The sequence below is a fragment of the Verrucosispora sp. TAA-831 genome (assembly GCF_050780145.1).
In the GTDB taxonomy this organism is placed as follows: Bacteria; Actinomycetota; Actinomycetes; order Mycobacteriales; family Micromonosporaceae; genus Micromonospora.
Genome location: NZ_CP192240.1, coordinates 4059376 through 4117046, shown reverse-complemented (window position 1 = coordinate 4117046; position 57671 = coordinate 4059376). Strand labels below are relative to the sequence as shown.

Annotated in this window: 52 protein-coding genes and 1 riboswitch (2 of these 53 only partly in view); of the genes, 30 read left to right on the top strand and 22 right to left on the bottom strand. The window is 71.5% G+C overall.

Annotation, left to right across the window (positions count from 1 at the left end):
• The 4 genes in view from ACQVFL_RS18505 to ACQVFL_RS18490 are tightly spaced (each overlapping or abutting the next) and all read left to right on the top strand, a layout consistent with a single transcriptional unit that may run on beyond the window.
• Positions 1-1443, top strand: the 3' portion of a protein-coding gene (locus ACQVFL_RS18505) for a class I adenylate-forming enzyme family protein (RefSeq protein ID WP_431727135.1). It extends 108 nt beyond the left edge of the window; the window shows 1443 of its 1551 coding nt (coding positions 109-1551); the start codon falls outside the window, past its left edge; it ends in the stop codon at positions 1441-1443.
• A complete protein-coding gene (gene purB / locus ACQVFL_RS18500) occupies positions 1443-2801 on the top strand; it encodes an adenylosuccinate lyase (protein WP_431727134.1) in 1359 nt (452 codons plus the stop codon). The genes ACQVFL_RS18505 and purB overlap by 1 nt, the downstream gene beginning before the upstream one ends.
• Entirely contained in the window at positions 2798-3547 is a 750-nt protein-coding gene (locus tag ACQVFL_RS18495; protein WP_396694461.1) for an enoyl-CoA hydratase/isomerase family protein, read from the top strand. Before purB ends, ACQVFL_RS18495 begins: the two co-directional genes overlap by 4 nt.
• Positions 3544-5163 (top strand): thiamine pyrophosphate-binding protein, encoded by a 1620-nt coding sequence (locus ACQVFL_RS18490; protein ID WP_431727133.1) that lies wholly within the window; start codon positions 3544-3546, stop codon positions 5161-5163. Before ACQVFL_RS18495 ends, ACQVFL_RS18490 begins: the two co-directional genes overlap by 4 nt.
• A 5-nt stretch (positions 5164-5168) precedes the next feature.
• Here the strand turns inward: ACQVFL_RS18490 and ACQVFL_RS18485 are convergent, their stop codons facing one another.
• A complete protein-coding gene (locus ACQVFL_RS18485; protein ID WP_396694466.1) occupies positions 5169-5993 on the bottom strand; it encodes an IclR family transcriptional regulator in 825 nt (274 codons plus the stop codon).
• A gap of 165 nt (positions 5994-6158) precedes the next feature.
• On the opposite strand from ACQVFL_RS18485, the gene ACQVFL_RS18480 reads away from it, so the two are divergent.
• From ACQVFL_RS18480 to ACQVFL_RS18425, 12 genes are read left to right on the top strand one after another with little or no spacing between them, the layout of a single operon-like run.
• The gene (locus tag ACQVFL_RS18480; RefSeq protein ID WP_431727132.1) at positions 6159-8177 is read left to right on the top strand and encodes a hydantoinase B/oxoprolinase family protein; all 2019 of its coding nucleotides are present in this window, start codon (positions 6159-6161) and stop codon (positions 8175-8177) included.
• The gene (locus ACQVFL_RS18475) at positions 8174-9154 is read left to right on the top strand and encodes a tRNA U-34 5-methylaminomethyl-2-thiouridine biosynthesis protein (RefSeq protein ID WP_431727131.1); all 981 of its coding nucleotides are present in this window, start codon (positions 8174-8176) and stop codon (positions 9152-9154) included. Before ACQVFL_RS18480 ends, ACQVFL_RS18475 begins: the two co-directional genes overlap by 4 nt.
• Entirely contained in the window at positions 9147-9986 is an 840-nt protein-coding gene (locus tag ACQVFL_RS18470; protein ID WP_431727130.1) for a 2-amino-5-chlorophenol 1,6-dioxygenase subunit alpha, read from the top strand. The genes ACQVFL_RS18475 and ACQVFL_RS18470 overlap by 8 nt, the downstream gene beginning before the upstream one ends.
• Before the next feature lie 10 nt (positions 9987-9996).
• Complete coding sequence (locus tag ACQVFL_RS18465) at positions 9997-10287, top strand: BMC domain-containing protein (RefSeq protein ID WP_117230022.1); 291 nt, start codon at positions 9997-9999, stop codon at positions 10285-10287.
• 22 nt (positions 10288-10309) lie between these two features.
• Positions 10310-10636: a BMC domain-containing protein gene (locus ACQVFL_RS18460; protein ID WP_396694474.1), complete on the top strand. Its 327-nt coding sequence runs from the start codon at positions 10310-10312 to the stop codon at positions 10634-10636.
• Positions 10636-10911, top strand: a complete 276-nt coding sequence (locus ACQVFL_RS18455) for a EutN/CcmL family microcompartment protein (protein ID WP_431727129.1) — start codon at positions 10636-10638, stop codon at positions 10909-10911. Before ACQVFL_RS18460 ends, ACQVFL_RS18455 begins: the two co-directional genes overlap by 1 nt.
• A gap of 18 nt (positions 10912-10929) precedes the next feature.
• Positions 10930-12441 (top strand): 2-hydroxymuconic semialdehyde dehydrogenase, encoded by a 1512-nt coding sequence (locus ACQVFL_RS18450; RefSeq protein WP_431727128.1) that lies wholly within the window; start codon positions 10930-10932, stop codon positions 12439-12441.
• Positions 12438-13232, top strand: a complete 795-nt coding sequence (locus ACQVFL_RS18445) for a 2-keto-4-pentenoate hydratase (protein WP_431727127.1) — start codon at positions 12438-12440, stop codon at positions 13230-13232. The genes ACQVFL_RS18450 and ACQVFL_RS18445 overlap by 4 nt, the downstream gene beginning before the upstream one ends.
• The gene (locus tag ACQVFL_RS18440; protein WP_396694482.1) at positions 13229-14164 is read left to right on the top strand and encodes an acetaldehyde dehydrogenase (acetylating); all 936 of its coding nucleotides are present in this window, start codon (positions 13229-13231) and stop codon (positions 14162-14164) included. The genes ACQVFL_RS18445 and ACQVFL_RS18440 overlap by 4 nt, the downstream gene beginning before the upstream one ends.
• Positions 14161-15198 carry a 4-hydroxy-2-oxovalerate aldolase gene (gene dmpG, locus ACQVFL_RS18435; RefSeq protein ID WP_431727126.1) on the top strand — a complete coding sequence of 346 codons (1038 nt, stop codon included), beginning with the start codon at positions 14161-14163 and terminating at the stop codon, positions 15196-15198. Before ACQVFL_RS18440 ends, dmpG begins: the two co-directional genes overlap by 4 nt.
• The gene (locus ACQVFL_RS18430; RefSeq protein WP_396694486.1) at positions 15195-15926 is read left to right on the top strand and encodes a 2-keto-4-pentenoate hydratase; all 732 of its coding nucleotides are present in this window, start codon (positions 15195-15197) and stop codon (positions 15924-15926) included. Before dmpG ends, ACQVFL_RS18430 begins: the two co-directional genes overlap by 4 nt.
• Before the next feature lie 59 nt (positions 15927-15985).
• Complete coding sequence (locus tag ACQVFL_RS18425) at positions 15986-16372, top strand: RidA family protein (RefSeq protein WP_396694797.1); 387 nt, start codon at positions 15986-15988, stop codon at positions 16370-16372.
• A 72-nt stretch (positions 16373-16444) separates the two neighbouring features.
• Here ACQVFL_RS18425 and ACQVFL_RS18420 read toward each other — a convergent pair whose 3' ends face one another.
• Positions 16445-17335, bottom strand: coding sequence for an NmrA/HSCARG family protein (locus tag ACQVFL_RS18420; RefSeq protein WP_396694488.1), 891 nt, complete (start codon positions 17333-17335; stop codon positions 16445-16447).
• A gap of 87 nt (positions 17336-17422) precedes the next feature.
• Here ACQVFL_RS18420 and ACQVFL_RS18415 point away from each other — a divergent pair, with 87 nt between their 5' ends.
• Together ACQVFL_RS18415 and ACQVFL_RS18410 are read left to right on the top strand one after the other, a co-directional pair.
• Positions 17423-17959, top strand: coding sequence for a TetR/AcrR family transcriptional regulator (locus ACQVFL_RS18415; RefSeq protein ID WP_431727125.1), 537 nt, complete (start codon positions 17423-17425; stop codon positions 17957-17959).
• A 350-nt stretch (positions 17960-18309) separates the two neighbouring features.
• Positions 18310-18429: riboswitch (SAM riboswitch) on the top strand.
• 52 nt (positions 18430-18481) lie between these two features.
• Positions 18482-19711 (top strand): aminotransferase class V-fold PLP-dependent enzyme, encoded by a 1230-nt coding sequence (locus ACQVFL_RS18410; protein WP_431729846.1) that lies wholly within the window; start codon positions 18482-18484, stop codon positions 19709-19711.
• Positions 19712-19731: 20 nt separating this feature from the next.
• Here ACQVFL_RS18410 and ACQVFL_RS18405 read toward each other — a convergent pair whose 3' ends face one another.
• From ACQVFL_RS18405 to ACQVFL_RS18385, 5 genes are read right to left on the bottom strand one after another with little or no spacing between them, the layout of a single operon-like run.
• Positions 19732-21582 carry a GMC oxidoreductase gene (locus ACQVFL_RS18405; protein ID WP_431727124.1) on the bottom strand — a complete coding sequence of 617 codons (1851 nt, stop codon included), beginning with the start codon at positions 21580-21582 and terminating at the stop codon, positions 19732-19734.
• Positions 21579-22655: a hypothetical protein gene (locus ACQVFL_RS18400; RefSeq protein ID WP_431727123.1), complete on the bottom strand. Its 1077-nt coding sequence runs from the start codon at positions 22653-22655 to the stop codon at positions 21579-21581. Before ACQVFL_RS18400 ends, ACQVFL_RS18405 begins: the two co-directional genes overlap by 4 nt.
• A 16-nt stretch (positions 22656-22671) precedes the next feature.
• The gene (locus ACQVFL_RS18395; protein ID WP_431727122.1) at positions 22672-23493 is read right to left on the bottom strand and encodes an ABC transporter permease; all 822 of its coding nucleotides are present in this window, start codon (positions 23491-23493) and stop codon (positions 22672-22674) included.
• Positions 23490-24314, bottom strand: a complete 825-nt coding sequence (locus tag ACQVFL_RS18390; RefSeq protein WP_431727121.1) for an ABC transporter permease — start codon at positions 24312-24314, stop codon at positions 23490-23492. Before ACQVFL_RS18390 ends, ACQVFL_RS18395 begins: the two co-directional genes overlap by 4 nt.
• Positions 24315-25325 carry an ABC transporter ATP-binding protein gene (locus tag ACQVFL_RS18385; RefSeq protein WP_431727120.1) on the bottom strand — a complete coding sequence of 337 codons (1011 nt, stop codon included), beginning with the start codon at positions 25323-25325 and terminating at the stop codon, positions 24315-24317.
• A gap of 173 nt (positions 25326-25498) precedes the next feature.
• Between ACQVFL_RS18385 and ACQVFL_RS18380 the strand changes: the two genes are divergently transcribed.
• Complete coding sequence (locus ACQVFL_RS18380) at positions 25499-26392, top strand: aminoglycoside phosphotransferase family protein (protein ID WP_396694502.1); 894 nt, start codon at positions 25499-25501, stop codon at positions 26390-26392.
• Here the strand turns inward: ACQVFL_RS18380 and ACQVFL_RS18375 are convergent.
• A complete protein-coding gene (locus ACQVFL_RS18375; RefSeq protein ID WP_431727119.1) occupies positions 26381-27688 on the bottom strand; it encodes a protoporphyrinogen/coproporphyrinogen oxidase in 1308 nt (435 codons plus the stop codon). The genes ACQVFL_RS18380 and ACQVFL_RS18375 overlap by 12 nt on opposite strands.
• A 43-nt stretch (positions 27689-27731) precedes the next feature.
• Positions 27732-29399, bottom strand: a complete 1668-nt coding sequence (locus ACQVFL_RS18370) for a thiamine pyrophosphate-binding protein (protein ID WP_431727118.1) — start codon at positions 29397-29399, stop codon at positions 27732-27734.
• Positions 29400-29507: 108 nt separating this feature from the next.
• Here ACQVFL_RS18370 and ACQVFL_RS18365 point away from each other — a divergent pair, with 108 nt between their 5' ends.
• Complete coding sequence (locus ACQVFL_RS18365) at positions 29508-31010, top strand: class I adenylate-forming enzyme family protein (protein WP_431727117.1); 1503 nt, start codon at positions 29508-29510, stop codon at positions 31008-31010.
• On the opposite strand, the gene ACQVFL_RS18360 is transcribed toward ACQVFL_RS18365, so the two are convergent.
• Positions 30963-31862 carry a PHP domain-containing protein gene (locus ACQVFL_RS18360; RefSeq protein ID WP_431727116.1) on the bottom strand — a complete coding sequence of 300 codons (900 nt, stop codon included), beginning with the start codon at positions 31860-31862 and terminating at the stop codon, positions 30963-30965. The two genes, ACQVFL_RS18365 and ACQVFL_RS18360, sit on opposite strands and share 48 nt — an antisense overlap.
• The gene (locus ACQVFL_RS18355; protein WP_431727115.1) at positions 31852-32796 is read right to left on the bottom strand and encodes an NAD-dependent epimerase/dehydratase family protein; all 945 of its coding nucleotides are present in this window, start codon (positions 32794-32796) and stop codon (positions 31852-31854) included. The genes ACQVFL_RS18360 and ACQVFL_RS18355 overlap by 11 nt, the downstream gene beginning before the upstream one ends.
• Positions 32797-32856: 60 nt before the next feature.
• Here ACQVFL_RS18355 and ACQVFL_RS18350 point away from each other — a divergent pair, with 60 nt between their 5' ends.
• Positions 32857-34338, top strand: a complete 1482-nt coding sequence (locus tag ACQVFL_RS18350; protein WP_396694514.1) for a sulfatase-like hydrolase/transferase — start codon at positions 32857-32859, stop codon at positions 34336-34338.
• Positions 34339-34354: 16 nt separating this feature from the next.
• Here the strand turns inward: ACQVFL_RS18350 and ACQVFL_RS18345 are convergent, their stop codons facing one another.
• Complete coding sequence (locus ACQVFL_RS18345) at positions 34355-35986, bottom strand: B12-binding domain-containing radical SAM protein (RefSeq protein ID WP_431727114.1); 1632 nt, start codon at positions 35984-35986, stop codon at positions 34355-34357.
• Between the two features lie 62 nt (positions 35987-36048).
• On the bottom strand, positions 36049-36804 hold the full coding sequence (locus tag ACQVFL_RS18340; protein ID WP_396694519.1) for a phytanoyl-CoA dioxygenase family protein: 756 nt from the start codon (positions 36802-36804) through the stop codon (positions 36049-36051).
• A gap of 212 nt (positions 36805-37016) precedes the next feature.
• Between ACQVFL_RS18340 and ACQVFL_RS18335 the strand changes: the two genes are divergently transcribed.
• Positions 37017-38210, top strand: coding sequence for a DUF455 family protein (locus ACQVFL_RS18335; RefSeq protein ID WP_431727113.1), 1194 nt, complete (start codon positions 37017-37019; stop codon positions 38208-38210).
• Here the strand turns inward: ACQVFL_RS18335 and ACQVFL_RS18330 are convergent.
• The 4 genes from ACQVFL_RS18330 to ACQVFL_RS18315 are packed head-to-tail and all read right to left on the bottom strand — an operon-like array spanning position 38155 to position 42303.
• Positions 38155-39018, bottom strand: coding sequence for an HAD family hydrolase (locus ACQVFL_RS18330; RefSeq protein ID WP_431727112.1), 864 nt, complete (start codon positions 39016-39018; stop codon positions 38155-38157). The two genes, ACQVFL_RS18335 and ACQVFL_RS18330, sit on opposite strands and share 56 nt — an antisense overlap.
• Positions 39019-39047: 29 nt before the next feature.
• Entirely contained in the window at positions 39048-39839 is a 792-nt protein-coding gene (locus tag ACQVFL_RS18325) for an energy-coupling factor transporter transmembrane component T family protein (RefSeq protein WP_431727111.1), read from the bottom strand.
• Positions 39840-39842: 3 nt separating this feature from the next.
• Positions 39843-41513 carry an ABC transporter ATP-binding protein gene (locus ACQVFL_RS18320; RefSeq protein ID WP_396694528.1) on the bottom strand — a complete coding sequence of 557 codons (1671 nt, stop codon included), beginning with the start codon at positions 41511-41513 and terminating at the stop codon, positions 39843-39845.
• A 19-nt stretch (positions 41514-41532) separates the two neighbouring features.
• Positions 41533-42303, bottom strand: coding sequence for a QueT transporter family protein (locus tag ACQVFL_RS18315; RefSeq protein ID WP_431727110.1), 771 nt, complete (start codon positions 42301-42303; stop codon positions 41533-41535).
• Positions 42304-42448: 145 nt separating this feature from the next.
• On the opposite strand from ACQVFL_RS18315, the gene ACQVFL_RS18310 reads away from it, so the two are divergent.
• The gene (locus ACQVFL_RS18310) at positions 42449-43624 is read left to right on the top strand and encodes a sulfatase (RefSeq protein WP_431727109.1); all 1176 of its coding nucleotides are present in this window, start codon (positions 42449-42451) and stop codon (positions 43622-43624) included.
• A 59-nt stretch (positions 43625-43683) separates the two neighbouring features.
• On the opposite strand, the gene ACQVFL_RS18305 is transcribed toward ACQVFL_RS18310, so the two are convergent.
• Positions 43684-44436, bottom strand: a complete 753-nt coding sequence (locus ACQVFL_RS18305; protein WP_431727108.1) for a class I SAM-dependent methyltransferase — start codon at positions 44434-44436, stop codon at positions 43684-43686.
• Between the two features lie 343 nt (positions 44437-44779).
• Between ACQVFL_RS18305 and ACQVFL_RS18300 the strand changes: the two genes are divergently transcribed.
• The 7 genes from ACQVFL_RS18300 (at position 44780) to ACQVFL_RS18270 (ending at position 52875) form a co-directional block, all read left to right on the top strand.
• A complete protein-coding gene (locus ACQVFL_RS18300) occupies positions 44780-45235 on the top strand; it encodes a hypothetical protein (protein WP_396694537.1) in 456 nt (151 codons plus the stop codon).
• Between the two features lie 41 nt (positions 45236-45276).
• Complete coding sequence (locus ACQVFL_RS18295; protein ID WP_431727107.1) at positions 45277-47265, top strand: methyltransferase domain-containing protein; 1989 nt, start codon at positions 45277-45279, stop codon at positions 47263-47265.
• Entirely contained in the window at positions 47259-48608 is a 1350-nt protein-coding gene (locus tag ACQVFL_RS18290; protein ID WP_431727106.1) for a sulfotransferase, read from the top strand. Before ACQVFL_RS18295 ends, ACQVFL_RS18290 begins: the two co-directional genes overlap by 7 nt.
• Entirely contained in the window at positions 48583-49560 is a 978-nt protein-coding gene (locus tag ACQVFL_RS18285) for a dimethylarginine dimethylaminohydrolase family protein (RefSeq protein ID WP_431727105.1), read from the top strand. The genes ACQVFL_RS18290 and ACQVFL_RS18285 overlap by 26 nt, the downstream gene beginning before the upstream one ends.
• Positions 49561-49596: 36 nt before the next feature.
• Positions 49597-50067 carry a DUF6027 family protein gene (locus ACQVFL_RS18280; RefSeq protein ID WP_396694545.1) on the top strand — a complete coding sequence of 157 codons (471 nt, stop codon included), beginning with the start codon at positions 49597-49599 and terminating at the stop codon, positions 50065-50067.
• A 64-nt stretch (positions 50068-50131) separates the two neighbouring features.
• On the top strand, positions 50132-51814 hold the full coding sequence (locus tag ACQVFL_RS18275) for a B12-binding domain-containing radical SAM protein (RefSeq protein ID WP_396694547.1): 1683 nt from the start codon (positions 50132-50134) through the stop codon (positions 51812-51814).
• Positions 51811-52875 carry a sulfotransferase family protein gene (locus ACQVFL_RS18270; protein WP_431727104.1) on the top strand — a complete coding sequence of 355 codons (1065 nt, stop codon included), beginning with the start codon at positions 51811-51813 and terminating at the stop codon, positions 52873-52875. The genes ACQVFL_RS18275 and ACQVFL_RS18270 overlap by 4 nt, the downstream gene beginning before the upstream one ends.
• Before the next feature lie 36 nt (positions 52876-52911).
• On the opposite strand, the gene ACQVFL_RS18265 is transcribed toward ACQVFL_RS18270, so the two are convergent.
• The 4 genes from ACQVFL_RS18265 to ACQVFL_RS18250 form a co-directional block, all read right to left on the bottom strand.
• Positions 52912-54015 (bottom strand): hypothetical protein, encoded by a 1104-nt coding sequence (locus ACQVFL_RS18265; protein WP_396694551.1) that lies wholly within the window; start codon positions 54013-54015, stop codon positions 52912-52914.
• Positions 54012-55097 carry an Ldh family oxidoreductase gene (locus ACQVFL_RS18260; RefSeq protein WP_431727103.1) on the bottom strand — a complete coding sequence of 362 codons (1086 nt, stop codon included), beginning with the start codon at positions 55095-55097 and terminating at the stop codon, positions 54012-54014. The genes ACQVFL_RS18265 and ACQVFL_RS18260 overlap by 4 nt, the downstream gene beginning before the upstream one ends.
• Positions 55098-55211: 114 nt before the next feature.
• Positions 55212-56885 carry a lysine--tRNA ligase gene (lysS, locus tag ACQVFL_RS18255; RefSeq protein WP_431727102.1) on the bottom strand — a complete coding sequence of 558 codons (1674 nt, stop codon included), beginning with the start codon at positions 56883-56885 and terminating at the stop codon, positions 55212-55214.
• A 120-nt stretch (positions 56886-57005) separates the two neighbouring features.
• Positions 57006-57671 carry the end of a condensation domain-containing protein gene (locus ACQVFL_RS18250; RefSeq protein WP_431727101.1) on the bottom strand. It continues 732 nt past the right edge of the window, so the window shows 666 of its 1398 coding nt (coding positions 733-1398); its start codon lies off the right edge, out of view — the gene reads right to left on this strand; it ends in the stop codon at positions 57006-57008.

Genomic DNA, 57671 nt, shown 5'->3' with positions numbered 1-57671 from the left:
GACCTCGCCGGGCGGCGGGCGGCCACGCTGGCCGCGCTCGACGTCGGCCGGGGCGACCGGATCGCGGTGTGGGCCGAGAACAGCCTCGACTGGCTGGTCCTGCTGGCCGCCGCGGCATGGCGGGGCGCCGCCCTGGTGACCCTGCATCCGGGGCTGAGCACCCCGGAGCTGACCACGGCTCTGGCCCGCAGCCGTCCCCGCCGACTCTTCGTCGCCCGTCGCCTCCGCGACCGCGACGGCGCCGCCACCGCCGCGCAGGCGCTCGCCGCGCTGCCCGGCTCGGCCCGCCCCTACGGCTGGCACGTCCTCGGCGACAACCTGGCCGGGATCGGCGACGGCGCCGTGCCCGCCCCCGCCGGACACCCGGACGCCACCCTGAACATCCAGTTCACCTCCGGCTCGACCGGCCCGCCGAAGATGGTCGCGCTCAGCGCCCGCAACCTGATCGCCAACGCGCGGTGGACGGCCGACGCCGCCGGACTCGGCGCCACCGACCGGATCGCCTCACCGTTGCCCCTGGCCCACGCGGCCGGGCTCAGCAGCGGTGCCGTGCTGGCCCTGGTCACCGGGGCGCTGTGGGTGTCGGTGAGCCGCTTCCGCACCGAACCGGTGCTCACCCAGATCGCCCGGCACCGGTGCACCGTGCTCCAGGCCGTCCCGACGATGGCCACGATGCTCGCCGACACCGTGGAGGCCGCGCCGGACCGCTTCGACCTGTCGTCGCTGCGGGTCGGCTTCCTCGGCGGCGCGCCGTGCGCGCCGGCGCTGCTCGCCCGCACCCGGCGGGTACTCGGCCTGGACCGCATCGCCGTGATCTACGGGCAGACCGAGGCCGGCCCGACGATCAGCGTCGACCCCGGCGACGGGAGCTGCGGCAGTCCCGGCGACACCGTCGGACGGATCGTCGCGGACCTGGACGCCGTCGTCGTCACCCCCGGCACCCGCACCGAACTGCCCGCCGGCCGCCCCGGTGAGCTGCTGGTCCGGGGCGAGTCGGTGACCGTCGGGTACGTCGACGACCCGGCCGCCACCGAGGCCGCGATCACCACCGACGGCTGGCTGCGCACCGGCGACCTGGGCGCGCTGGACAGCGACCGGGTCCTCACCCTCACCGGCCGGGTCAAGGAGCTGATCATCCGGGGCGGCGAGAACATCAGCCCGGCTGAGGTGGAGGCCGCCCTGCTCGACGACCCGACCGTCGCCCAGGTGTGCGTACTCGGCCTGCCGTCACCGCGCTGGGGCGAAGAGGTCGCCGCCCTCGTCGTCGCCGCCCCGGACACCACCCCCGACCCCGACCGGCTCACCGGGGCGGCCGCCGCCCGACTCGCCCGACACAAGGTGCCGACGCTGATCCGTACGGTCCCCGACCTGCCGTTGCTGCCGTCCGGCAAGGTCGACCGACGCGCCGCGCTCGCCCTGCTCACCGGTGAGGAGCAACGCTGATGCAGCTCGGCTCGTGCTTCCTGGACTCGTTGACCGTCACCAGCTTCTTCGGCAACGCCGAGATGCGTGGCGTCTTCAACGACCGCCAACTCATGCAGTCCTGGCTCGACGTCGAAGCGGCCCTGGCCCGCGCACAGGCCGGCCTCGGCGTCATCCCCTCGTCCGCAGCCCAGGCGATCACCGACGCGGCCCGGCTCGACCGGCTGGACACCGCGGTGCTCGCCGCCGACGCCGCCGACACCGTGCACCCGCTCGTGCCGCTGGTCCGGGCGCTGACCGCCGCCTGCCAGGGCGACGCCGGCCGTTACGTCCACCTCGGCGCCACCACCCAGGACGTGATGGACACCGGATTCGTGCTGCGCGCCCGGGCCGGCCTGGCCATCGTCTCCCGCCAGGTCGACGAACTGGTCCGCATCCTGCGCCGGCTGGCGCTGCGACACCGCACCACCCCGATGGCCGCCCGCACCCACGGCCAGCAGGCGCTGCCGACCACGTTCGGCCTGCGCTGCGCGGTGTGGCAGAGCGAGCTGCAACGACACCGCACCCGCCTGGCCCAGATGCGCGAACGACTGCTGGTGACCAGCATGGGCGGCGCCGCCGGCACCATGGCCGGCTACGGTCCGCAGGCGTTCGCCCTGGAACGGGCCGTGGCCGACGAACTCGGTCTCGGCGTCGCCGACACCCCGTGGCACGCCACCTCGGACCGGTTCGCCGAGTGCCTGATGGTCCTCGGACTGGTCGCCTCCAGCGCCGAGAAACTGGCCCGGGAGATCTATTTCCTCGGGCGTACCGAAGTCGGCGAGGCCCACGAACCGCAGCGCGCCACCCAGGTCGGCAGCAGCACCATGCCGCACAAACGCAACCCGATCCGCTGCGAGGCGGTGATCGCCGCCGCCGGCACGCTGCGCGCCCAGGTGCCGCTGGCGATGCAGACCATGGTGGCGCAGGACGACCGCGACATGGGCGTCGGCATGACGCTGTGGAAACTGCTGCCGGAGTGCTTCATCCTCATCGGCGGTGCCCTGGAACGGCTGGTCGAGGTCTTCGGCGACCTCGGCGTCGATCCGGACCGGATGCGCGCCAACCTCGACCTCACCGGTGGGCTGGTGCTCTCCGAGGCGATCATGCTCCGCCTCGCCGACCCGCTGGGCCGGGAGCAGGCCCACCACCTGGTGATGCGGATCGTCCGCGACAGCCTGGAGCAGAACCGGCCGTTCGTCGAGGTGCTGCGCGCCGACCCGCAGGTGGCCGCCGCCCTGCCCGGCCCGGAACTGGCCGGGCTGCTCGACCCGCTGTCGTACGTCGGCCACGCCGCCGCGCTCGTCGACCGAGCCCTCCTGACCTCGGAGTCACCATGACCACTGATCAGTCCGTCCTGCTGCACCGCTCCGGCCGGTTGGCCCGGGTGACCCTGCACCGACCGCTGCGGCGCAACAGCTTCGACCTCGACATGCTCGGCCGCTTCGAGGACGTGCTGCACGAACTCGGCCGCGACCGCACGGTGGAGGTGGTGGTGCTCACCGGCGAGGGCACGGCGTTCTGCGCCGGCACCGACCTGCGCGAGCTGGCCGACCTCGACCCCGAGACCACCATGCACGTCCAGCGGCGCACCGCCGACCTGGTCGAACGCTGGTACCGACTGGACCAGACCACGGTCGCCGCCTTCAACGGCCCGGCCATCGGCTCGGGCGCCATCATCGGGCTCGCCAGCGACCTGCGGGTGGCCGCCGACAGCGCCTTCTTCACCTTCCCCGAGGTGACCTACGGCATCCCGCTGACCTGGAGCGGCATGGCGATCCTCGCCGACCTCGTCGGCGCCGACCTGGCCAAGCGTTGGCTGCTGCTCGGCGAGCGGGTCGAACCCGCTGAACTGCTCGACCTGCGCCTGGTCACCCGGGTGGTCGCCGCCGACGACCTGCCCGCCGCCGTGGACGCGATCACCGACCGGCTGCTGGCCACCTCGGTGGTCGGCCGCACGATGACCAAACGTGCCGCCCGGCTGGCCGGTCCCCGCTTCGACGCGGCGGCCAACGACTCCTTCCTCGGCGCGCTGAGCGTGGCGTTGCGCCCGCCCGGCGGCTACCTCGACGGGGACGCGCGGTGAGGGTGTTCGAGGCGATCGCCGACGCCGTCGTGGCGCACGGAGTCGACACCGTCTTCGGTCTGCTCGGCGACGCCAACATGTACCTGGTCGCCGACCTGGTCGAGCGGCACGGCGTCCGGTTCGTCGCGGCCCGCAACGAGAACGCCGCCGTGATGATGGCCGACGGGTACGCCCGCACCACCGGCCGCTGCGGCGTCGCCACCGTCACCCAGGGGCCGGGACTGGCGGTGGCCGGGGCGGCGCTGACCATCGCCCGGCAGGCCCGCACCCCGCTGGTCCTGCTCGCCGGCGACACCCCGCCCGGCGACCCGCTGCACGTGCAGCACTTCGACCAGCAGCCGTACGCGCTGGCCACGGCCGGCACGTTCGTCCCGGTGCACACCGCCGGCACCGCGATGCGGGACGTCGGGCTGGCGTTCCGGGCCGCCCGCGAGCTGACCGGCCCGGTGGTGCTGAACATGCCGATCGACCTGGCCGACGCGCAGGTCCCGCAGCACCCGCCCGCCCCGGCGCCGATGGTGTTCCGGGCACCCCGACCACTCGCGCCGGACCCCGCCGACGTCGACGCGCTGGCCCACCGGATCCGCACGGCGCACCGCCCGGTGCTGCTCGCCGGCCGGGGCGCCGAACCGGCGGCGGCCGCGATCCGGGACCTCGCCGACCGTAGCGGAGCCCTGCTCGCCACCACGCTGATGGCCGCCGGTCTGTTCCGTGGGCACCCGTACGACCTCGGGGTGGCCGGTGGGCTGTCCCGGCCGCTGTCCCGGCGGACCCTGGCCGAGGCGGACCTGGTGGTCACGTTCGGGGCCGGACTCAACCGGTGGACCGCCGACCACGGTGCGCTCTTCCCGGACGCGGTGCTGGTCGCGGTGGACGTCGACCCGGCCGCGATCGGGGCCCGCTGGCCGGTGTCGGCCGGGGTGCTGGGCGACGCGGGGGAGACGGCGCAGGCGGTGTCGGCGGTGCTGACGCCGGTACGCCGACCGGACTGGCGCAGCACGGACCTGGCTGCCGAACTGGCGGGTGCCGACCCGTTCGCCGGCCTGGACATCGAGTCCCGGCCCGGCCGCATCGACCCTCGGGCCTTCATCCGGATCTGTGCCGAACGCCTGCCCCGCGAGCGGACCACGGTGGTCGGCGTCGGTCACTTCGGCGGCTGGCCCAACCTGCTGCTGGACTCGGCCGCCACCGACCGGTCCTTCCTCGCCCCGTGGGAGTTCGGCAGCATCGGCGTCGGACTGCCGTTCGCGGTGGGCGCCGCCGTGGGCCGCCCCGACCGGCCGGTGGTCGCGTTCGAGGGCGACGGCAGCCTGCTCACCGGTCTGGGGGAGCTGGACACCCTGGCCCGGGTCGGCGCACCGGTGCTGCTGGTGCTCCTCGACGACGCCGCGTACGGCGCGGAGGTCCGCAAACTCGCCCCGCGTGGGGTCGACCCCGAGCTGGCCCGTTTCCCCGAGCGGGACCTCGCAGCCGTGGCCCGCGCACTCGGGGTGCCGGCGTGGACGGTCACCGACGAGGCGGGTGCGCGGGCGGCCTTCGACGAGGTGCTGCCGTTGGCCGGGCCGGCCCTGCTCCACGTACGGATCCGCCCGGACGTCGTGCAGGAGAAGTTTTGACCGGGTCAGTCGCCCCAGACGTCGCCGAAGCCGTACCCGAGTTGCCGGGACAGCTCGTCGGCGGTGCGGCGGGCCGCTTCGGCCAGCTGCGTCACCCGGGCCTCGTCGAGGCGGAAGATCGGGCCGGAGACGCTGATGGCGCCGGTGACCCGGCCGTGGCGGTCGCGCACCGGCGCGGCCACGACCCGCAGTCCCTCCTCGCTCTCCTGGTCGTTGAGCGCCCAGCCCTGCTCCCGGACGGTCGCCATCCGGGACACGAACGTGTCCAAATCGGTGATCGTGTGGGCGGTCAGCGCGGTGAACGGTGCGTCGGCCAGGGTGGCGCGCAGCGTGGCGTCGTCCCGGTCGATCAGCAGGGCCTTGCCGGCGGCGCTGCACCACAGCGGGATGCGTCGGCCGAGCCGGGAGACGAGTTGCAGGTTGCGGGTGCCCTGCACGACGTGGATGGAGATCGCGTCGAGGTCCTCCAGGACCGACAGGTTGACGCTCTCGCCCTCCTCCTCGGCCAGCCGGTGCACCAGGGGACGGGCGAGGGTGTGCAGGTCCAGGCCGGCGAGGTAGCGCGCGCCGAGCTCGAAGACGGTGACCCCGAGCCGGTAGTTGCCGTTGTCCTCGTTGCGGTGCAGGAAGCCGGCGTCGGCCAGGGCGCGGAACAGTCGGCTGGCGGTCGACTTGTGTAGGCCGAGTTCGCGGCTGACGTCGCTGACCTTGCGTTCGGCCTCGGTGCCACGGAAGGCGAGCAGCACGCTCAGGGCGCGGTCGAGCGCCTGGGTGCCGGACTCCCGGGGCGTCGGCCCGTCGTCCGGGCTGGTGTCAGTGGCGTACGACATCTTGCTTCCCACCTTCTCGGTTGCTAGGTTTCATAATATAACCCTAGGACCACATTATGGTCCAGTGCGTTATGGTCCACCCCAGATGGCCCACCCACGGTGGCCCACCCCAGATGGTCCGTTCTCCCACCATCGGGATCGAGCCGGAACCAGTGAGGCATCCGCATGACTGTGAACCCGATCGACCTGGAAGTCGTCACCGAAGGTCTCATCTCGATCGTCCGGGAGATGCGACAAACGATCTTCCGCACCGCGCACTCGCCGGTGATCGCCGACGCACAGGACTTCTCCTGCGCCCTGTTCGACCCCCAGGGACAGATGGTCGCCCAGGGCCGGGACATGCCCGGCCACGTCATCGCCATGCCGGCCTCGGTCGCCGAGATCTTCGCCGACTTCGCCGACGAGATGCGCCCCGGTGACCTCTACATCGTCAACGACCCCTACCGAGGCGGCAGCCACCTCAACGACGTCACCCTGATCAGCCCGGTCTTCGTCGACGGAGAACTCTTCCTCTTCCCCTGCGTCCGCATGCACTGGGCCGACATCGGCGGCATGACCCCGGGCAGCGTCTCCGGCCAGGCCACCGAGATCCTCCAGGAAGGGCTGCGGATCCCCCCGATCAGGCTCATCGAGCAGGGGCGACCCAACCGGGCCGCGTTCGACATCGTCTTCGCCAACGTCCGGATGGCCGAGGAACGCCGGGGCGACCTCGAATCCAGCATCGCCGCCTGCCACACCGCCGAACGGCGCCTGCGTGAACTCGTCGCCCGGCACGGCACCGACCTGATCCTGGAATCCGTCGCCGCCAACATGAACCGCACCGAGCACCGCCTGCGCACCATGATCCAGGCCCTGCCCGACGGCACCTACCGCTACGAGGACTACCTCGACCTCTACACCGACGGACAGTACGACGCGGCCATCGTCCGCTGCGCGCTCACCGTCGACGGCGACGAGATCGAGGCCGACTTCCGCGGCTCGTCGACCCAGGTCGCCGCCGTGGTCAACTCCTCGCGGGCGATGACCGTCGCCGGCGTCTTCATCGCCGTCAAATCGGCCCTGGACCCCGGCGGCCTGGTCAACCACGGTGCCTTCCGGCCGCTGCGGGTGCACACCGAGCCGGGCACCGTCGTGCACGTCAGCTACCCGGCCCCGGCCAACGCCCACAGCGAGGTCCGCAAACGCGTCATCTCGGCCGTGATGGCCGCACTCAGCCAGGTGGCACCCGACCTCATCGCCGCCGACCAGTTCGGCACCACCTTCCAGAACCTCATCGGTGGCGTCGACGAACACACCGGCCGGCCATACCTCTACTACGACTACCCGGCCGGCGGCAACGGCGGGTTCCTCGAATCCGACGGTCCCAGCGCCATGAACCCCGTCGACCTCGGCGACATCTCCACCATCCAGTCCGTCGAACGGCTGGAGACCGAGATCCCGATCCTCGTCGAGTCCTGCGAGCTGCGCACCGGCTCCAGCGGCGACGGCGCACGCCGAGGCGGACTCGGCAGCCGCCGCGAGACCCGTCTGCTGGCCAGCGGGGGCGCGTACTCGGTGCAGACCGACCGGACCACCGTCCCGCCGTACGGTCTGCGACACGGCGGCCCCGGCGCGCCCACCGTGACCCACATCCGACGGTCCGACGGCGAACGCGTCGACTTCGCCACCCCCGGCAAGGTCGCCGGCTTCCCAATGCGCACCGGAGACCTGCTGGTGATGGAGTCCGCCGGCGGCGGCGGCTGGGGCGACCCGCTGGACCGGCTGCCCGAGCACGTCGCCGACGACATCACCCAGGAGTACCTGACCGCCGCCGAGGCACGACAGCGCTACGGCGTCGAACTCGACGCCGACGGCCGGGTCGACCCCACCGCGACCGCCGCCACCCGGCAACGGCTCCGCGACCAGCGACGCTGGCTGCGGACCACCGTCACCACCCAGCCGGCCTACACCGGCCAGCGCGGCCAGCGACGCCTGGCCTACGTCGCTCCCGACAGCGGCCTGGCCGAGGACACCCTCGTCGAGGTCCACGGCGGACATCCCGCCCCGCTGCGGGCCTGGATCCGACACGACACCGCACTGGCCGCCGACGAACTCGCCCTCGACGACGACGGGCTGCAGATCCTCGGCACCGCCCCACACGACCGCTCCCACGTGCGGGTACTGCGCGGGGAAGGACGCTCATGAGCAAGGTCTTCCGGGTGCCGGTCGCACCGGCCCGGGGCGGTGCCACCACCGCCCCACGCGCCCCGCAACCGACCACCGCGACGCGCCGGTGCGGCATCGTCGCCGGCTGCCTCAGCCCACACCCACCGCACCTGATCTACGCCGAGAACCCACCGCAGAACGAACCCCGATCCAGCGGCGGCTGGGAGACGCTGCGCTGGGCGTACGAGCGCCTGCGCACACGCATCCGCGAGGTCCACAAGCCCGACGTGCTCATCGTGCACGCCCCGCACTGGATCACGATGGTCGGTCACCACGTCAACTGTGTACCGAACCCGCGCGGCACCTCCGTCGAACCGATCTTCCCGCACCTGTTCCGTTACCACTACGACTTCCGCACCGACGTCGAACTCGGCGAGGCCATCGCCGAGGAGGCCAACGGACTCGGCCTGGTCACCCGCACCCTGCACGACCCGCGCGTCCGCGTCGACTACGCCACCATCGGCGCCCTGCACCTGGCCAACCCGGCCTGGGACATCCCCGTGGTCTCCCTCTCGGCCAACAACAACCCGTACTTCTACTCCGACGCCTCCCTGGAGGAGATGGAGGTCCTCGGCGAAGCCACCCGACGGGCCGTCGAAGCCACCGGCCGCCGCGCCGTCCTGCTCGCCTCCAACTCGCTGTCGCACCTGCACTGGCACGAGGAACCGGAGCTGCCCGAGGACATGGAACGGGAGCACCCCTACAACAACCACCAGTACCGCTGGGACATGAAGCTGCTCGAAGCGATCCGACGCGGACCGACCGCACCGCTGCGCGAACTCATCCCCGAACACATCGAGGCCACCGCCAGCGAGACCAAGGCCGGCAGCCTCACCTGGATGCTCGCCGCGATGGGCTGGCCCAAGGTGGCGGGCGACGTCCTCGGCTACGGCACGATCATCGGCACCGGCAACGCGGTCGTCGAATGGGTACCCGAGGGGGACCACCATGGCTGACCGGACCGGAGTCGTCGCCGGCGCGCTGCTGCCCGGCATGCCGCACCTGCTCGCCGAACACGCCGCACCGAGCTGGTCGGCACTGGCCGACGCCGCCCGCGACGTGGGCGCCCGGCTGCGCCGACTCGAACCCGACGTGGTGCTGCTGCTGTCCACCCAGTGGTTCACCGTGCTGGGCCACCAGTTCCAGTGCGACCCCAACCCTCGCGGCCGGCACGTCGACGAGAACTGGTACGCCTACGACTACGGCCTGCTCGACTACGACCTCCGCTTCGACGTCGACTTCACCGAACGCTGGGCCGCCCGGGTCCAGACCGACGGACTCCAGGCCCGACGGACCCGCTACGACGGATTCCCGATCGACACCGGCACCATCGTCACCTCCGCACTGCTCGACCCGGAGCGGAGACTGCGCTGGGCACAGGTCTCCTGCAACCTCTACGCCGACGCCGACACCCTCGCCACCGTCGGACGCGCCGGTGCCACCGCCGCCCGCGACGCCGGACTGCGCGCCGCCGTCGTGGTGGTGACCGGGATGTCCTCCGGGCTCATTCAACAGTGGATCGAGCCCGACCAGGACCGCATCGGCGCACCCGCCCACGAGCAGTGGAACACCCGGATCCTCGACCTGCTCACCGCCGGCAAGATCGACGAAGCCCTCAGCGTGCGCGAGGAGTTCGCCCGGCAGGCCCAGGCCGACAGCCAGTTCCGGGCCCTGGCCTTCGCCGCGGGCGCCGGGGCGAGCACCGGCCCGGCACACCTGCACGCCTACGGCCCCATCTGGGGCACCGGCGGCGCCGTCCTGTCCTGGAACCTGCCAGACCACCACTAGAGGAGAGAGCATGCGGAACACAGCCGTGGGCTTCGTCGAGGCCGAAGGCTTCACCCCCATCTTCGACGCCGTCGACGCGATGGTGAAGGCCACCGAGGTCGAGGTGACCAAGGTCGTCCGGCTCGGCGGCGGCATCATCGCCGTCGCCGTCCGCGGTGACCTCGCCACCGTGGAGGAGGCCGTCGACATCGGCGAGGAGACCGCCCGGGCCAAGAGCCGCTCGGTGCGCTCGATCGTTTTCGCCAGCCCCTGCGACGCCGTCAGCGCGCTGGCGGCCGACCCCCAACTCGTCGGCAACTGACAGCCGGTAAGGAGATCCCGTCATGTCCTCCGACATCGCCATCGGCATCGTCGAGACCCGCGGCGTCGTCGCCCTCTCCGCAGGCATCGAAGCCATGATCAAGACCGCCGACGTACGCTGCGTCGGCGTCGAACGAGTCACCAGCGGCTACCTCGCCGTCGCCGTACGCGGCACCCTCGCCGCCGTACGTCAGGCGGTCGCCGCCGGCGAGGCCGCCATCCGCGCCCACGGCGACCTGCGCAGCTCGCAGGTCTACCCGAAACCGCACCCGACCACCGCCGCCCTGCTCGACAACCCCGAGACGGCCCGGATCCGCGAGGTCATGGCCGGCCTGCGCGGGGAAGCCTGATGGTGCTCGGCGAGGTCGTCGGCAAGGTGTGGGCGGACCGCATCCTGCCCTCGTTGCAGGGCCGACGCCTCGTCCGGGTCCGGGTCCGGCCCGACGGCGCCGAACTGGTCGCCGTCGACCCGCTCAACGTCGGCGTGGGCACCACCGTGCTGGTCGTCACCGACGAGGCAGCCGCCTCGGTCACCGGTGAGTCCACCGTCGACGCCGCCGTGGTCGCCCTGGTCGCCGAGTCCGGGACCGCCGGAAACCCCGACCCCGCGCCCACCACGTCCTGACCGAAAGGCACGCCTGTGATGACCGACGGGCTCTGGTCCCCGAGTCTGCTCGCCGGCCGACCGGCCGGCGAGCCGACCGTCCTGCCGAACTTCGTCGACGGCGTGTTCGACACGTCCGGCCGGCATTTCGCCAAGGTCTCCCCGGTCACCGGCGAGACCATCCGCCACGTCGCCGAGGCCGACCGATCCACGGTGGACGCCGCGGTGGCCGCCGCACGCTCGGCGCTGCGCGGACCCTGGGGACGCATGGGGGAGCGGGAGCGGGCCGCGGTGCTCTACCGGGTCGCCGACGAACTGGAACGCCGCTTCGACGACCTGGTGGCGGCGGAGGTCGGCGACACCGGCAAGTCCATTTCACAGGCCCGCACCCTGGACATCCCCCGTGGCGCGGCGAACTTCCGCGCGTTCGCCGAGATCGTGTCGACCGCCCCGACGGAGTCCTTCACGACCCCGACCCCCACCGGCGGCCGAGCCCTGAACTACGCCGTGCGCAAACCGGTCGGCGTGGTCGCCGTGATCGTGCCCTGGAACCTGCCCCTGCTGCTGCTGACCTGGAAGGTCGCACCGGCCCTCGCCTGCGGCAACACCGTGGTGGTCAAACCCTCCGAGGAGACACCGTCGTCGGCGACGTTGCTGGCCGAGGTGATGGCGGCGGCCGGAGTGCCCGACGGCGTCTTCAACGTCGTACACGGCTTCGGACCGAACTCGGCGGGGGAGTTCCTGACCCAGCACCCGGACGTCGACGCGATCACCTTCACCGGCGAGTCGGCCACCGGCCAGACGATCATGCGGGCGGCGGCCGACGGCGTGAAGGCGGTTTCCTTCGAACTGGGCGGCAAGAACGCCGGCCTGGTCTTCGCCGACGCCGACCTCGACGCCGCGATCGAGGGCTCGGTGCGCTCCTCGTTCACCAACGGCGGCCAGGTGTGCCTCTGCACCGAACGACTGCTCGTGCAGCGACCGGTGTTCGACGAGTTCGTGACCCGGCTGGCCGCACGCGCCGACGAGCTGACCTTCGGCTGGCCCGCCGACGAGGCGACGGCGAACATGCCGCTGATCTCCCACGCCCATCAGGACAAGGTGCTCGGCTACTACGATCTGGCCCGCACCGAGGGCGCCACGGTGCTCACCGGCGGCGACATCCCGACCTTCGCCGACGCCCGCGACGGCGGCGCCTACGTCCGTCCCACCGTCCTGACCGGCCTGGGGCCCGACGCCCGCGTCAACCGGGAGGAGGTCTTCGGCCCGGTCTGCCACGTGGCGCCGTTCGACGACGAGGACGAGGCGTTCGACCTGGCCAACGACAGCGACTACGGCCTGGCCGCCACCGTCTGGACCCGCGACGTGGGCCGCGCCCACCGGTCCGGCACACGCCTGGAGACCGGCATCGTCTGGGTCAACACGTGGTTCCTGCGGGACCTGCGCACCCCGTTCGGCGGAGCCAAAGCCTCCGGCGTCGGCCGCGAGGGCGGCGTCCACTCCCTGAACTTCTACTCCGAGCTGACCAACGTCTGTGTGGACCTGTCATGAGTGATGTCACCCGGGCCGCCCGACTGCTGCGGACCGCCTACGAGACACGTACCCCCGTCGCGCCGCTGCGCGGCGACCTGATCCCGGTCGGCGACGTCGACGCCGCATACCAGGTGCAGCAGGCACAGGTCGCGCAGTGGGAGGCGGCGGGCCGCCGCCGGGTCGGCGCGAAGATCGGCCTGACGTCGTCCGCCGTCCAGCAGGCATTCGGCGTCTACCAGCCCGACTTCGGGGTGCTCTTCGCCGACATGGCGGTCCCGGACGGCACCGAGATCGACGTCGGTCGGCTGCTGCAACCCCGGGTGGAGGCCGAGGTCGCGTTCGTGCTCGGCGCCGACCTGCCGTTCCCGCAGGTGACACCCGCCGACGTGATCCGGGCCACCGACCACGTCCTGCCCGCGATCGAGATCGTCGACTCCCGGATCACCGGCTGGGACATCTCCATCGTGGACACCGTCGCCGACAACGCCTCCTCCGGACTGTTCGTGCTCGGCAACCAGCCCCGCTCGCTGGCGGACGTCGACCTCCGACTGGCCGGGATGGTGCTCGAACACGCCGGTGAACCGGTGTCGGTCGGGGCGGGCGCCGCCTGCCTCGGCAACCCCGTCCACGCGGTCGCCTGGCTCGCGCAGACCCTGGCCGGCACGGGTACGCCGCTGGCCGCCGGGGACATCGTGCTGTCCGGCGCACTCGGACCGATGGTGCCGGTCACCCCCGGCGCGACGTACGAGGCGCGGATCTCCGGCCTGGGCTCGGTCCGGGCCTGCTTCAGCCCGGGGAAGTCGGCATGAGCACCGGAGTGGCCGTGATCGGGCCGGGGAACATCGGCACCGACCTGATGATCAAAGTGTTGCGCCTGTCGGAGTCGCTGCGGATGACGGCGATGGTCGGCGTCGACCCGGACTCCGACGGCCTCGCCAGAGCCCGCCGGCTCGGCGTGGCCACCACCGCCGACGGGATCGACGGACTGCTGACGATGCCGGAGTTCGCCGACGTCGGGGTCGTCTTCGACGCCACGTCGGCCGGATCGCACCGCCGCCACGCCGCACTGCTGCGCGAGCACGGCCGCCTGGTGGTGGACCTGACCCCGGCCGCCGTCGGCCCGTACGTGGTGCCGCCGGTCAACCTCGACGAGCACCTCGACGAGCCGAACGTCAACATGGTGACCTGCGGCGGGCAGGCGACCGTCCCGATCGTCGCCGCCGTCGGCCAGGTGACACCCGTGCACTACGCGGAGATCGTCGCCTCGATCGCCTCCCGGTCGGCGGGCCCGGGCACCCGGGCCAACATCGACGAGTTCACCGAGACCACGGCACGGGCGATCGAGGTCGTCGGCGGCGCCCGTCGCGGCAAGGCGATCATCGTGCTGAACCCGGCGGAACCACCGATGATGATGCGCGACACCGTCTACTGCCTCTGCCCCGACCGGGACGTCGACCGGGCCGCCGTCGCGGCGTCGATCGAGACCATGGTCGCCACCGTCGCCGGATACGTGCCCGGCTACCGGCTGAAACAACGCGTGCAGTTCGACCACGTCGACACGTACGTGCCCGCGCTGGGCACCCGGTTCACCGGCGTCCAGGTGTCGGTGTTCCTGGAGGTCTCCGGCGCCGGGCACTACCTGCCCGCGTACGCCGGCAACCTCGACATCATGACCTCTGCCGCACTCCGCACGGCGGAACGGATGGTCGCACCCCGCGCCGACCGGAAGGTGCCGGCATGACCAGGCTCTATCTCCAGGACGTGACACTGCGCGACGGCATGCACGCCGTACGGCACCAGTTCACCGTCGACCAGGTCCGCGCGATCGCCGCCGCCCTCGACGCGGCCGGGGTCGCGGCGATCGAGGTCGCCCACGGCGACGGACTGGCCGGTTCGAGCGTCAACTACGGGCACGGCGCCGCATCCGACGCGGACTGGATCGCCGCGGCGGCCGAGGCGGTCACCACCGCGAGACTGACCACCCTCCTGCTGCCCGGCATCGGCACCATCGCCGACCTCAAGGCCGCCCGCGACCTGGGCGTGACCAGCGTACGGATCGCCACGCACTGCACCGAGGCGGACATCTCCGCCCAGCACATCGGATGGGCCCGCGACAACGGCATGGACGTGTCCGGGTTCCTGATGATGGCGCACATGAACGACCCGGCGGCACTGGCGGCGCAGGCGAAACTGATGGAGTCCTACGGCGCGCACTGCGTCTACGTCACCGACTCCGGCGGTCGGCTGCTGACCCGGGACGTCGCCGAACGCGTCGACGCGTACCGCCAGGTCCTCGACCCGGCCACGCAGATCGGCATCCACGCGCACCACAACCTGTCCCTCGGCGTGGCCAACAGCGTCGCCGCCGTGGAGCACGGCACCACCCGGGTCGACGCCTCCCTGGCCGGGCACGGCGCCGGCGCCGGCAACGCACCCCTGGAGGTGTTCGCGGCCGTCGCCGAACTCCACGGCTGGGACCACGGCTGCGACGTGTTCGCGCTGATGGACGCCGCCGACGACCTGGTCCGGCCGGTGCAGGACCGGCCGGTCCGGGTCGACCGGGAAACGCTGAGCCTGGGCTACGCGGGGGTCTACTCCAGCTTCCTGCGTCATGCCGAGCGGGCCTCGCAGCGCTACGGGATCGACGTCCGCTCGATCCTCGTCGAACTGGGTCGCCGCCGCATGGTCGGCGGACAGGAGGACATGATCGTCGACGTCGCCCTCGACCTGGTCGCCGCCACCGACCGGACCACCGCGACCGGAGGAAGCCGATGAGCACCACCGACCACCTCGCCCGACGCCTCGACGCCGCGGCGACCAGCCGTACCGCCATCCCGCAGCTCGGCACCGACACCGCGCTGGACGTACCCACCGCCTACCGGGTGCAGCAGGCCGTGGTCGATCACCGGCTCTCGCGCGGTGAACGTCCCGTCGGACTGAAGCTCGGGCTGACCAGCCGGGCCAAGATGGCGCAGATGGGCGTCGACGAGGTCATCTGGGGTCGGCTCACCGACGCCATGCACATTCCCGACGGCGGCACGCTCCGACTGGCCGCCCACATCCACCCCAAGGTCGAACCGGAGGTCGCCTTCCTCGTCCACGGTGGTGCGATCACGGCGGTCGCGCCGGCCCTCGAGGTGATCGACTCGCGGTACGTCGACTTCCGCTTCACCCTGCCCGAGGTCATCGCCGACAACACCTCCGCGAGCGGCTTCGTCCTCGGCGCCTGGCAACCGCTGCCGGACGGGATCGACAACCTCGGCGTACTGCTGGAGGTGGACGGGCGACCCGTGCAGATCGGATCCACGGCCGCGATCCTCGGCGACCCCCGCCGGGCGCTCGCCGAAGCGGTCCGGCTCGCCGCCGCCAGCGGTGTGGACCTGGCCAACGGCGTGATCCTGCTCGCCGGTGCGGCCACCGCCGCCGTGCCGCTGCGGGCCGGATCCCACGTCCGGGTCACCGTCGACACGCTCGGCACCGCGTCCCTGCGGGTCGCGTCGTGACCCCACACAACGAGAACGGCGCCCGACGCGACCGTCGGCCCGACGGTGTGGTGCCCGGCATGGCCACGCCGCGCGGCCGCTTCCCGCACGTCAAGGTCGTCGGCGACCTGATCTTCGTCTCGGGTACGTCGAGCCGTCGGCCGGACAACACGATCGTCGGCGCCGCAGCGGACCCGATGGGCGTCACCGACCTCGACATCCGCGCGCAGACCCGCGCCGTCATCGACAACATCCGCGACATCCTGCACTCCGTCGGGGCCGACCTCGACGACCTCGTCCAGCTCACCACCTACCTGGTCAACATGAACGACTTCGGCGGCTACAACGAGGTCTACGCCGAGTACTTCGACGAGACCGGGCCCACCCGCACCACCGTGGCCGTGCACCAGCTGCCCCATCCGCACCTGCTCATCGAGATCCAGGCGGTGGCCCGACGGCCGTCCTGACCTCGACCCGGGTGGGTGACCTCGTCGGGCTTGCCGGGCCGGCCGTCCGCAGCCGGCCCGGCACCCGAGCGGTCAGGTGAGGGCGCGGCGGGCCCAGGTGCGGAAGTCCGTGGTGGGCAGGCCGAGTGCCTGGGCGATCTCCGGTCGAGCGGGGGTGCCGTTCTCGTTGATCTGCTCGACGACCTTGACCATGAACGGCGGCAGGCCGCGCGTGACCGCTTCCTGCGGGGTGAGGACCGGCGCGGTGACGGTCCGGCCGGTGACCTCGCTGAGGATCGCGGCGACCTCGGTCATGGTCCGCATGTCACCGGCGAGTTCCACCTCCTTACCGTCCAGCGTGCCCGATCCGGTGAAGGCGGTCGCCGCAGCCGCACCGATGTCGTCGACGGCGATCCAGGCGATGCGGGTGTCCGCGGCGAAGCCGGTGACGATGGTGCCGCTGGACCAGTCGCCGAACAGGAAGGACTTCTCCAGCAGGTTCTCCATGAAGGTCGCGGGCTTGAGGACGGTCCAGCGGGCGAATCCGCTGCTGCGGACCGCTTCGTCGATTGCTGCCTTGCTCTCCCAGTAGTGCCGGTCCCAACGGCCCTCGGCCCAGCCCGGCTGGTTGCGGTGGAAGTCACCGGCACCGGCGACGCTGCTGTGGACGAACTGCGGCACCCCGGCCCTGCGGGCGGCCTCGACGAGGTGCCGCCCTCGGCGCAGCTCGGCATCGCCCTGCAGATCGGTGAGATCCGGGAAGGGGATGGAGAAGACGCCGTCCGCTCCGCGCGCTGCGGCGAGGAGCGAGGCGGGATCGTCCAGGTCGCCCCGGACCAGTTCGGCTCCTCGGTCGCGGAGGGCGAGTGCGGCCGCGCTGGTGGTGTCGCGGACCAGGGCGCGTACCGCGACGCCCCGGTCGAGCAGTGCCCGGGCGGTGGATCCGCCCTGCTTGCCGGTGGCGCCGATGACAAGGACGGCCATGTCTCCTCCTCGGAACAAGTGGGGTGGCACCCCACTTCCTGTCGGTTACGATATGGGGGGTAACCCCACTTATTCAAACGGCAGGCGATGAGAGCTGACGCACAACGCAACCGCGCGCTGATCGTCACGGCGGCCAGCGAGGCGGTCGCCCGGGACGGCGCGTACGCGTCGCTGGAGGAGATCGCCCGAGCCGCCGGCGTGGGCTCGGCGACCCTGCACCGGCACTTCCCGTCCCGCTGGGCGTTGCTGGAGGCGGTCTTCCACGACCGGGTCGAAGCGCTCTGTGCCCGCGCCGGTGAGCTGTCGACCGGGCCGGACGCCCGCCAGGCGCTGACGACCTGGCTGTGCGAGCTGGCGGTCTACAGCACGACCACCCGCGGCCTGGTCACCTCCCTGCTCAGGGCGCCCCAGGAGAGCGAGTCCTGCTCCGCGATGCTCGTGACGGCGGGCGAACCGCTGCGGCGCCGAGCCGCCGAGGAAGGGACCGTACGCGCGGACGTCGAGATGATCGACCTGGTGACCCTCGTCAAGGCGATCGCACTGGCGGCGGAATCGACGAGTGCGGCCGAGGCGGAGCGGCTGGTGCGACTCGCCCTGGAAGGAATGAGCCCGTCCCGGCGGTGAACCCACGCAGAGGACGACGACGCCGCCCGGTGTTTCGTCAGCCGGGCGGCCCGGCCTCGACAGGGCCGCCCGGCTCACCTGCTGCGCGTCGGCCGGACCGAGCCGCCCGATGCTGGTCGCGCCGTCGACGAGGTGACCGAAAGTGCTTCGCGAAGTTGACAGGCGATCCACTGGTTCGTCCATCATGGAGTGTGCTGTTCACCGTGGTGGAGTCGATCGGCGGCGCGTGACCGTGACCGGTGCGGCGAGGGGCGACTCAAGGGGGCTGTCGCGTGTCGTACGAACAGGGACATGCTGGGCGCGCCACGGGCCCTAGCGGGCGGGCTTGCCGGTGTGGCAACATCGGCAGCGGTCAAGAGTGTCAGCGTCAAGGCCCCGGCCTGCTGACCGGCAACCCTCGTATATCCGCGGTGGGGTGCCTCCGGGTGAGACCAGGCCGTCGGCGACCGCCGCAGCGGCAAGCGCGGACCCCCACGGGTCCACTGTTACCTGAGGACCACTGTGCCCACGATCGCTCCTGCCGTGCTCGGCGACGACCTGCCGGTCCGCCTCGCCGACGGCACCACCGCCGCGTACGCCAACCTCGACTACGCCGCCACCGCACCCTGTCTCGCCGAGGTCGCCGAGGCGGTGACCGAGCTGCTGCCCTGGTACGCCAGCGTGCACCGGGGTGCCGGTGCTGCGTCGCGCCGATGCACGCTGGCCTACGAGCAGTCCCGTCAGACCGTCGCGGACTTCCTCGACATCCGGCCGGACGACCACGTGATCTTCACCCGGAACACCACCGATGCGATGAACCTGCTCGCCCGGGCCCTGCCACCGCACACCACCGTGGTGACCTGGGCCGGCGAGCACCACGCGAACCTTCTGGCCTGGCCGCGCGTGCACCGCCTGCCGGTGCCCACCGACCTGCCCGAGGTGACGTCCGGGCTGACCCGTGCACTGGCCGACCTGGGCAGCGCGGGGCCGGTGCTGGTGGCGGTCACCGGCGCCTCCAACGTCACCGGAGAGGTCTGGCCGATAGCCGACATCGCGGAGATCGCGCATCGGCACGGCGCGCGGATCGCCGTCGACGCCGCACAGTTGGCCCCGCACCGCGCGGTCTCCATGACCCGCGACGACATCGACTACCTGGCGCTGTCCGGGCACAAGCTGTACGCGCCGTTCGGCACGGGAGTCCTGGCCGGCCGAGCCGACTGGCTCGACGCCGCCGACCCGTACCTGTCCGGTGGCGGGGCCACCCGGCACGTCGGTGACGAGCCCGCCGACGTGCAGTGGCAGACCGGTCCGGCGCGACACGAGGCCGGCACGCCGAACCTGCTGGGCGCGGTCGCGCTCGCCGCCGCCTGCGCCACGATCTCCGCCGCCGCGCCGGACGTTCTCGCCCGCCACGAGCAGGAGCTGCTGACCCGGCTGCGCGACGGCCTCGCCGCCCTGCCGCAGGTGGCGGAACTGCGCACGTTCGACGCCGATCACGACCGGGTCGGCATCGTCAGCTTTACCGTCGCCGACCGGCGGGCAGCCGACGTCACCCACCGCCTCTCCACCGAGTACGGGATCGGCGTACGCGACGGCTTGTTCTGCGCCCACCCGCTCAGCCGGAGGTTGCTGGCCGGCGCCGCCGCGCGGCTCGGCCGCCCGACCGACGGGTACGCGATCCGGGCCAGCATCGGCATCGGCACGACCGCCGAGCACGTCGACCGACTCCTGCACGGGCTACGCGAGATCGTGACCTCGCCTGCGGAGCAGTAAGCCGTCCTCGGGGTGTGCCGTCAGGTGCTGAGGTGTGCGGCGAGGCGCAGCGCCAGCGCCGCAAGCGTCAGCGTCGGGTTGGCCGCCGGTGAGTTGGGGAAGACGGAGAGGTCGCAGACGTAGAGGTTGCGGTGGCCCCGGACACGCAGGTTCTCGTCGACCACTCCCGGACGCTGCCGACCGGGTGTGACGCGCCCCATCCGCATCGTGCCGACCTCGTGCGACACCCCGCCGAGCGGAGCCCAGAGCTGCTCGTACACGTCGCCGCCGAAGGCGCGGACGACATCGGCGGCGATTTTGTCGAGAGCGGCCTGGACCTGGTCGGCTCGCGGGCTGGAATGGATGCGGATGGTGGGCAGCGCGGTCGGCTTCGCACCCTCCGGCCGGGACTCGGTCCGGGTCACGGCGTTCTGCTCGACCAGCGGCGCCTCGACCATGAACACCAGCTCGCCCGGCATCTTCCCGTCGATCGTCGCCAGGTCCGCGCCGGTGAACTCCAGGGCGTTGACGAACCGGAACTGGTTGAGGTTCGCACCCAGGTCCAGCGTGACGCTGTACGGGTGGGCGGGGTCGACGTCGGCGGCGTCGGTGAGTTGCCGGGAGACGGTCTTGCTGGAGTCGAACCGGCTGTACCAGTCGCCGCCCTGCCGCACCCAGAACTTCACCACGTAGATCGGGTGGTCGGTGATGCCGCGCCCGACCAGCGGATCGTCATCGGCGAGGCCGGACGCCTGGGCGACCACTGCGGTGCCGACCGTGCCGGCGGCCAGCACCACCACGCCGTCGTCGGCCAGCCGGTAGGTGCGGTCCCGACCTGCCAGGTGGTCGTACGCGACCACGCCGGTGACCTCGCCCGCCGCCCTCTCGACCCCGACCACCTCGTGGTTCAGGTGGACCCGCAGGTTCCCGAAGCGGTCGTCCTGCATCGCGCGGCTGAGCAGCAGTTCGGCCGCCGACCAGATCCCGGCCGGCACCGCCCCGGGGACCGGTCCGCAGTACTCGATCGCCATCGGCGGATCGAAGTGCCGGAAGTCGGCCAACGCGGGCAACTCCCGCAGCCTGGCCTTGACCATCGTCTGGTACGCCGACGGGACCAGGGGAGTGACGCGGGTCAACTGCTCCGCGCGGTCGTACCAGACGTCGCACAGCTCGTCGCGGACCGTCTCCGGCCAGTCGCGGAACTCCCAGCGGTGCATCCGGGGTGCCGACGCTCCCCAGAAGAGGGTCCGGCCGCCGAGGTTGAGGCCCTGGGCGATCCGCGCCCTGGCGCTCTCGGCGTCGGCGGCCCGCCAGCGCCGCCGACCGAAGGCACCCCAGTGGTGGAAGATGTTCGGGTACACGTCGGGGCCGACCGGTTGGTACCGGGCCAGGTTGCCGGTGTGCGTTCCGAACAGGTAACTGCCCGCCTCCAACAGCAGGACGCGCGGTGGCCGGCCACCCCGCCACGGCGTCTCGGCGAGCTGGTACGCCAGGGTGCCGCCGCCGGCACCGGAGCCGACGACGATCACGTCGTAGCGGTGCGCGGTGTCCGGGTCGCCGGGGAAGAAGTGCCGCGCGACATGTGACTCGCCGACGAGGACGTCGTGGTGCCGCGCGAAGTGGACCCGCCCGTCGAGACGGCAGGTCGGGGCGGCCAGTTCGGCGGAGGTCAGGTGTAGCGGCCCGTCGAGCTGGGGGTCGCCGTCGAGGAGGACGACGACGTCGACACCCTCGGGGTGTGCCGCCGGATCGAGCGGGACCGTCCACTCGTCGGCCTGCCGGTCGTACCGGAGGTCCCGCGTCTCACCGCCGCCGAGCCGCACCTGAAGGTGATCGTCGGGCCGCAGCGCCGGCATCCGCAGGACCACCGTGCACACCGCCTCCACGCTCACCGTCCGCCACCGCCTTTCGCGGCTGTCGGCAGGCCCTCACGGCCGTGCCACTGATCCGTCTCCGGCTCCTGCGTCCGATGACGCCGGATCTCCTCGACGGCCTGCCGCAGCACCCGCACCTCGGTGTCGAAGATCCGCTCCAGGCGGGGCATGGCCTCCTCGTCGAACCGGGAGGACCGTCCCTTCTGCTCGTGCCACAGCATCCCGTTGCGCAACGCCACCGCGTCGGTCTGCATCGCACGGCAGTCGTCCACCAGCGGTGCCAGTGCCGGGGCGAGTTCGGCCAGCCGGACGAACCGTTCCGTCATCAGCCGCTTGTGCTCCCACAACACGTGCAGGTACCGGATGTCGTACGCCGCGTCGCCGGTGAGGTAGTCGCGCAGGTATCCACGGATCGGCGCGTAGGAGTCGACACCGTACGCCCGGTCCCACTCCTCCTGGAGCATGTCGACCCGGCTGCTCGGATTGGCGCCGGACAGGTACTCCTCGAACGCGCCGCCCACCACGTGCAGCCGCATCCGGTAGCTGGCGTCCGGTCGTACCCGGTAGAAGTAGACCTGGAAGCAGTCGTTCTCCACCTCGTCCAGGCTCGCGTACGCGCGGGCGAAGTCGTCCTGCCCGACCGTGGTGGTCCGCAGCGACCCGTTGGCCGTGTAGCCGTAGACGGTGAACGTGCCCTCGTCGTCGTCCACGCCGCAGACCAGCACGTCGTGGGTCTGGTGCCACTGCTGGTAGGGCGCCCGGCCGGGCAGGTGGTGCTCGTCCAGGTTGAGGTACGGGTAGTAGCCGGCACCGACGGAGTCGCGGCAGAGCGCGACGATGTCCCCGCCGACACAGGCGACCCACTCGCGGCTGGCCCGGACGACCTCCAGCCACGGGCTGATCGCGTAGTCGTAGAGATAGAAGCCGAACGGCACCGGCGAGTCCGGCGCCTTGGGGTCGAAGGCGACGTGGATGTAGTTGCTCAGGATCCAGTCCCGGGCCCGAGCCTCGGTGGCCAGGATCGCCAACGGGAAGGCGTAGAACTGGTAACCCCGGGCCAGCGGCTCACCGAGCGGCAACTGTCTTCTCATACCGATGCCTCTCCTCTCAGCTCCCGGTCATCTCGTACCGGCGGATGCCCATGTTCCAGATGCCGTAGCCGACGCCCAGCATGCCCGCCGCCACCAGCGGCGTGAGCCAGACCAACCGACCGTCCCCGCCGAGCAGGAAGTCCACCGGGATGTACGCGGTGAACGCGAACGGCAGCACCCAGGTCAGCACGGACCGCAACACGCCCGGATAGATCTCCAGGGGGAACGCGGCGAACTCGGAGAGCTGGTTGGCGGCGTGCATCGCGGGTTGGCTGGTGATCGTCCAGAAGGCGATCGAGGCGAAGATCAGCTTGATCCCGGTGTAGATCAGCGTGCCGCAGACGACCAGACCGGCACCGACCAGGACCAGCTCGGCGTCCACGGTCAGCCCGAGCCGCCGGCCCGCGTACCCGAGCAGCGCGAACCCGACCAGCAGCTCACCGAGCGCGTCGGGCCAGAAGAACCGCTCCGACAGGACGCTGAACAGCGGATTCACCGGCCGGATCAGGTGCCGGTAGAAGTCGCCGCTGCGGATCAACTGCCAGGCGACCACCCACAGGTAGTCGGTGAAGAGCCGGTCCAGCCCACGGGGCAGCAACGCGAAGCCCAGCAGGAACAACACCTGGTCCACCGACCAGCCGCCGACCGTGGGCACCAACTGGAAGATGCTGCCGATCAGCAGGACCTGGACGCCGACCCGGAGCAGGAAACCGACGCCGCCGAGCAGGAAGTCGGTGCGGTAGGCCACGAGCCGCCGGAGGCTGACCCCACCGAGGAACCAGGTCAGCCGCGCGTAACGCAGCGGGGCCCGCCGCGACGCGCGACCGGGGCCGCTCATCCGCCGAGCACCTGTACGCGTCGGACGAACACCCGCCACAGCACCGCGCACGCACCGGCGAGCAGCACCGCCCAGCCCACCTGCCCGGCCAGGATGACCACCGCGTCGGACGCGCCGTCGTACCGGCCGGTCAGCAGGCGGACCGGCGCGTACACCATGGACTGGAAGGGCAGGACCGAGGCGGCGGCGGCCAGCGGCGCCGGCATCAGGTCCAGCGGTACGAGCTGACCGGCGAAGAACACCACGACGCTCTCCTTGACGATGCGGATGCCCCAGATGTTGGTGGTGGCGATGCCGCAGAGCCCGACCAGCATGTTGAGGCTGAAGGCGATCACCGCCGAGGACGGCACCGCCGCCAGGAACAGCAGCAGGTCCACCGGGGCCGGGGACTGTAGGGGGAAGAGCACCGAAAAGATCAACAAGGTGGGCAGGCCCACCATCAGCAGATTCGTGATCAACACCGGCAGGGCGGTGAAGATCCGCATCACCGGATAGCTGACCGGACGGATCAGCGCGACGGCGATGTCGCCGCGCAGGATGTCCTGCCCGATCTCGCTGTCGACCTGGTTGGCGTGCAGCACCCCGAGCACCTGGGCGGCGATCAGGTAGGTGGTGATGCCCTCGACGCCGAAGCCGCCGGGTCCCGCGTCGGGACTGGCCGCGTAGACCGCACGCCACAGGAAGACCACCACGGCGGTGCTGGTCGCCGTGGTGGCCAGGCTGACGAAGAAGCTCGCCCGGTACTGCAGCGTCGCCTGTAGACCGCTGACCGCGAACGGCAGGTAACGACGCAGGCGGGGACAGCGGACCGCGACCGTCATTCAGCCGTGCTCCGCCGGCTGGCGAGCACCGTAGATCTCCCGCAGCACCGTCTGTAGGTCCGGCTCCGGCGCGAAACAGTCGGTCACGTCGAAGTGGTGCAGGACCCAGGTGAGCACCTCCCGGGCGGTGAGCCGGTCGACGGGGAAGCCGATCGTCACCCGCCGTTGGTCGTCGACGGAGACGGTGGTGCCGGTCAGCGCCTCCTCGATCCGGCCCGCCACCTGCTCGGGCGACTCGTCTCCCCGGTGGTCGAAGTGCACCGCCCGGTGGCGGGCCGTGCGCAGCAGCGCCGCGAGCGTGCCCTGGTGCACGATCCGGCCCTGGTCGACCACCAGCACCTGGTCGCAGATGGCGGAGATGTCACTGATGTCGTGACTGGTCAGGAAGATCGTCGTGCCGTGTTCCCGGTTGATCTGGTTGGCCAGCTCCCGCACGGCCTCCTTGAGCACCAGGTCGAGCCCGATCGTGGGTTCGTCCCAGAAGACCACGGCCGGGGTGTGCAGCAGGCTCGCGGCGATCTCCGCGCGCATCCGCTGCCCGAGGCTGAGTTCCCGGATCGGGGTGTTGCCCAGCGCGTCGATGTCGAGCAGTTCCCGGAACAACGACAGGTTGCGCCGGTAGACCGCCTCGTCGATGTCGTAGATGTGTTTGAGGATCCGGAAGGAGTCCGGCACCGACAGGTCCCACCACAGTTGGCTGCGATGGCCGAACACGACACCGATGTTGCCGCTGTTGCGGACGCGGTCGCGGTGCGGCTCGATCCCGTCGACCGTGCACCGCCCGCGGGTCGGGGTCGTCACCCCGGTCAGCAGCTTGACCGTGGTGGACTTGCCGGCGCCGTTCGCCCCGAGGTACGCCACCCGGGTCCCGGCCGACACCTCGAAGGACACCTCGTCCACCGCGGTCACCGTGGTGTGCCGCCGGCTGAACAGGGTCCGGAGGCTGCCCAGGACGCCCGGCTCGCGTTCGTACCGCCGGAACGTCTTGGTGAGCCCCTCCGCCCTGATCACCGTGTGTCGGCCCGGCCGCGAACACCTGTCGTGGCGGCGGATCGGCCCGGTCGAGTGAGCATTGCCAGACGATATGGGGTGGCCGTCGAGCGGGCAATACCCATTGATCGTCGTCCCCGGACCCGGGTGACCGGCGTGAATCGGTTGATCAGGCCCTCTGTTATCGTGACTCGATGCAGGCGGACGCGATGATCGCGGTCGACGAGGCGGAACGGATCGCCCACGCGACCGGGCAACGGGTGGTGCACGCGGTCCGCGTCCGGCGTGGATATTCCAACAACCGGCGCTGGCTCGCCCGCCTCGACGACGGCCGCACCGTCTTCGTCAAGCACGCCGACGACGAGCCGGGCGCGATCTGGCTACGCCGCGAGCACGCCGTCTACCGGCAGCTCCACGCACCGTTCATGCCGGAGCTGCTCGGCTGGTACGACGACGGTGAGCTGCCGGTACTCGTGCTGGAGGATCTCTCCGCCTCGACCTGGCCGCCACCGTGGTCAGCCGAGCAGCTCCGGGCGGTCCGGGACACGCTGGGCGACCTGGCGGCCCGCCCCGCCGTCGACGGCCTGATCCCCGCCTCGCACACCCAGTACGGCCAGGGCGGCTGGCCCGAGATCGCCCGCGACCCGACCCAGTTCCTGGCGTTGCGCGTCTGTTCGCCGCAGTGGCTGGACAAATGCCTGCCCGCCATTCTCGACGCCGCCGACTTCGCCGGAATGGACGGCGACTCGGTCACCCACCTCGACGTCCGCAGCGACAACCTCTGCTTCCGCGGCACCCAGGCGGTGCTGTTCGACTGGAATCACGCCGCCCTCGGCAATCCGCAGTTCGACCTCGCGTTCTGGCTGCCCAGCCTCACCCTGGAAGGCGGGCCGCAGCCCGCCGAGATGCTCACCGACCCCGACCCGACGGTGGTCACCCTGGTCACCGGCTTCTTCGCCAGCCGGGCCGGTCTGCCCTTCCTGCCGAAGCTGCCGCTGGTCCGTGAGTTCCAGCTCCGTCAACTCCAGGTCGCGCTGCCGTGGATGACCACGGTGTTGGGGCTGCCCCCGGCGGAGTCACTCGACTGAGCTGCCGGCCCGGTGCGCCAGGATCTCCTCGGCCCGGACCCGGCCGCGTAGCACCGCGTCGTCCGAGTTGATATAGAGCCACTCGCCGAACCGGCCCGCACAGTGGATCCGACGCCGCTGGAACTCCGCCAGCAGATGTGTACGCGCCTCGACGGTCGCCGACGTCTGCACCGGGTACGCCCGAGGCAGGGTGACCACACTCGCGGCGCTGACCCGGTCGTCGGCCTCGGCGATGCCGATCCGGCGCAGCGCGGCCAGCACCCGGTCCGTCAGGCCCTCCGGGTCGGCGCGCTTGTGCGCGGAGAAGCTCACCTCGGCCTGGATGCCGAAGCACGGTCGCGCGCGCAGCTCGGGGTTGGAGTTCGAGTTCAACACCAGCTTGTGGAACGGGATCTCCGGATCGGCGCAGTACACCCGCTGCATCTCGGTCATGGCCGGCCGGTCGAAGACCAGGTTCACCAGATGGAGGCTGTTGTGGCGCAGCTCGCCCGCGGCGTCGCGGCAGCAGTCGTCGAGACCGTCGGTACGCCGCACCAACTCGTCCAGCGGCATGGTGGAGACGAGGTGGTCGTAGCCGATCGTGGCGCCACCCTCGACCCGGACCGTCGACTCCCCGGGGCGGACCTCGACGACGCTGTGCCGCCGGATCCGCTCGCCGACCGTACGCAGGAAGCCCTGGTAGAGGTTGGCGAAGCCGCCGGTGGCCGGATAGCGCACGACGGCGTTCGGGAAGTCGGAGAAACGGTCCGGGCGCAACGCGCCGCCGACGATCGCCGCGACGTCCGGGGTGACCACCCGATTGCTGGTCCAACCCGGCGCGATCTCGGTCAGCGGGAACGCCCACAGCTTCTCGTTGTAGGGCAGCAGGAAGCGGGCCGCGATACCGGGCCCGAAGGTCAGCTCGATCCACTCCCGCAGGTTCGCCGGTGGCGCGGCGAGCGGTTGCCGACGGGCGGCCTCGTAGAGGCCCACCAGGCACTCCTCCACCACCTCCGACGGCAGCCCGTGCAGGTGACTCTGAAAGGGGTACCGGACGAAGGTGTCGTGACTGTGCACCCACGCCTCGCGGGGCTGCGCGAACACCCCCGGCTCGCAGAGCTGCTCGACCAGGTCCCGGACGTAGTCGTGCTTGGTGAAGAAGGCGTGCCCACCGAGGTCGAAGGTGGCGCCCCCGAGGTCGAAGGAGCGGCAGAGCCCACCCGGCTCCGCCTCCGACTCCAGGACGGTGTACTTCTCGTCGCCGAGGTGGTAGGCCGCCGACAGCCCGGCCGGACCTGCTCCGATGATGACGATCACGAGTCTCGTCCCTCCTGCCCGGCCGGTGCCGGTCGACGTCTCGTCATGGCTGCCACCGTGGCCGGCGCAGGTAGCCGTCGGGCGAGGCGATGGCGTGCTGGAACCAGCCGGAGACCAGGGTCGGGTCGAGCCGGCAGTCCAGCACGTACGGCCCTTCCGGGCGGGCGATCCAGTCGCGGATCGCCACCAGGTCGGAGACGTCGCGGACCACCGACCCGGCCGCCCCCAACGCCCGGCCGACGGCGGCGAAGTCGGTGGTCGGGAAGAGCGCGTCGGTGATCGGCAGGCCGCGCATCTCCAACTCCCGTGCCTCCGCGCCGTAGGCGCTGTCGTTGAGCACCAGCAGCAGGATCGGCAACCGGTGGCGGACCGCCGTCTCCAGCTCGCCGAGGGCCATCAGCGCGCCGCCGTCACCGACGGCGGCGACCGTCGGGGCGTCCGGACGGCCCACGGCGGTGCCGACGGCGCTCGCCAGGCCCAGCCCGATCGACTCGAAGTCGAACGTGCTGACCCGCGCCCGCGGCGCGGCCACCCGCAGGTGCCCCACCGCGTTCCCCGCCGCGTGGCTGCTCTCCTGCACCACCGACCGGTGCGCCGGCAGCCAGGCGTCCAGCGTGGACAGTAACTCGGTGAGGTCGACGAAGCCGGGTGCCGGTGCGCCGGTCGCGGGCTGCGGGGAGGGCGGCGGCGGATCCCACGGGCCGGTCCGGAAACCGGTGGCCCGGTGTCCGCCCCGCCGCAACTCGGCGGCGAGCGAACGGGCGGTCGCCGTGGTGTCCCCGGTCAGTCGGACGGTGACCGGAGCCGAGGCGGTCCGCCGGGGATCCACCTCGCAGTGCACGATCTCCCGCACCTGTGGGAACAGGTGCCCGCCCCGGGTGGTGTAGCGGTCCAGCCCGGTGCCGAAGGCGATGATCGTGTCCGCCGTGGCCACCAACTCGGCGGCGTACGTGGTGCAGTGCGCGCCGAGCAATCCGACGTTCCACGGCACACCGGCGAACAGCCCGTCGGCGTGCAGGGTCGTACCGAGCACGGCGCCGGCCCGTTCGGCCAGCTCGATCAGGGCCGCCCGGGCCTGCGGCGCGAGCGCGCCACGGCCCGCGAGCAGCACCGGGCGTCGGCTCCGCCGGATCACCTCCACGGCGGCGTCCAGGCCGGCGGCGTCCGGAAGCGGGTGCGGTGCCGGTTCGGGTGGACCGACCGGCTCGACCAACACCTCGACCGGCTTGCCTTGCACGTCCAGCGGCACCGTCAGCACCACCGGCCGGCGGTCGTGCACGGCGCGGCGGGCCGCCTCGGCGATCTCCGGGCCGACCCGGTGCGGCTCGTCGAGCCGACGGTGGGCGACCCCGACCGCGTCGAGCAGCGGCGCCTGGTCCAGGAACTGGCCGTAGTCGCCGTGCGTCGTGGCGGTGTCCCCGGCGAACAGCAACAGCGGCGTCTGGCCGCGCGCGCTCTCCAGGATCCCGGTGAGCGCGTTGCTGAACGCGGGACCGACACTGACCGTCGCCACACCGAGCCGACCGGTGCTGCGCGCGTACGCGTCGGCCATGGTGACGGCGTTCGTCTCGTGCCGCGCACCGATGTAGCCGATCCCGTGCCGGTGCACCATGTCGAGCAGGAAGCCCATGTTGCCCCGGCCCATCAGGCCGAAGACGTGGCGGACCCCGAGCCGGTGGACCGAGGCCGCGATCGCTTCCTGCACCCGCATTCAGGACTCCCTGACATCGAGGCGGACCGGCCGCAGGGCCCTCCAGGGGGCGGCTCGCACCGGGTTCGGAGGTCTTCGCGAAAGACAGTTCTCGATATGATTGACCTTATGATCCATTCCGAGAAGCTGTCAACGACGGCCCCGACGATCCGCATCGGCGACCGGATCAGGGAGCTGGCCGCCCGGCATCCCGAGCGAACAGCGGTCATTCTGCCGGACGCCGTCGGGACCCGCTCGCTGACCTGGGGCGAACTGGACCGGACCAGTGACGCGGCGGCCGGTCGACTGGCAGCCGCCGGGGTGGGCCCGGGCGTGCTCGTCGCGGTACGCCTGCCGATGGGACTGGACCATGTGGTGGCCACCCTGGCCGCCTGGAAGTTGAGCGCCACGGTGTTGCCCCTGGACCCCGAGTCGACCGAACGGGAGTTCGCCGTCCTGCTCGACACGGCCCACCCGGCCGTCGTCGTGGCCACCGCACCGCACGACGCGGTGACCACCGTGCCGGCGGCGGAGCTGTGGACGGCACCGCCGGTCGACTGCGCGGCGTTCCCCGCCGGCACACCCCGCTCCGCGCACGCCACCGGCGGCAGCACCGGACGGCCCCGGATCATCCTGCGCCGGCCCGACTGGGTGTACGCCGCCGAGGACTTCCCGTCGGCCGGTGACCGGGCGGTGGGTCTGGACGTCGGGCAGGTCCAGCTCGCCATGATCCCGCTGCACCACGCGGGGTTCACCAAGCTCTACCACGGCCTGGCGCTCGGCCACACCGTGGTGCTGGTGCCGCAGGTGGTGCCGGCCCGGATCCCCGAGCTGATCGAGCGGTACCGGGTCAACTACTTCATCATCGTGCCCAGTCTGATGCGTCGGCTGCTGGCCGTACCGGCCCTGCGCGAGGTCGACGTCTCCTCGGTGACCTGCGTGCACCAGAGTTCGGCGGGTGCCCCGCCGGAGCTCAAGCGCGCCTGGATGGAGGTGTTCGCTCCGGAGACCCTCTATGAGGGGTACTCCAGCCAGGAGCGCATCGGCGCGTTGTGGATCCGGGGTGACGAGTGGCTGCGGCACCCGGGCAGCGTCGGGCGACCGGTGGACTGCGAGGTACGGGTGTACCGCGAGGACGGTGGCGTCGCGGCGGCGGGTGAGGTGGGGGAGGTGTACCTGCGCTCCCGCTTCACCCGGCAGCCCAGCTATCTCGGCGACGGGCCGGCCCTGCCCGAGCGCGACGGCCTCATGAGCCTCGGCGACGCCGGCTTCCTCGACGAGGAGGGCTACCTGCACATCGTCGGTCGGCGCGCCGAGATGATCAACGTCGGCGGGGTGAAGGTCTACCCGGCCGAGGTGGAGGAGGTGCTGCGCCAACACCCCGGGGTCGCGGACGTGGCCGTCGCCGCCCGCCCGCACGCCGTCCTCGGGCAGGCGGTGCACGCCGTGGTGGTCCCGGCGGTCGCGGACGCGCCACCGGCCAAGGCGGACCTGCGGCGGCACTGCCAGCTTCTGCTCTCCACCGCGAAGATGCCGTTGACCTACGAGTTCCGGGACGCGATCCCGCACACCGACACCGGCAAGCTACGCCGCTCCACCCTGGTCGCGTCGACCGTCGACACCAGCGGCTGACCCCGGCGTCCGGATCGGGTCGTCCGGCCGGACGACCCGATCCGCCAGCCGCTCCAGGTAACGCGGGTCCAACGGCACCGGAGGCGGCTGGTACCGCGGGTAGCCGTGGTGGTCGCGCCCGGTGCAGGCGGGGATGCCGGTCTCGGCGCAGAGCGCCGCCCACTCGGCGGTGGCGCGTTCGTCGTGCCGGGGCGTGTGCACCTCGATCGCGTCGAGCAGCGGCAGCACCGCCCGCATCCGCTCCGGGCTGCGGGAGCGCCCCGGGTGCGCCCACACCAGCAGCCCACCCGCGCGGTGCACCACCTCGGCGATCTCCACCGGCTCCGGCATCCCCGCGTACGTCTCGGGTGGTTGTCGGGCCAACGCGTCGTTGATGACCTGCCAGACCTGCGGGTGGGTCGCCCGACCGGTCCGGATCACGTCGCGCGCCACACTGTGCGGCATGACGAGGGCGTCGGTGTCGTCGTACGCGGCGCTGTCCGGCACCGTCAACCCGGCCTCGCGCAACGCCGCGCGGGCGGCCAGCGCGTCCCGTCGCCAGATCCGCCGGTTGGTCGCCAGCAGCGCGGCCAGGTCGGCATCGTCGGCGCGTACGCCGTGCGCCAGCAGGTGGTTGTCGTGCCGTACCGGGGCTGCCGTGATCTCCACACCGACCACGTAGGACACGCCGAGTTCGGCGGCCCGGGCCGCTGCGGCGACGGTGCCGGTCAGCGTGTCGTGATCGGTCAGCGACACCAGTGCCACACCGGCGCGGGCCTGCACGGTGACCAGCTCGGCGGGACGGTTCCAGCCGTCCGAGAGCCGGGAGTGCCCGTGCAGGTCGGCGATGACGCCGGTCGGCTCAGTCGGCACGCAGGTGCCATTCCGCCTGGGCCCGCACCCCGTCGCGTAGCCCGACCCGGGGCGTCCAGCCCAACAGCTCCCGCGCCCGGTCGATGCACCCGCCGGTGCGGGACACGTCGCCCGGGGGCACCCCGCCGTCACGCACCGGCACGGACCGGCCGGTCACCTCCTCGACGAGCGCGATCAGGTCGGTCAGGGACCGTGCCGACCCGCCGGCCACGTTCAGCACGCTGCCGGGCGGCACCGGACGCGTTCCGGCGGCCAGCGTCGCGGACACCACGTCGTCCACGTAGGTGAAGTCGCGCAGTTGCCCGCCGCTGCCGTAGACCGGGAACTTCCGGCCCGTGGCCAGGGCGGCGAACATCCGGTGCAACGCCATGTCCGGTCGTTGCCGGGGCCCGTACACGGTGAAGTAGCGCAGCACCACGGTGGGGACCCGGCGCAGGTCGGCGTAGACCCGGCACAGGTGTTCCGCGGCGAGCTTGGTGACGCCGTACGGGCTGACCGGTCGTGCCGGTGCGTCCTCCGGGGTGGGCCATCGGTGCCCCTCGCCGTACACGGAGGAACTGGAGGCCATCACGACCCGTGGAGCCGGGTCGGTCGCGGCGGCGGCCTCCAGCACGCGCTGGGTGACGAGCACGTTGTGCGTCACGTAGTCGCCGAACCCGTCGCCCCAGGAGGTCCGCACACCGGGTTGACCGGCCAGGTGGAAGACCACGTCCACCCCGTCCAGCAGGGGAGCGGTCGGTGTGCCGGAGAGGTCGACGGTCTCCAGGTCGAACCGGGGATGGTGCCGGACCGCGGCCAGGTTGGCCAGCTTCGTCGCGGGTGGGTAGCCGGAGGTGAGGCAGTCGACGCCGCGTACCTCGTCGCCACGGGCGAGTAGGCGTTCCACCAGATGGCTGCCGATGAAGCCGGCCGCTCCGGTCACCAGGACGCGCATCGGGGTCCTCGACACCGGTGTCGCCGACCGTTGTAGATCGAGATCATCGGGATCATAATAGTGGAATCGATCGATGCCGTCGACCAGTCCCGGCACGCCGGACCGAAGGATCGGAGCACCGTGGGCGAGCAGCCGTACGACCACATCGTCTTCGTCTCAATCGACACGCTGCGCGGCGACGCGATCGCCGCCAACCCGTTGAACCTCTGGCGTCGGCGCTTCCCGGAACTGTCGGCACCCCCCACCGCCGTCCTCGACGACCTCGTCGGTCGCGGCGCGTTCTTCCCGAACACGATCACCGCGGCCCCCTACACCGCCGCCGCACACGGCGCGCTGCTCACCGGGCGCTACCCCCTGCACAACGGCCTGCACGAGTTCTACAACGGTCGGCTGCGGGCACCGTCGATCTTCACCCACGGCAAGCGGGCGGGCAGACAGACCATCATGAAGGTCGACTTCCCGATCATCCTCGGCCCCGAACTCGGCTTCACCCGGGACGTCGACGTCTATCTCGACGAGGACGACGACGCCTTCGTCGACGCCGTCGCCGCCTCCGACGGCTGCGTCGCGCTGGCCCACTTCGGCGGTGTGCACATCCCCTACGGCTTCCACAACCTCCGCTACGGCGGCCAGGCCTTCCGCGACAAGGTCGACGAACTGGAGGCGATGCTGCCCGCGGAGAAGCCGGCGTTCGTCGACCGGCTCGTGGAGAGCCATCGCGACCCGGAGGACGCCGAACTGCTGTTCCGCTACAAGCGGGCCGCCGGCCACCTCTACGAGACCGGCGCGTACGACCTGCTGATGCGGCTGTACCTGGAAGGTGTCGCGCACTTCCTGACCACCCGGCTGGAGCCCTTCCTCGACCGGCTCACCCGTCGCGTCGCCGCCACCGGCCGGCGCATGCTGCTGGTCGTCTTCAGCGACCACGGCGAGGAGTTCGACGAGCACACCAACGGGCACTTCAACTCGATGGCCGAGGCGGTGCTGCGGGTGCCCGTCGTCATGGTCGGTGACGGTGTCGCCGCCGGCCTGCACCGGGACCGCATCCGCACGGTCGACATCGTGCCCACCGTGCTCGACCTCGCCGGTCTGTCCCCGGCCGCAGACGACGCCCTGGACGGTCGTAGCCTGGCCGATGCGGCCCGGGGGACCGGTGGGCCACCGCCCGACGCGGAGGCCCTCGCCGAGGCGTACACCTCCGACCTCGGCGAGTTCATCGCCTTTCAGGAACGGCAGCGGGCCGGCGAAGCGCAGGGCCCGCTGCGTCACGTCCTGGTCGGGCAGGCCGCCTACCAGGGTCGGCACCGCCTCGTCCGGGTACCCCGCCGGTATCGCAAGTCCTACGCCGGCATCGACGAGGTGGAGACGGTCTGGGTGGAACGGTTCGACGACGACCTGGTGCCGCACGTCGATCCCGCCGCCGACGACCGCGACCTGCGGGCGCTGCTGGACGCCTACACGCTGGCCCGGAGCACCCCGGAGCCGGTGCCCGCCACCGTCGACATCCGCGCCCAGCTCCGGTCACTCGGGTACGCGATCTGACCGGTCCCGTGGCGGCTCACCCGGCCGTGGCCGGGTGCGCCGCCACCCCCTCCCGCGCCAGCTCGTCGAGGAGCCCCACGATCCTCGGCCGGGCCCGGCGCGGGTCCGGTTCGGCGGTGGGCAGCATGGCCAGGCGTTCCACCAGCTTCTCCAGCCGGAAGTTCGTCCGGGCGTCACGCCAGGGGATCAGCGGCGTCTCGTAGTCCTTCTGCCAGAGCAGGTGGACCGCCGTGTCGCTGTTCCACCGCACCTCCTCCAGCGTCTGCCGCCACAACCGTCGCGCCTGGTGGATGTCCATGCCGTTGTGCCGCCAGGAGTAGTCCGGAGTCTCCGGGTCGTCGACCTCGATGCCGAGTCGCTCGGCGTCCTCCCAGACCGGCATCGTCTCGTCCTGAAGGGAGAAGATGCTCAGCGTGAAGTGGCCCGCGTACTCGTCGCGCAGGAACGTGGCCGTCTCGCCGAAGTCGTCCGGCGTCTCCCCGGGGTAGCCGAGGATGAACGAGCAGCGGTAACCCAGGTCGCTGCGGGACAGCAACTGGAACGCACGGCGGTTGGCGGCGGCGGTCACCTGCTTCTTCATCAGCGTCAGCGTCCGGTCGCTCATCGACTCGAAACCGATGGACAACCACCGGCAGTGCGCGGCCAGCAGCCGGTCGACCGTCTCGGCGTCCCGGATGGCGTTGGCCCGGGCGAACGCCTCCCACCCGATGCCCACCTCCGGCAGCAGGTCGAACAGTTCCCGCAGGCGGGTCGGTGGCACCGTGAAGGTGGAGTCGGAGGCCCTGATGTGTCGGGCGCCGTTGACCTCGGCGTACCCGGCCCAGTCGGTGGCGATCTTCTTCGCCGACTTGTACCGCCACTTGGGCGAGGCGGCCGGAAACGAGCAGAACTTGCAACTGAAGGGGCAGCCGCGCATCGACTCGTACGGCACGATCGGCCGTCGCCCCCGCATGGTGGGGGAGGGGTGGGCCTCGATGTCCACGTACCGGAAGTCGGTGTGCGTGATGCGACCGTCGTCGGTGCGTACCACCAGGTTCGGCACGTCGCGCCAGTCCCCGCCGCCCGCGACGGCCCGCAGCAGCAGCGGCAACGCCTCCTCCGCGTCGCCGCGCACCACGCACATGACCTCCGGGTGGGCCGCCATGATCTTCAGGTACTTGAGGTTGCTGTACTGGCCGCCGAGCACGATCGGCACCCCGGGGTAGCGGTCCGCGGCCCACCGGATCGCCCGGGACATCGAGCGGTGGTCCCAGATGAAGGTCGTGGACAGCAGCACGACGTGCACCCGGGACGACGGTGTGACCGGCTCCCGGTCGCCCCGCCACACCCCGGACAGGTCGAATGCCTCGTAGTCCGTGGCGGTGGCGTCGAGGATGGACTCCAACGTGGCCGTGGTCAGGTGCGGAACGGGCGCGGCGGTGATCCCGTCGAGCCCGTCGATCCGCAGGGAACTGGATCCCCGCCCGTGTGCCGGCCGCAGCAACGGGTGTCGGCGGCCGTCGCGTTCGAACCCCAGGTCGGCCAGGGTCAGGTCGGGGTAATAGTCGGTGCGGAGCCGGTCCACGCTGTCCGGATCGAACAGTGTGCCGCGCAGCATTGACTCGTTCAGGAAGGCCGGGCCGAGCCCCGACAGCAGCAGTGCGGTCATCGCGTTCCTCTCGACGGTGGTGCGCCCGTCGGGTGGACGGCGGGCGTACCGGCAGCGGAGGGTCAGCGCACGAAGCGGTCGGTGGGGTCCTCGTGGTGCGGCAAGCAGTACGGCGGCTCCAGTAGCGCCTGCTGACGGGGACTCAGGGACTGCCGCAGGTCGGCCGCCCAATCCAGGTAGACCTTGCTCCACGCGAGATGCCCCGGCGCGTACTTGAACATCACCGACCGGCGTTCGTGGTCGGCGTGCCAGGGATGGGTGCCGTGCGCCATCGCCCCGTTGAAGATCAGCACGTCACCGGCGGCCATCGGCACGTGGTGCACCGCCTCGGCCCGGTAGTCCCAGGACTTCGGCAGCGGATGGTTGCTCTTGTGGCTGCCCGGGATGCACACGAAGCCGCCCTGACCGGTCAGCATGTCGGTGAGCGCCCAACTGACCGTGATCACGCCGTTGGCCATTTGGCCGTGGTGGAAGTGGTAGAACTCCGACTGGCCGTCGGCCTCGAGCGCTCCACCGTGCAGCGGCAGGCCGGTGGTGCCGGCCCGCATCCGGATGCCGTAGTAGCGGTCCAGCCGGGGCCGCGGCAGCAGCGTGGTCACGATCGGGAAGACCTGCTCGTGGTCGAGCAGGTCGGTGAAGGCCGGCCCCCAACTCAGGAAGCCGGAGAAGATCTGGTCGGCGAACGTGTCACCGGGCGGAGGAAGCTCCTGGTCGTCGATGATCCGATTGACCTCGCCCAGTTGCTCCGGGCCGAGTACCTCGCGGAGGACCACGAAGCCCCGCAGGTCGAACAGAAAGCGCTCCTCATCGGTGAGCACCTCGTCACATCCTCTCCGAAACGCCGCGACAAAGATCGATGGTAGACGAAGTCCGTACGCGGCACGACAGTTACCGACATGGATATATTGCTCTTGCCTCGGCCCCCGCGCAGCGCTGTAGGATCCGCCCTCAGAGGGATGCGGACGGCCCACGGCGTCGCGTAGCCGCACGGCCGGACCGGCAGGGATCGGACGTTCGGGGAGGTTCCCTCTTGGATCCGGAGTTCGTGCCACCGGGACTCGACCTCACCCACAACCGACGGGCGCTGGCGACGATCCGGGACGCCATGGAGCAGACCATGGGGCTCGCCGCGAGCGTCCTGGTCCGGATACCCGACACCGCGCAGAAGCTGGCGCTGTCGCGGGAGATCTGGGCGCTGGCCCAGGGTGCCCAGCTCATCGACGAACGGATCGCCACCCTGCGCACCAGCACCTCCGACGCCGTCGTCCCGGACACCGCACGGGTACGCCTGCTCGACCGCGTGACCCGGATCCCCGACCCGCAGCGGCAACGGACGGCGCTGGTCGGGGTCTGCTACCCCGACCTGCGCGACCAGGTGTTCGCGCACCGCTCCCGACTGCTGACCGCCGCCGACGAGAGCACCGTCGAATGCCTCACCGACGTGCTGCACCGCATCGACGTGCTGCCCTACGAGCCCGCCCTCCGGCAGGAGGTCCTGTCCCGGCTGCCGAGCGAATCCGGCACGGACACCCCCTGCCCACCGCTTCCGGTGATCCCGACGCGGCCGGGACGCGATCCCGGCCTGCGTGAGGGCCGGGCGGTGCCCCCGGACGGGCCGGGCCGCTACGGCACCATCCTCTACGACATGGCGTACCGCATCGAGCTGTGCGCGACCGAGGTGTGTGCGGCGGTCCTGGCACACCACCCCGAGGCGCCGTGGGGCCTGCGCTACGACCTCGCCAAGCAGATCCGCGACGAGGCCCGCCACTTCGAGCTGTTCATGCAACGGGCCCACGAGTGCGGGCTGGCCCCCGGCGACCAGCCGGTGCAGTACGAGGTGTGGGACAAGTTCGTCCTCGGCCGCGACCTCGCGGAACGGCTCATCATCGAACAGCGCATCGGCGAGGGCGCGGCGCTGGACAGCGCGGAGAACGTGCACCGTCGGCTCAAGGCCGACGGCGAGGACCACATCGCGATGGTGTTCGAGTACATCACCGCCGACGAGGTGACCCACGTGGCCAACGGCAACCGCTGGCTGCGTCACCTGTTGGGCAGCGAACAGGCCGTCCAGGAGGCCGAGGAACGGGTGTACCGGCTCCTGGAGGAGAACGACGCCGGGACGCCGTACAAACACCCGATCAACGCCGACGCCCGCCGGCTCTCCGGCTTCAGTACCGCAGAGTTGGCGCGGCTGCGGCGGCGGACCGGGAACGCGGACCACTGAGCGGCGGCGGCGCGTCGGCCGGCCACCACCGCTCCAGCACGCCGGCCACACCGTCCTCGCTGTTGGCACCGACCACCTCGTCGGCGATCGCCCGGACCTCGGGATGTGCGTTCGCGACCGCGAAGGACCGCCCGGCCCACTCCATCATCGGCAGGTCGTTCGGCATGTCACCGAAGGCGATCACCTCCGACCGGTCGACGCCGAGTTCCTCGGCGAGAGCGGCCAGCGCGGTGGCCTTGGTGACACCCACCGCGGAGATCTCCATCCGGGCGTCACCCGAACCGTGGGTCACCACCGCGAGGTCCCCGACCGCCGGCCGCACCAGCTCGAACATCGCGTCCGCCCCGAGCTCGGTGTGCCGCACCAGGAGCTTCACCGCCGGGCGCGCGAGCACCACGGTCAGGTCCACGATGCTCACCTCGGGCAGACCGATGTCCCACCGGGGCCGGTACCCGGGCTCGTGGACGAAGGCGTCACCGTACTCGGCCGCGAAGGCCGCGTCGGGCAGGATCCGCCGGATGTTCTCGGCGACCGCCCGCAGGCACGCCACCTCCATCGGGTACGACCGCAACACCCGCTGCGTCGGTACGTCGTAGAGCATCGCCCCGTTCGCGCAGACCACCGGCCCACGGTGCGCCGTCTCCGCCAGCACCGGCCGCAGCCAGCGCGGCGGACGACCGGTGACCAGAGCCAACGGCGTGCCCGAGCGGGCCACCGCGGCGAGCGTACGACCGGTGCGGGCGGAGACCGTCTCGTCCGGGCGCAGCAGGGTCCCGTCCACGTCGGTGGCGATCAGGCGAGGCGTCATTCGTGCTCCCTCCCGGTCGCCCCGGTGCGTCACAGCCGTCCGGGCAGCACCACGCCGTAACCGGACAGTCGAAGGTGTATCGCACCGACCAGGATGATCGCCAGCCCGCCCAACACGGCGATGTCCCGGGCGGTCATCACCGGGGTGCGGTAGCTGGTCCGGCTGCCCCGCACCGTGAACCCCCGGGCCTCCATCGCCAGCGACATCATCGACCCGTGCCGCAGCGCGTAGACGATCAACGGCACCACCACGGGCAGGAGCTGACGGACCCGGCGTACCGGGTTGCGGCTGTCCGCCACGAAACCCCGCGCCGTCTGCGCCTCGATGACGGTGCCGGTGGCGGTGACGAACGCCGGCACCAGGCGCAGCGTGGTGGAGACCACGAACGCCACGGTGTACGGCAGGCGCAGGTGCACCAGCCCGACGGTGACGTCCTCGGTGCTGGTGCACGAGACGAAGAGGGTGCCGACCATCAGGACGACGACGAAACGCAGCGCCGCGGCGACGCCGTACAGCAGCGCCTCCCGGGTGACGGTGACCGGACCCAGCTCGAACAGCGTGGTGGTGCCGTCGATGGTGAACTGCCACAGGACGACGTTGACCACGAACACCAGCAGGTAGACGTTGCGGAATCGGCGCAGGTTGCCCAGGCAGCCGGCGACGGCGGACAGCCCCAGCACGAGCAACCCGACCGCCGCCACGTAGCGGGGGTCGTTGAACGCGAACGGCAGTCCGGCCAGGGCGAGCAGGCCCAGCAGCTTGGCCCGTGGATCGAGGGCGTGCACCGGCGACGAACGGTTGAGATAGAGGCTCTTGTACACGTCTCACCCGCCCACTCGGACGGCGGCGGCGAGTTCGTCGACCGTGAGCGCGTCCACCCGCAGTTCGTCGGCGAGGTCGAGCACGGGCGGCGGCAGCACCGACGCGGCGGCGAGCACGTCGCGACGCCGGAACACCACCTCGGGCGGCCCGTCGAGGACGATACGCCCGTCGGTCATCACGACGACCCGGTCGGCGTACTCGGCGACGAGGTTGGCGTGGTGGGTGACCATGACCACGGTCAGGTCGGCCCGGTTGAGGCGGCGCAGCAGCCGCATGACCGACTGCTGCTGCCGTTCGTCGAGGCCGGTGGTCGGCTCGTCCAGCACGATCACCCGAGGACCCATGGCCAGCACCGCCGCCACGGCCAGGCGCTGCCGGTCGCCCTTGCGCAGCAGGAACGGGTCGGTCCGGCGCAGCTCGGTCAGACCGACGTCGGCCAGCGCGGCCTCCACCCGGTCGTGCACCTCGTCGTCCGGCAGGCCGAAGTTGCGCGGACCGAAGGCGATCTCGTCCGCCACGGTCGCCGAGAAGAGCTGATGGTCGGGATTCTGGAACACGTAGCCCACCTGGCGGGCCACCTCGGCCCGGGGCAGGCCCCGCAGATCCCTGCCCAACACGTCGACCTGCCCCGAATCGGGCACGAGCAACCCACTGAGGACCTTGGCCAGGGTCGTCTTGCCGGATCCGTTACGTCCCATGACGGCGGTGAACTGTCCCTCTCGGATGTCCACCGACACGTCACGCAGGGCCAGCGTCCGACCGTCGGGATACTCGTGGTCGAGGTGCCGCGCGCTGACCACGGCCGGTCCGGGCTCCGCACGCGCCCGGGTCGGCCCCGCCGAGGGGCGCAGCGGCCCGATCAGCGGCACCGCCTCGGCCACGGTGAGGGCGATCTCGGGCAGCCCGAGCCGGTCGCAGACGTCGGCGACCTGTGGCGGCCGGACCCCGTGCCGGCGAAGCAGCGCGGGGTCCCGCAGGACGGTGTCGGCCGGACCGTCCACCACCACCCGGCCGCCCTCCAGCAGCACCACCCGGTCCGCGCCGGGCCCGCCGGGCGGACCCAGCACCGCCTCGGTGTCGTGTTCCACCAGGAGGAGCGTCCGGGGCCGGCCACCCGACCAGCGCGCCGCGCGGATCACCTCGACGCGACTGGCCGCGTCGAGATCGGTGGTCGGCTCGTCCAGGATCAGGATCTCCGGTTCGAGGGCCAGAGCGGCGGCCAGTGCCAGCCGCTGCTTCTGACCACCGGAGAGCGTGGCCGGTTCGCGGTCGCGTAGCTCGGTGAGCCGGAGCAGGCGCAGGTGGTCCTCGACCCGCTGACGCATCTCGGCCGTTGCGACCGCGAGGTTCTCCAGCCCGAACGCAAGCTCCAGGGTCACGCTGGTCGCGAAGAGTTGACTCTCGAAGTCCTGGAAGACGATGCCGATGTGCCGCGCCACCTCGGCGGCGGTCAGCTCGGTGAGATCCCGGTCGTCGAGGTGCACCGTGCCCTCCCGACGCCCCCGGACACTGCGCGGGATCAGGCCGGTCAGCGCCATGGCGAGGGTGGACTTCCCGGCACCGGCCGCGCCCAGCAGCGCGGTGAACTGCTCAGGTGGCAGGTGCAGGTCCACCCCGGTCAACGCCGCGGTGGAGGACCGCCGATAGGTGAAGCCCAGGTGCTTCGCGGTCAACGAGAGGGACATCGTCCCGTCAGAGGAGGAACGAGCCGAGGAGCACCGCCACGAAGGCGACGCCCACGACCGGGGTGAGCAGGTCGGAACCGCCGAGCTGGAGGCCGACGAGCCAACCGGCGATGCCGCCGACCGCGACGAGCGCCGTGCCCAGCAGCGCGCGTGGCCCTCGGCCCGGTGGCTGGTCGAGATCCATGATCTCGTCCCAGGTCACGCCCATCGCGCGCACCCGTCGGTGCAGGAGGAGGTACAGCAGACCGCCGACCCAGTTGCCGATCACGAAGTTGGCGGCCAGGGTGACCGCGACGACCCGGAACGGCACGAAGCCGAGCAGGTCCAGGCCCCAGGCGAGCACGACCGCGCTCGCCGCCGCCGCGACGACACCGATGGCCAGGTAGGTCAGCACCGGGCGGACCCGGTCACCGGCCGGCGCGTCCTCGGTGTCGGCGTCGTGCGGCGCCGGGCGTGGACCGAACCGGGACCAGAGGGTGAAACCGAGGTAGCCGAGCAGGGCGTTCGACAGGAAACCGAATACCGAGCCGAGTGCGAGACTGCCGGTGAACAGGTCACCGACAATGTTTCCGATGCCGAGGCCCCAGGCTCCCGCCGGGCCGAACAGGATTCCGAAAACCATCGGGAAGATGGTGCGGATCGAGAAGCTGAGCACGCCCGGCACCAGATCGATGCTGAACGGCGACAACGCGATGTACGCGGTCGCGTACAGGGCGGCAGTGACGGCCGTGAGGACCACCATCTGCGGGTATTTCCACATCAGGATGCACGACCGCATTGCGCCCCCCTAAGCCGATGGCGACGAACATAACGCCAACGATGATCACCGTCAACGTGTCGCCGTCGGCGCACTTCCGTGGTCGTCAATGAACGCATCGATCAGGTACGATCTCCCGACTGCCCGTAGCAGCGAGGGGGTTCTCGTGGACCGGCCCAGTGTCCTTTTCGTCTCGCTCGACACCGTCCGCGCCGACGTCGCGTACTCCGGGAGGTTCCCGGGTGTGGAGGGGCTCCGCCGCCGGGGCGTCACGTTCCGCCAGGCCGTGTCGTCCTGCCCACTGACTCCGGTCAGCCACGCCACGGTCTTCACCGGGCTGCAACCACCGAACCACGGCGTCCGTCACCTGTTCCGTGAACAACTGCGCGCCGACGTGCCCACCCTGGCCGAACGGCTGCGCGAGGTCGGCTACCGGACCGGCGCCGTCGTCTCCTGTCCCGGTCTCAACAAGTGGTACGGCATCGACCGTGGCTTCGACTTCTATGACGACGAGATCCCGCTGCTGCCCGACGGGCGGGACCCTCTCGCGGTGGGCGACGTGAAGCTGCGCGGGCTGGCCCTCAAGCGGGCGCCGATGGTCGCCGAGCGGGCCGGTGACTGGCTGGCCGAACAGACCACGCCCTTCTTCCTCTTCGCCCACTTCTTCGACGCGCACTGGCCGTACGAGCCGCCGGAGGACGTCGGCGTGGCCGTCGACAACCCCTACGAGGGCGAGGTCGCCTACAGCGACCACTATCTCGGGGTGCTGCTCGACCGGTTGGCCGCCGCCGGACACGACATCGACTCGATGCTCGTGGTCTGCTTCTCCGACCACGGCGAGGACCTCGGCGGCTGGTACTCCAACGACCACGCGGGGGAGCGCGGGCATCCGTACGAGGAGGGGCACGGCTGCCTGCTGCACGACGCCACCCAGCACGTGCCGATGATCTTCTCCGGGCCGGGGGTGCCGGCCGGTCGGGAGTTCCACGAGCAGGTGCGGCTGGTCGACATCATGCCCACCGTCCTGGATCTGCTGGGGCTGCCGGGGACCCCCGGCGACGGCGAGTCCATGGTGTCGTTCTTCCGGGATCTGACCGGCACGTCGCGGCCCGCGTACTCGGAGACCTACTTCCCCGAGGAGAAGCGCGAGGCGAGCGAGTACCGGGACCTGCGGGCGCTGGCCTCGGTCCGCATCGACGGCCGTGACAAGACCATCTGGCAGCCGGTCGAGGGCGGCGCCGTCGACTGGTACGACCTGACGACCGACCCGGACGAGTTCCACCCCGTCCCGTTGGTGTCCCCGACGGTCGCCCCACCCGCCGTCCCGCCGGTGGTGGACTGAGCGCACGCCACCCCGGGCCGACGAGGACGCCCCTCGTCGGCCCGGGGACCGTCCGTGCGTCAGCCCCCGGCCGGAGACCCCGCCGCGATCTCGAAGAGCATCCGGTCGATGATCCGCCCGTCGGTCTGCGCCACCGCGTGCAACCGGCGGAACTCCGGTGACATGGACCGGTACACCCGGCGGATCGCCTCCCTGGCGTCCTCGTCGATGGCGCCGTTGTCCGACCAGACGTCGATGTCCTCGACCGAGACGTACCTGCGGGTCTCCACCTCCCCGCAGCCCGCCTCGCGCAGCAGTGCCGCGAGGTCGCCCGGCAGGAAGAAGTGTCGACGTACCGGGTTGCGCAGCCGCAGGATCTCGAAGTACTCGTCCCGGTCGTCGGTGCCGTAGGCGCAGAGGTTGATCAGGACGACCCGGCCGCCCGGTCGGGTCACCCGGGTCATCTCGGCGACCGCGGCCGGCAGCTCCATGAACTGGATGCCCTGCCGACAGACCGTGATGTCGAAGGAGTCGTCGGGGAAGGGCAGATCCTCGGCGGGTGCGAGGACGAGGTCGTCCAGCGACGGCCGGGCCTGCTCCGCCATGGCCGCGGTCACGTCGACGCCGACCAGTCGCGACACCCGTCCGCTGAACAGCCGGGAGACCAGGCCGGTGCCGCAGGCCACGTCGAGCACCGCGTGCTCCGGCCGTGGCGTGGTCAGGTCCAGTACGAGGCGGCCGAGTTCGGTGTCCGTGCACCAGGCGCTGGAGCGGTCGTAGCCCTGGGCCCGTGCCGTGAAGTGGTCGACGACGTCCTGATCGCTAATTGTCACTGTTCCCCTGTCGTTTCCACAATTCGGGACCGGCCGTGCCGGCGTGGGGCCGCCGGGCGGTCGGGCGGGGCGGCGTTGCGGAACCGGCGCAACGCTCCCGAGCGGCCCTGCCGAAGGCTCACTGACATTGACGTTGGACTCTAGACGGGTGATGGTCGACGCGTCTATAGTTCGAACCACCGGGCCTGGTGAGCCAGGTGGCGATACGCCTGGCCAGCGTTAGACGACTATTCGGGATCGCCGATCCCGCACCCTCTCGACCAATTGAACTCCGAATCCGAATCCGGCGGTTTCCGCTCCGGTCGGCAATACTCTCAAACATTCGGGGGAGTGGAACGAAATAATGAGTGCCCTCACCGAGGAATTGTTCGACGAGATCCGCGCGGCGTTCATCGCCGAAGCATCGACCGTCCTGCGTCTGCAGTACTTCGCCCAGGTGTCCGAGATCGAGGGCTCGCTGGACTCCGCTCGGCTGTTCACCGAACTCGCCGAGAGCGCGGCCTGTGTGGCACACGGGCATCTCGACTTCCTACAGGCGGTGGCCGACCCGGCCACCGGACGACCGCTGGGCGACACCGATCTCAACCTCGCCGCCGCGCTGAGCAGCGAGATGGAGGCCGCGACCGTCCGCTACCCCGCGCTGGTGCAGCGGGCCCACGAGGAGGGACTGGCCGACGTCGCGAGCTGGCTGGAGACGCTGCGCGCCCTCAAGCACGCGCACCTGGCCAAGCTGGGCGCCGCCCACGAGGCGCTGCGCGGCGTACCGGCCGCGCCGCTCGGCGAGCCGGTCACCGGATGACCACCGGCCCGCAGACCGCCGATCAGGAAGTGAGCCAGCCGATGGAGTCCACGCAGGCCGCCCCGACGCCGCCTCCGGTACCCGCCGACAGGTACGACGCCAGCACGATCATGGTCCTCTCCGGCCTCGACGGCGTACGCCGACACCCGTCGATGTACATCGGTTCGGTCGGTGTGTCCGGCTGGCACCACCTGGTCAGCGAGCTGGTCGACAACGCGGTGGACGAGGCGGAGGCCGGACACTGCCGCGACGTCGAGGTCGTCCTGCACCGCGACGGCTCCTGCTCGGTCGGCGACGACGGTCGGGGCATCCCCGTCGACCCGCACCCGGAGCAGCACCGCCCGGCGGCCGAGGTGCTGCTGACCACCCTGCACTCCGGCGGCAAGTTCGAGGCCGGTTCCTACCGCACCTCGGCCGGCTTGCACGGCGTCGGACTCTCCTGCGTCAACGCCCTGTCCGAACGGCTGGAACTGGACGTCTGGCGCGACGGTGCCCACCATCGGCAGACCTACGCGCGGGGAGTGCCGACCGGCGACCTCGCACGGGTCGGCGCGTCCGACCGCACCGGCACCCGGATCCGTTTCCTCCCCGACGAGACGGTCCTGGAGACCGCGCAGTTCTCGGCCGCCCTGATCCGCAGCCGGCTGGAGGAGGTCGCCTTCCTGCACCCCGCGCTGACCCTGCGGCTGCGCGACGAGCGCACCGGCGAGGACATCCGGCTCAGCTACCAGTCCGGCGTCGGCGGGTTCCTCCGACACCGGCACCGCGACGCGGTGTGGGTGCACCCGGATCCGCTGGCCGTCCGCCACGAGACCGACGACCTGGCGCTCGACGCCGCCTTCTGCTGGACCGAGGGCTACACCGAGGACATCCAGAGCTTCGTCAACACCGTCCGGACCGACCACCACGGCACCCACGTGGACGGGTTGCGCGCCGCGCTGGCCGAGGTGATCAACGAGTACGCGACCAGCCGCGGCCTGCTCGACCCGACCGCGGGGGAACGGATCACCACGGTCGACATCCTCGAAGGACTGGCTGCGGTCGTGGCGGTGCGGATGCGCAGCCCCCGATTCGACGGACAGACGAAGAAGCGGTTGCAGAGCAGCGAGGTCGCCGGATTCGTCCGTGCCGCCGTGTCAGCCGAGCTGACCCGACAGTTGGCGCTCGACGACGACCTGGGGCAGCGGCTGGTCAAACGTACGCTCGACTCCGCCCGCGCCCGGCTCGCCGCCCGGCTGGCCAGCCGCACCGCGCAGGTCCGGCGTCGCCGGATCGAGGTCGACTACGCCGTCTACCAGCGCCAGTTCGGCATCCGCTCGCGCAACTGGCACGACTCCTGCTCCTGGCTCACCGACGAGGGTCTGCTGGCCCAGCACGCGGCGCTGTGCGACGTCGCCCCGGACGCCCGGATGCTCGACGTCTGCTGCGGCAGCGGGGTGGTCGGCAACGCCTTCCGGGGCCGCGTCGGCGAGATGATCGGTCTGGACATCACCCCGGAGATGGTGGCGCTCGCCTCCACCCGGCTCGACAAGGTCCACCAGGGCACCGTCTACGACCTGCCCTTCCCGGACGCCAGCTTCGACCTGGTCGTCAACCGCGAGGTCCTGCACCTGCTGCCGAACCCGGAGAAGCCGGTGTCGGAGGTCTTCCGGGTGCTCAAGCCGGGCGGGCAGTTCATCGTCGGCCAGATCGTCCCGTACGCCGACGAGGACGCGTACTGGATGTTCCGGATCTTCAAGAAGAAGCAGCCGCTGCTGTTCCAGATGTTCCGGGAGCCGGACTTCCGGCGGCTGTTGCTGGGCGCCGGCTTCACCGACCTGGCGATGGAGGAGTACCTGCTCTGGGAGTCGATCGACAAGTGGATCGACACCCACGAGACGACCCCTGCGGCCCGCCAGGAGATCTACCGGCTGTTCTACGACGCTCCGGCCCAGGTGCGGGCGGTGCACCCGTTCGAGGTCGCCGCCGACGGATCGGTACGCGACCAGTGGCGCTGGTGCGTGTACTCGGTACGGAAACCGGTGTGTTGACCGGCACCGCGCCCGGGCTCGCCGGCAACGCCCACCTGGCGGACCGGCTGACCGAACTGCGCGCGCTGCGGCGGCCCGTGGTGCGGGACTTCACCGGCCGGGTCCGGGACCTGGTGGTGCTCGCCTCCAGCTCACGCAGTGGATCCAGCATGCTCGCCGAGATGCTGCGCCGTACGCCCTCGTTGCTGCACCTGCGCGCGGAGTTCAACCCGTACCTGCGGTTGGCCGGCCTGGTGCCGCCGAACAGCGGGACCGGCTCCGACCAGCTCGACGCCGCGCACCTGGCCGCCCTGCCGCCCGCCCGCCGCCGGGTCTTCGACGAGGAACTGTCGCTGGACGTCGGCCGACCGGACCCGAGCGTCGGGCCGGAACAGTTCCTCCTGGACGCGGCCTGGCGGTTCACCATCCAGTGGCCGACGATCGAGATCGACCTGGCCGACTGGCTCGACACGGCCCGTCGGGTGCTGGCCGAGCTGTGGTCGCAGCCCGACTTCGACCCCGCCCGCCTGTCGCACGCGGCCCGTTTCCACGCCCGACTGCACGCCGCTCTCGCCGTGCGCGGTGTGTCCGTCCGCACCGGCTACTACGACATGCCGCCGCACCTCGCCGGGCCGCCGTGGCGCCAGGACGTACGGGGTGCGCCCGGTGACCTGCTGGTGGAGGAACCGCCCTTCGTGCTCACCGTGGGCTGGCGCTACGCCACCGCACACGACCTCGCCACCCGCCCGCTGGTGATCAAGACCCCGAGCAACGCCTACCGGCTGGGCTTCCTGCGCGCACTGTTCCCGAACGCCCGGATTCGCGTCCTGCACCTGACCCGCAACCCGGCCGGATCCATCAACGGCCTCTACGACGGCTGGCTCTACCACGGCTTCCACGCCCACCGGATGGACCGGCCGCTGAACATCACCGGCTACGGGCGGGACCGGCCCGAGGACCGCTGGTGGTGGAAGTTCGACCTGCCGCAGGGCTGGCAGGACTACACCCGGGCGCCCCTGCCGGACGTCTGCGCCCTGCAGTGGCGCTCCTGCCACCGGGCGATCCTCGACGACGCCGCCGCGCTGCGACTGCCCTACCTGCGCGTGCGGTTCGAGGACCTGGTGCGCACACCGCAGAGCCGGGCGGGCGTGCTGACCCGGATCACCGACTGGCTCGGGGTGCCGATGGACGGACCGCTCCGCACGATCGCGGCCGATGGACTGCGCGACCCGGTGGTCGCCACCGCGCCGCCGCAGCCCGGCCGGTGGCGGCGACGGGCGGAGCTGGTCCGCGCGGCGATCGGCGGACCGGAGCGGCGACTGGCCGAGGAGCTCGGATATGACGACGACGAATCCTGGATCTGAGACCACGGCGCCACCGCGCCCCAGCACCCTCGGTGGTGCCGGCTGGTCGCCCCGGCCGACCAGCCACGAGCAGGAGGTGGCGGTCGGTCGGCTCTGGGCCCGCTGCGGCTACCGGTCGGAGTCCGCGCCGCTGCGGGCGGTGCTGCTCGGCTGGCCGCCGGAGAGTCTGGCCCGGATCACCGATCCGGCCGCCGCGCTGATGACCGCGCGGGTGGACCTCGGCGCCATGCGCGCGGAGACCGAGGCGGTCGCCGCGGCGTTCACCGACGCGGGCGTGGAGGTGGTGCTGGCCCGCCCGGCGGCGGACACGCCACCGAACTTCGTCTTCACCCGCGACCTGTTCGTCGCCACCCCGGCCGGAGTGGTGGTGGGCCGGACGGCCGCCGCGCAACGGGCGGGCGAGGAACGGCACGCCGCCGCCGCGTTGGCCGCCGCCGGATACCCGCTGCTGGCCACGGTGACGGGCACCGCCACGTTGGAGGGCGCGGACGCGCTGTGGCTGGACCGCGACACGGTGATGGTCGGGGTGGGGTTCCGCACCAGCGCCACCGGGGCGGAGTGCCTCCGCCGCGTCCTGGCCGACCAGGGCGTGCAGGTGGTCACCGTCCGGCTCGGTCCGGGTGTCCAGCACCTCCTCGGCGCGGTGACGTTCCTCGACGAGCGGTTGGCGGCGGTGCACACCGCCGCCGCGACCGACGATCTGCGGGCGCTGCTGCGTTCCCGGGACGTCCGTGCGGTGGAGTTCGCGCCGGACGACGAGCTGCTGCGGCGACGGGGGATGAACCTGGTGGCGCTGGGTCCCCGACGGGCCCTGATGCCGACCGGAGCGCCGGGCATCCGCCGCCGCCTGGAGGCCGTCGGGGTGACCGTCACCGAGGTCGGTGTCGACCAGCACGTCCGGGCCGCCGGGGCCCTGGGCTGTATGACGGGCATCCTGCACCGGGCGGACTGACGGACTGAGCACGGGAGCAGCGACGTGGGAGGCGAGATGACCACATCAGCGTCGGAACAGAACGTCGGCGGGGATCCGGCCGAGGAGCCGCTGATCCGCCTGGAGCGCTGGCACGCCACCTGGCCGGAGGACGACCCGCACGCCAACTTCCGCGACGAGGTCATGCGGTACGGCATGCTGGACCCGCTGGTGACCCTGCGCGGGATGTCCCGCAACCTCGGTATCCCGGTCGGCGTACTCGCCCGCTACGTGCTGGCGCGCTGGGCGACCGGTGGCAGCGAGGGACTGCTGGAGATCGGCCCGGTCATGGTGCGGCGACTGTGGCAGCCGATCGCCGAGGCGGAGGCCACGGACGACGACGCCCGGCGGCTGGCCGCGTACCACCAGGTGCGACAGATGATCTCCTGGCTGAAGGTCCCCCTCGACGACCCGGGCGTCTACCCGGTGGCCGGTGAGACCGACCGGACCGACGACGAGACGTCGCTAGATCGACAAAGCTCGATATAGTTGTCCTCAATCGCCGGGTGTCCCGACCGGACGGCCCGGCGGCGACGACAGGAAGGTCTCAGTCATGCCTCGTGTGCTATCCCTCGCTCCCGAGCTGTACGCCAACGCCACGAACTCCGTCGACCACCGCTACCAGGAACAGATGCGGGAACAGGACAAGACGCCGGTCCCCACCGACCCCACCCTGCCCCGGTTCACGCTGGTCGTCGGCCCCTCACCGTTCACCATGCCGCGTGGTTGGGAGTTCTTCCTGACGTCCCCCTACGAGGGGGCCTCCTACATCTCCACCGTCCTGCACAACGCCGGCTACCCGGTCCGGATCGTCGACGTCCGGTACACGCCCAACCCTCTCCAGGCCGCCTACGACCAGATCATCGGTCAGACCGACGTCCTGGGCATCTGCACCTTCGAGGACAACTTCCCGTTCTGCAACGAGCTGATGGCCATGGTCCGGGACAACGCCCCCGAGATCCCCATCATCTGCGGCGGCTCGCTCGTCACCTCGGTGCCCAACCTGTTCATGGAGCACACCGCCTGCGACATCGCGGTGATCAGCGAGGGTGAGATCACCATCCTCGACCTGATGGAGAGCTACGCCGCCGGCCGCTGGGCACAGGACCTGCCCACCATCCGCGGCATCCTCTACCGCAGCCCGGAAGGCGTCGTGAAGCGCACGCCGCCGCGCGGACAGATGATGGACCTCGACGCGCTGCCCCGGATGCGCCTGGAACTCTGGCCCCAGGCGCAGAGCCCGATGGGCCTACAGCCGCAGATCATCTCCTCCTACAGCCGTGGCTGCAAGATGGACTGCTCCTTCTGCTACCGCACCACCCCGCAGGTGCGTGCCAAGTCGCCGGAGAAGATGGACGCCGACCTGGCCTGGCTCAAGAGCCGCTACGGCATCGAGTTCAGCTTCTTCGTCGACCTGACGTTCAGCTCCCACCGTCGACAGACCATCGAGATCTGCGACGTCATCAAGGACCACGACCTGCGGTGGACCTGTCTGACCCGGTGTGCCGACATGGACAAGCCGCGGATCGACGCGATGCGTGACGCGGGTGCCGACATCATCCTCTACGGCGTCGAGTCCCTCGGCTCCGAAGTGCTGCGCGAGGCCCGCAAGGGCAACTCGGAGAACATCACCGTCCGGGCCATGCGGACCACGTTCGACGGCGGCGTACGGTTCGGTGCCCTGCTCATCGTCGGCCTGCCCAACGAGAGCGAGGAGTCGCTCAACCACATGGTCGAGTTCGCCGAGACGTACAACCACGTTACCCGGGTCAAGTACCTCTCCGCGATGCCCGGCACCACCGTCTACCAGCAGGCGCTCCAGTCCGGCCTGATGCGCAGCGAACTGGACCACGTCAACTGGCTCTCCATCGAGCAGGCCCTGCACGAGGACGAGTTCCTCAACGTCAGTGGACTCTCCGAGCAGGCGTGCCGCGACGCCTACAAGCGCGTCTACGACGCCTACCAGCCCGGCCCGGTGATGGACTTCCAGCACTGGCCCGAGAACTTCACCCACTTCCACCCCAACCCCGACGACGGGCTGACCCGCTCGACCTCGTACGCCGGCTCGGGCTGGCGGGCGCAGGCCAGCTCCGCGGGCGCGCCGCTGGTCCCCGGCTCGGAGCGGTTCACCCTGGACCAGGTGGCCACGCCGGAGGTGGCCGCCGCCGGAAGCAGCCTGATGGCCTGCGGCGCGAAGAAGGTGACCGGAGGACTGGTCACCGCCGGCGCGGCGTGACCACGGACGGCACCGGGCGGAGCGGACGCACCCGGAGCCCGGTACTGATCATCGGCACCGAACGCTCCGGCTCGAACCTGCTCCGCCTGGTGCTGAACGCACACTCCCGCATCGCCGTCCCACACCCGCCGCACTTCATGCGCTACCTGGCCCCGGTGGCCCACTGCTACGGCGACCTCACCGACGAGGACAACCGTCGACGGCTCGTCCACGACGCCTGCCTCCTGCTCGACCGGCACATCTCCCCGTGGCCGCACCGCGTCGATGCCGACCTGGCGGTGGCCCGGGCGAGCCCCACCCTCTTCGGCGTGGTCGCCGAACTCTACGAGCAGTACCGCGAGGCGGAGGGGAAGGCCCGCTGGGGCTGCAAGAGCACCTTCATGGTCGACCACGTCGCCGACGTGCTGGCCGAGTACCCGGCGGCCCGGTTCGTCTGGCTGGTCCGCGATCCCCGGGACGTGGCCGCCTCCTCCCGCCGGGCGGTGTTCGGACACTGCCACCCCTACCTCACCGGGCAGCTCTGGGCCCGGCAGCAGACCTCGGCCGCCGCCGCGCTGGCCCGTCACGGCCCGGACACGGTCCACCTGCTGCGCTACGAGGACCTGGTGCGGCAGCCCCGAGACATGATCACGCAGCTCTGCGCCTGGTTGGGGGAGTCACCGGAACCAGCGATCTTCGCCCACGACCGCACCCCGACGGCCCGGGCCCTGGCCAGCCTCTCGGAGTCCTGGCGCAACGCCGGCCGACCGGTGACCTCCAGCAGCGTCGGCACCTGGCGCAGCCGACTGGCACCCGCCGAGGTCGGCCTGGTGGAGGCCGCCGCCGGGCCGGTCATGGCCGAACTGGGCTATCCCGTCGACGCCGTCGGGCCCGCCGTACCACCTCATCCGGCCCTGCTGCGCCTGCGCGAGGGCGTCCTGCGGGCCGGCGTCGAGTACCGGTCGCTGCGGCAGGATCGCAACGCCGTACGCCGGTGGCGACGCGACGCGACCGTACGCTGGATCCACACCCGCGCCCGCCTCGGTGCAAGGAAGGGTCCCCCGCTAACGCCTACGGCATAGCAGGGGACCCCTGCCAACCCTCGACCGAGCCGCCGGTCAGCGTCGCCCGGCGTAGCCCGCCAACACCTCCAGCAGCGCGTCGGCGTGCCGCTCGAACGTGTACTCCCCGCGCCGGGCCAGCACGTCGGCACCGAGCCGGTCCAGCCGCGCCCGGTCGTGCAGCACGTCGGCCAGCTCGTCGTACCCGTCGAAGAGGAAACCGAGCCCCTCCTGTCGCACGATGCGCTCCATGGCCTCCTGGCCGCCGCGCTGCTGCGCCACCGGCAGCCCGGCGGCCAGGTACGGGACCAGGCGGTTCGGTCGGTTCATCCGCTGGAAGCCCACCTCGTGGGTGCCCTGCGCCACCACGTGCATCAACCCGGCGTCGTACCGGGACCACTCGGCGACGAACCGCTCCGGCGGAATGTGGTCGTGCAGGTGCACGTAGCCGCTCTCGGCGAGCCGGGCGTACTCGGCGCGGGCATGCGCATTGTCCACACTCCAGATCGACTGGGCGTTCGGACCGATGTACTTGCCGCCGTAGATGTGCACGTGGACCCGGCGGCGACTCAACGCCGCACACAGCTCCCGGATGTCGGTACGACCCCGGGTGCTGGACACCCCACCGGCCACCAGCAGGTGCGGCTGACCGTCACGCTCGTGCAGCTTGCCGGTCAGGTCGTCGGTGAAGTACCGCGCCGGCAGGTAGTCCGGGTCCAGCAGGTGCGCCGACGCGTCGCTGACCCCGTACGCCCCACGGAAGTAGTCCAGCGACTCCTGGTTGATGTAGATCTGCCCGGCGGTCTCGGTCAACGCCCGTCGCTCCAGGTCGGCCGACTCGCAGAAGTGCTCCTTGTGATGCCGCACCACCGGCCCGACACCGGCGTCGAGCAGCTCGCCGAGCAACTGCAACGACCCGTCCCACACGTTCTTGAGGCTGTAGACCACGTCGACGCGGTGCTCCGCCGCGATCCGGGTCAACTCCGCGCCGGCCGGTCCCGCCGGCAGCCGGTACTGCGGCACACTCGACGGCAGCACGTCCGGCGTGGGCCGCTGGGCCGGTGCCGGCATCGTGACGTACGTCAACCGGTGCCCCCGCTCGGCCAACGTCATGATCCGCTCCGGATACCGGCCGAGCCGCCCGGCCACCAGGATGTTCACGCCGTTCCCTGCGCCGGGATCGATCCCGACCCGCCCGCACCCGAGGCGTCGGCCGCCGTCGGTGTGTCGATGCCGAGCCCGGCGGCCACCGTGCAGAGGTCCCGCCACGTGGCGTCGGGCAGCACCACCCCGTCGGCCGCCGCCCGGGCGCGCTGCTCCGGCTCACCCGGCACCAGCACCTCGCCGGAGTCCGGATCGGCCGGCACCGCCTTGAGCCGCCGCACCGTCGCCTCGACGAAGTCGTGCAACCGCTCCGGCGGCCCGAACCGGGCCGGGTCGACGGCGAGCACGAACAGGCAGCTCGACCGTTCGGCACCGGCGAACCGGTCACCGTCGCTGAGCCCGACGGCGAGCAACTCGGCGATCACCGCGAGCGCGAAACCCTTGTGGCCCCCGAACGGCAACAGGTACCCGCCGGTGAAGAAGTCCTCCACCCGGGTGCTCGGCGCGCCCTGCGCGTCCAGCAGCCACCCCGGAGGCACGGTCTGCGCCCCGGCGGCGCGCGCGATCTGCAACTTCCCGATCGAGACCATGCTGGTGGCGAAGTCCAGCACCACCGGGGGCCGACCCGCCGCGCGCGGAACGGCCCAGGTGACCGGGTTGGTGGCCAGCGCACCGTCGGTCCCGCCGTGCGGTGCCACCTTCCACGGCCCCTGCCCCTCACCGCCGGTCAACAACCCGATCAGACCGGCGTCGGCGATGCGCTCGGACCAGCCACCCAGCCGCCCGGTGTGGTGCGCGTGCGACATCACCACCGCCGCCAGTCCGCTGTGTGCGGCCTTCTCCACCACCAGGTCCACGGCGTACCGGGCGGCCAGGTGACCGAAACCCCCCGCGCCGTCGACCACGGCGGTCGCGGGCGCGTCGTCGACGACGAACGGCCGGGCGGTCGGCTTCAACCGGCCCTGGGCGATGTCCCGCAGGTACGACGGCAGCTTGAGCACACCGTGCGAGCCGTGCCCGGCCAGGTCGGCACCGATCAGCGAGTCGGCGACGATCTCGGCGACGTCGTCCGGCGTGCCGGCCTGACCGAGCAGTGCGATTACCAGTCGACGGAGGTCTTCGACGGCGATGAGGGCCATGGGCGTCCTGTCGGGTGTCGGGTGTCGAGGGCAGACAGCCTTCTTAACCCATCACCGAGCCGTCCGGCAATCAATGTCCGTGAATGAAAGTGATCGACGTCGACCGACGCCCGGTCACGCCCGACCGGCTGACGCCTCGGCCTCCTGCGGGGTGAGCAGCGCCCGGACCCGGTCGGCACCGAGTGCCAGCAACAGGGTCGGCAGCCGAGGGCCGGTGTCCCGGTGCACCAGGAGCCGGTACACGAGACCGAAGAACACCCGCTGGGCGGCCCGCAGTTCGGGGGTGGGTGCGGTGTCCAGCGGAAGCCCGAGCTGGCGCTTCGGCACCCCGTAGACCAGCGTGGTCAGCCCGTCCAGCGTCCAGTCGTCCGTCAGCCCCTCGGCGAGCAGCCGCAGGCTCTCCCGCTGCACCGGGTCGAGGGAGCCCAGCAACTCCCGGTCCGGCTCGGCGCGCACCTGCGTACGCTCCGCCGGTGCGACGTGCGTGGCCACCCAGTCGGCCGCGCGGTCGAGCCGGGGACGCACCTCGTCCAACGAGCCCACCGGCTCCTGCGGCGTCATGTCGCGCAGGATCCGCAGCGTCTGCGCCTCGTTGCCGGCGGTGATGTCGTACACCGACGCCAGGGTGCGGAACGACATCGGCCGCGCGGTCTGCGGCAGCTCCACCTCCGCGGTGCGCAGCGAACGGTCGAGCACCACCGCCTCGACCTCCGACGCGGTGCCCGCCCGAACCCGCCCCACCAGGGCGTCCCACTCGTCGTAGAGCCGGCTCACCTCCTGGTCGAAGGCCACCGTGATCGACTGGTTCGGGCGACGCCGCACGTACAACCAGCGCACCAGGGCCGGCTCCAGGATCCGCAACGCGTCGTCGGGTGTCGGGGCGGCACCGGCGGAGCCGCTGAGCTTGGCCGCCCCCTTGGTGCCGACGAACGAGTAGCCGCGATAGACCGGCGCCTTGCCGCCGTACACCCGGTCGACCACCTCGCCTCCGACGGTGTAGCTGGAACCGGGGGAGGAGTGGTCCACACCGGCCGCCTCGAACAGGACCTGCTCGTACGCCCACCGCATCGGCCAGTCGACCTTCCAGACCAACTTGCCCGGGTCCTGGCGGTCCAGCCGGGCCCGGTCCGAGTGCCCGCACGCGCAGGTGTAGTGGATCTCCGTGGTCTCGTCGTCGAAGGACACGATCGTGGTGTCGTCGCGCCGACAGACCGCACAGTAGGCCTTGTACGGGTAGTAGGTGTCGTGGGAGGTCAACCCCTCCTCGGACTCGCCCTGGTCGACCTTCGTGCGGTATCTGCCCAGCACCGAGCCGATCAGCTCCCGGGCCCGCATGGCCGTCACGACCTGCTCGCGGTACCGGCCACCGGTGTACATGGCGGTCTGCGAGATCTCGTCGACGACCACACCGAGCTGCCGCAGCGCCGCCCGGAACGGCGTCTTGAAGTGCTCGGCCCAGTTCTCGTGCTCCCCGCACGGGTCCGGCACCCCGGTCAGCGGACGACCGACGTACTCGGCGAAGGAGGGATCGACCCCGGCCGGAACCTTCCGCAGCCGGTCGTAGTCGTCCCAGGAGAGCAGATGCCGGCTCGGCAGTCCGCGCCGACTCAACTCGTCCGCGACGAAGTGCTGGACCATGATCTCGCGCAGGTTACCCAGGTGGATCGGCCCGGACGGACTGATCCCCGAGGCGCAGACGAGCACCGGTGTCCCGGGCCGCCGCTCCCACTCCGCCACCACGTCGTCGGCCACTCGCGCCACCCAGTCGCCGGCATCAACCTCAGCCACCGAACTCCCCTCCAGCCGTGTCGGCCCACCACCTTAGTGCCGACACGCCGCTGTTGTCCGGACGCACCACGAACACGCTGAGTCGTCGGCGCGCCGCACCCGCCGGAGCGGCGGTCGTGCTCAGTGGGAGCCGGATCGGCCCACCGACGGCCGTACGCCGGCCACCCGCCCCACCTGCCGCATGTCGAGATCGCCGGCCGCTGCGGCGACCAGCAACGACTCGATTCCGGCCAGCAGCCGTCGGGCATCCTCGACACCGAGGTAGGCGGTGTCCACCCGCAACTGCATCGCGGCCGCGCCCGGCGCATCCGAGACACTGAGGAACACGGTCAGATCCTGCGCGTCCCAGCCGGTCACGTACTCGATCCGGGTGTCGCGGCACAGCGCGGCGAGATCCTCGGCCAGCTCCGCCGCACCGGAGCGCACCTGCGGCAGGCCCGACCACCGCTGCTGCTCCCGCGCATCGTTGAAGAAGACCCCGATCTGCGGCACGAACCCCCGCCGCGCCGCCACCCGTTGCCGCGCCTCGGCCAGCTCGACGGTGTCGTGGTTGCCGTGCTGATAGGTCAGCATGGCCTGCCGGTAGCAGCGGGTGACCAGATCGGTGAACGTACCCGTGCCCACGTCGACCCGGAACAGACCGTTCTGCACCACCGGGCCGATCATCGTCTGTAGCCGACGTTCCACCCGGCCGCCGACGATCAGGGTGAGGAACATCGGGTCCGCGCCGGTGTGCTGGGAGAGCACCGCTGCCTGGGCGGCGAGCAGGACCGCGCTGGTGCTCAC

Coding starts and splice junctions, on each gene's coding strand:
- ACQVFL_RS18300 (WP_396694537.1), top strand. CDS start 44,780: ATGAGTGCCCTCACCGAGGAATTGTTCGACGAGATCCGCGCGGCGTTC.
- ACQVFL_RS18450 (WP_431727128.1), top strand. CDS start 10,930: ATGACCGACGGGCTCTGGTCCCCGAGTCTGCTCGCCGGCCGACCGGCC.
- ACQVFL_RS18285 (WP_431727105.1), top strand. CDS start 48,583: ATGACGACGACGAATCCTGGATCTGAGACCACGGCGCCACCGCGCCCC.
- ACQVFL_RS18415 (WP_431727125.1), top strand. CDS start 17,423: ATGAGAGCTGACGCACAACGCAACCGCGCGCTGATCGTCACGGCGGCC.
- ACQVFL_RS18460 (WP_396694474.1), top strand. CDS start 10,310: ATGTCCTCCGACATCGCCATCGGCATCGTCGAGACCCGCGGCGTCGTC.
- ACQVFL_RS18480 (WP_431727132.1), top strand. CDS start 6,159: ATGACTGTGAACCCGATCGACCTGGAAGTCGTCACCGAAGGTCTCATC.
- ACQVFL_RS18395 (WP_431727122.1), bottom strand. CDS start 23,493: ATGAGCGGCCCCGGTCGCGCGTCGCGGCGGGCCCCGCTGCGTTACGCG.
- ACQVFL_RS18330 (WP_431727112.1), bottom strand. CDS start 39,018: ATGACGCCTCGCCTGATCGCCACCGACGTGGACGGGACCCTGCTGCGC.
- ACQVFL_RS18430 (WP_396694486.1), top strand. CDS start 15,195: ATGAGCACCACCGACCACCTCGCCCGACGCCTCGACGCCGCGGCGACC.
- ACQVFL_RS18440 (WP_396694482.1), top strand. CDS start 13,229: ATGAGCACCGGAGTGGCCGTGATCGGGCCGGGGAACATCGGCACCGAC.
- ACQVFL_RS18400 (WP_431727123.1), bottom strand. CDS start 22,655: ATGAGAAGACAGTTGCCGCTCGGTGAGCCGCTGGCCCGGGGTTACCAG.
- purB (WP_431727134.1), top strand. CDS start 1,443: ATGCAGCTCGGCTCGTGCTTCCTGGACTCGTTGACCGTCACCAGCTTC.
- ACQVFL_RS18380 (WP_396694502.1), top strand. CDS start 25,499: ATGCAGGCGGACGCGATGATCGCGGTCGACGAGGCGGAACGGATCGCC.
- ACQVFL_RS18370 (WP_431727118.1), bottom strand. CDS start 29,399: ATGCGGGTGCAGGAAGCGATCGCGGCCTCGGTCCACCGGCTCGGGGTC.
- ACQVFL_RS18280 (WP_396694545.1), top strand. CDS start 49,597: ATGACCACATCAGCGTCGGAACAGAACGTCGGCGGGGATCCGGCCGAG.
- ACQVFL_RS18275 (WP_396694547.1), top strand. CDS start 50,132: ATGCCTCGTGTGCTATCCCTCGCTCCCGAGCTGTACGCCAACGCCACG.
- ACQVFL_RS18365 (WP_431727117.1), top strand. CDS start 29,508: ATGATCCATTCCGAGAAGCTGTCAACGACGGCCCCGACGATCCGCATC.
- ACQVFL_RS18355 (WP_431727115.1), bottom strand. CDS start 32,796: ATGCGCGTCCTGGTGACCGGAGCGGCCGGCTTCATCGGCAGCCATCTG.
- ACQVFL_RS18260 (WP_431727103.1), bottom strand. CDS start 55,097: ATGGCCCTCATCGCCGTCGAAGACCTCCGTCGACTGGTAATCGCACTG.
- ACQVFL_RS18470 (WP_431727130.1), top strand. CDS start 9,147: ATGGCTGACCGGACCGGAGTCGTCGCCGGCGCGCTGCTGCCCGGCATG.
- ACQVFL_RS18495 (WP_396694461.1), top strand. CDS start 2,798: ATGACCACTGATCAGTCCGTCCTGCTGCACCGCTCCGGCCGGTTGGCC.
- dmpG (WP_431727126.1), top strand. CDS start 14,161: ATGACCAGGCTCTATCTCCAGGACGTGACACTGCGCGACGGCATGCAC.
- ACQVFL_RS18420 (WP_396694488.1), bottom strand. CDS start 17,335: ATGGCCGTCCTTGTCATCGGCGCCACCGGCAAGCAGGGCGGATCCACC.
- ACQVFL_RS18345 (WP_431727114.1), bottom strand. CDS start 35,986: ATGACCGCACTGCTGCTGTCGGGGCTCGGCCCGGCCTTCCTGAACGAG.
- ACQVFL_RS18475 (WP_431727131.1), top strand. CDS start 8,174: ATGAGCAAGGTCTTCCGGGTGCCGGTCGCACCGGCCCGGGGCGGTGCC.
- ACQVFL_RS18485 (WP_396694466.1), bottom strand. CDS start 5,993: ATGTCGTACGCCACTGACACCAGCCCGGACGACGGGCCGACGCCCCGG.
- ACQVFL_RS18315 (WP_431727110.1), bottom strand. CDS start 42,303: ATGCGGTCGTGCATCCTGATGTGGAAATACCCGCAGATGGTGGTCCTC.
- ACQVFL_RS18465 (WP_117230022.1), top strand. CDS start 9,997: ATGCGGAACACAGCCGTGGGCTTCGTCGAGGCCGAAGGCTTCACCCCC.
- ACQVFL_RS18295 (WP_431727107.1), top strand. CDS start 45,277: ATGGAGTCCACGCAGGCCGCCCCGACGCCGCCTCCGGTACCCGCCGAC.
- ACQVFL_RS18455 (WP_431727129.1), top strand. CDS start 10,636: ATGGTGCTCGGCGAGGTCGTCGGCAAGGTGTGGGCGGACCGCATCCTG.
- ACQVFL_RS18425 (WP_396694797.1), top strand. CDS start 15,986: ATGGCCACGCCGCGCGGCCGCTTCCCGCACGTCAAGGTCGTCGGCGAC.
- ACQVFL_RS18445 (WP_431727127.1), top strand. CDS start 12,438: ATGAGTGATGTCACCCGGGCCGCCCGACTGCTGCGGACCGCCTACGAG.
- ACQVFL_RS18390 (WP_431727121.1), bottom strand. CDS start 24,314: ATGACGGTCGCGGTCCGCTGTCCCCGCCTGCGTCGTTACCTGCCGTTC.